At 71.8% G+C, this 47938-nt stretch carries 38 protein-coding genes; 20 read left to right on the top strand and 18 right to left on the bottom strand.

What is annotated here, in order from left to right:
• Positions 1-334 precede the first annotated feature (334 nt).
• Together SSP08S_RS05155 and ptsP are read left to right on the top strand one after the other, a co-directional pair.
• Positions 335-784, top strand: a complete 450-nt coding sequence (locus SSP08S_RS05155; protein ID WP_019066503.1) for a PTS sugar transporter subunit IIA — start codon at positions 335-337, stop codon at positions 782-784.
• A gap of 79 nt (positions 785-863) precedes the next feature.
• The gene (gene ptsP, locus SSP08S_RS05150) at positions 864-2534 is read left to right on the top strand and encodes a phosphoenolpyruvate--protein phosphotransferase (protein WP_019066502.1); all 1671 of its coding nucleotides are present in this window, start codon (positions 864-866) and stop codon (positions 2532-2534) included.
• 71 nt (positions 2535-2605) lie between these two features.
• Here ptsP and SSP08S_RS05145 read toward each other — a convergent pair whose 3' ends face one another.
• The gene (locus SSP08S_RS05145; protein ID WP_019066501.1) at positions 2606-3502 is read right to left on the bottom strand and encodes a DUF8829 domain-containing protein; all 897 of its coding nucleotides are present in this window, start codon (positions 3500-3502) and stop codon (positions 2606-2608) included.
• A gap of 22 nt (positions 3503-3524) precedes the next feature.
• Entirely contained in the window at positions 3525-4733 is a 1209-nt protein-coding gene (locus SSP08S_RS05140) for an MFS transporter (RefSeq protein ID WP_019066500.1), read from the bottom strand.
• Positions 4734-4844: 111 nt separating this feature from the next.
• On the opposite strand from SSP08S_RS05140, the gene SSP08S_RS05135 reads away from it, so the two are divergent.
• Positions 4845-6170, top strand: a complete 1326-nt coding sequence (locus tag SSP08S_RS05135; RefSeq protein ID WP_043259266.1) for an aminotransferase class I/II-fold pyridoxal phosphate-dependent enzyme — start codon at positions 4845-4847, stop codon at positions 6168-6170.
• Positions 6171-6191: 21 nt separating this feature from the next.
• On the opposite strand, the gene SSP08S_RS05130 is transcribed toward SSP08S_RS05135, so the two are convergent.
• Positions 6192-8159 (bottom strand): acetoacetate--CoA ligase, encoded by a 1968-nt coding sequence (locus SSP08S_RS05130; protein ID WP_019066498.1) that lies wholly within the window; start codon positions 8157-8159, stop codon positions 6192-6194.
• Between the two features lie 214 nt (positions 8160-8373).
• On the opposite strand from SSP08S_RS05130, the gene SSP08S_RS05125 reads away from it, so the two are divergent.
• Positions 8374-10740, top strand: a complete 2367-nt coding sequence (locus SSP08S_RS05125) for a glycoside hydrolase family 31 protein (RefSeq protein WP_026178185.1) — start codon at positions 8374-8376, stop codon at positions 10738-10740.
• 2 nt (positions 10741-10742) lie between these two features.
• Here the strand turns inward: SSP08S_RS05125 and SSP08S_RS05120 are convergent, their stop codons facing one another.
• Positions 10743-11279, bottom strand: coding sequence for an NUDIX domain-containing protein (locus tag SSP08S_RS05120; protein ID WP_019066496.1), 537 nt, complete (start codon positions 11277-11279; stop codon positions 10743-10745).
• Positions 11280-11513: 234 nt separating this feature from the next.
• Here SSP08S_RS05120 and SSP08S_RS05115 point away from each other — a divergent pair, with 234 nt between their 5' ends.
• The 5 genes from SSP08S_RS05115 to glpK all read left to right on the top strand — a co-directional run bounded on the left by SSP08S_RS05115 (position 11514) and on the right by glpK (position 17523).
• The gene (locus SSP08S_RS05115) at positions 11514-11939 is read left to right on the top strand and encodes a Zn-ribbon domain-containing OB-fold protein (RefSeq protein WP_019066495.1); all 426 of its coding nucleotides are present in this window, start codon (positions 11514-11516) and stop codon (positions 11937-11939) included.
• On the top strand, positions 11936-13126 hold the full coding sequence (locus SSP08S_RS05110) for a lipid-transfer protein (protein ID WP_019066494.1): 1191 nt from the start codon (positions 11936-11938) through the stop codon (positions 13124-13126). The genes SSP08S_RS05115 and SSP08S_RS05110 overlap by 4 nt, the downstream gene beginning before the upstream one ends.
• Positions 13127-13225: 99 nt before the next feature.
• Complete coding sequence (locus SSP08S_RS05105) at positions 13226-14878, top strand: GGDEF domain-containing protein (RefSeq protein ID WP_019066493.1); 1653 nt, start codon at positions 13226-13228, stop codon at positions 14876-14878.
• A gap of 336 nt (positions 14879-15214) precedes the next feature.
• A complete protein-coding gene (locus SSP08S_RS05100) occupies positions 15215-15940 on the top strand; it encodes an MIP/aquaporin family protein (RefSeq protein ID WP_019066492.1) in 726 nt (241 codons plus the stop codon).
• Between the two features lie 71 nt (positions 15941-16011).
• Positions 16012-17523: a glycerol kinase GlpK gene (gene glpK, locus SSP08S_RS05095; protein WP_019066491.1), complete on the top strand. Its 1512-nt coding sequence runs from the start codon at positions 16012-16014 to the stop codon at positions 17521-17523.
• 100 nt (positions 17524-17623) lie between these two features.
• Here glpK and SSP08S_RS05090 read toward each other — a convergent pair whose 3' ends face one another.
• From SSP08S_RS05090 to SSP08S_RS05075, 4 genes are read right to left on the bottom strand one after another with little or no spacing between them, the layout of a single operon-like run.
• Positions 17624-18229, bottom strand: a complete 606-nt coding sequence (locus SSP08S_RS05090) for a GTP-binding protein (protein WP_019066490.1) — start codon at positions 18227-18229, stop codon at positions 17624-17626.
• 48 nt (positions 18230-18277) lie between these two features.
• Entirely contained in the window at positions 18278-18673 is a 396-nt protein-coding gene (locus SSP08S_RS05085; RefSeq protein WP_019066489.1) for a DUF742 domain-containing protein, read from the bottom strand.
• A gap of 9 nt (positions 18674-18682) precedes the next feature.
• On the bottom strand, positions 18683-19117 hold the full coding sequence (locus tag SSP08S_RS05080; protein WP_019066488.1) for a roadblock/LC7 domain-containing protein: 435 nt from the start codon (positions 19115-19117) through the stop codon (positions 18683-18685).
• Positions 19114-21942 (bottom strand): nitrate- and nitrite sensing domain-containing protein, encoded by a 2829-nt coding sequence (locus tag SSP08S_RS05075; RefSeq protein WP_019066487.1) that lies wholly within the window; start codon positions 21940-21942, stop codon positions 19114-19116. The genes SSP08S_RS05080 and SSP08S_RS05075 overlap by 4 nt, the downstream gene beginning before the upstream one ends.
• A gap of 418 nt (positions 21943-22360) precedes the next feature.
• On the opposite strand from SSP08S_RS05075, the gene SSP08S_RS05070 reads away from it, so the two are divergent.
• A complete protein-coding gene (locus SSP08S_RS05070; protein WP_026178184.1) occupies positions 22361-22909 on the top strand; it encodes a hypothetical protein in 549 nt (182 codons plus the stop codon).
• Positions 22910-22932: 23 nt separating this feature from the next.
• Here the strand turns inward: SSP08S_RS05070 and SSP08S_RS05065 are convergent, their stop codons facing one another.
• The 4 genes from SSP08S_RS05065 to SSP08S_RS05050 all read right to left on the bottom strand — a co-directional run bounded on the left by SSP08S_RS05065 (position 22933) and on the right by SSP08S_RS05050 (position 31005).
• Entirely contained in the window at positions 22933-27648 is a 4716-nt protein-coding gene (locus SSP08S_RS05065; RefSeq protein WP_019066485.1) for a hypothetical protein, read from the bottom strand.
• Between the two features lie 66 nt (positions 27649-27714).
• On the bottom strand, positions 27715-28593 hold the full coding sequence (locus SSP08S_RS05060; protein ID WP_019066484.1) for a hypothetical protein: 879 nt from the start codon (positions 28591-28593) through the stop codon (positions 27715-27717).
• A 77-nt stretch (positions 28594-28670) separates the two neighbouring features.
• Positions 28671-30197 (bottom strand): hypothetical protein, encoded by a 1527-nt coding sequence (locus SSP08S_RS05055; RefSeq protein WP_019066483.1) that lies wholly within the window; start codon positions 30195-30197, stop codon positions 28671-28673.
• 100 nt (positions 30198-30297) lie between these two features.
• The gene (locus tag SSP08S_RS05050; protein WP_019066482.1) at positions 30298-31005 is read right to left on the bottom strand and encodes a GntR family transcriptional regulator; all 708 of its coding nucleotides are present in this window, start codon (positions 31003-31005) and stop codon (positions 30298-30300) included.
• A 170-nt stretch (positions 31006-31175) separates the two neighbouring features.
• Between SSP08S_RS05050 and SSP08S_RS05045 the strand changes: the two genes are divergently transcribed.
• Genes SSP08S_RS05045 through SSP08S_RS05025 form a run of 5 tightly spaced genes read left to right on the top strand, consistent with a single transcriptional unit; the run spans position 31176 to position 35558 of the window.
• The gene (locus SSP08S_RS05045) at positions 31176-32495 is read left to right on the top strand and encodes an MFS transporter (RefSeq protein ID WP_019066481.1); all 1320 of its coding nucleotides are present in this window, start codon (positions 31176-31178) and stop codon (positions 32493-32495) included.
• Positions 32492-33313, top strand: coding sequence for a putative hydro-lyase (locus SSP08S_RS05040; RefSeq protein WP_019066480.1), 822 nt, complete (start codon positions 32492-32494; stop codon positions 33311-33313). Before SSP08S_RS05045 ends, SSP08S_RS05040 begins: the two co-directional genes overlap by 4 nt.
• Positions 33314-33325: 12 nt before the next feature.
• A complete protein-coding gene (locus SSP08S_RS05035; RefSeq protein ID WP_019066479.1) occupies positions 33326-34078 on the top strand; it encodes a LamB/YcsF family protein in 753 nt (250 codons plus the stop codon).
• Complete coding sequence (locus tag SSP08S_RS05030) at positions 34075-34692, top strand: 5-oxoprolinase subunit B family protein (protein WP_019066478.1); 618 nt, start codon at positions 34075-34077, stop codon at positions 34690-34692. The genes SSP08S_RS05035 and SSP08S_RS05030 overlap by 4 nt, the downstream gene beginning before the upstream one ends.
• Positions 34689-35558, top strand: coding sequence for a 5-oxoprolinase subunit C family protein (locus SSP08S_RS05025; RefSeq protein ID WP_019066477.1), 870 nt, complete (start codon positions 34689-34691; stop codon positions 35556-35558). Before SSP08S_RS05030 ends, SSP08S_RS05025 begins: the two co-directional genes overlap by 4 nt.
• A gap of 261 nt (positions 35559-35819) precedes the next feature.
• On the opposite strand, the gene SSP08S_RS05020 is transcribed toward SSP08S_RS05025, so the two are convergent.
• From SSP08S_RS05020 to SSP08S_RS05000, 5 genes are all read right to left on the bottom strand, one after another.
• Positions 35820-36680, bottom strand: a complete 861-nt coding sequence (locus tag SSP08S_RS05020; protein WP_019066476.1) for an SGNH/GDSL hydrolase family protein — start codon at positions 36678-36680, stop codon at positions 35820-35822.
• Positions 36677-37840, bottom strand: coding sequence for a glycosyltransferase (locus SSP08S_RS05015; protein ID WP_019066475.1), 1164 nt, complete (start codon positions 37838-37840; stop codon positions 36677-36679). The genes SSP08S_RS05020 and SSP08S_RS05015 overlap by 4 nt, the downstream gene beginning before the upstream one ends.
• The gene (locus SSP08S_RS05010; protein ID WP_019066474.1) at positions 37837-38964 is read right to left on the bottom strand and encodes a glycosyltransferase family 4 protein; all 1128 of its coding nucleotides are present in this window, start codon (positions 38962-38964) and stop codon (positions 37837-37839) included. The genes SSP08S_RS05015 and SSP08S_RS05010 overlap by 4 nt, the downstream gene beginning before the upstream one ends.
• A gap of 139 nt (positions 38965-39103) precedes the next feature.
• On the bottom strand, positions 39104-40522 hold the full coding sequence (locus SSP08S_RS05005) for a HEAT repeat domain-containing protein (RefSeq protein WP_019066473.1): 1419 nt from the start codon (positions 40520-40522) through the stop codon (positions 39104-39106).
• Between the two features lie 333 nt (positions 40523-40855).
• Entirely contained in the window at positions 40856-41248 is a 393-nt protein-coding gene (locus SSP08S_RS05000) for an ankyrin repeat domain-containing protein (RefSeq protein WP_019066472.1), read from the bottom strand.
• A 256-nt stretch (positions 41249-41504) separates the two neighbouring features.
• Between SSP08S_RS05000 and SSP08S_RS04995 the strand changes: the two genes are divergently transcribed.
• Together SSP08S_RS04995 and SSP08S_RS04990 are read left to right on the top strand one after the other, a co-directional pair.
• Complete coding sequence (locus tag SSP08S_RS04995) at positions 41505-41699, top strand: hypothetical protein (RefSeq protein WP_019066471.1); 195 nt, start codon at positions 41505-41507, stop codon at positions 41697-41699.
• A 34-nt stretch (positions 41700-41733) separates the two neighbouring features.
• Positions 41734-43311, top strand: a complete 1578-nt coding sequence (locus SSP08S_RS04990; RefSeq protein ID WP_019066470.1) for a membrane protein — start codon at positions 41734-41736, stop codon at positions 43309-43311.
• Positions 43312-43366: 55 nt separating this feature from the next.
• Here the strand turns inward: SSP08S_RS04990 and SSP08S_RS04985 are convergent, their stop codons facing one another.
• A complete protein-coding gene (locus SSP08S_RS04985) occupies positions 43367-44869 on the bottom strand; it encodes an SCO1417 family PLP biosynthesis transcription factor (protein WP_019066469.1) in 1503 nt (500 codons plus the stop codon).
• A 64-nt stretch (positions 44870-44933) separates the two neighbouring features.
• Here SSP08S_RS04985 and yczE point away from each other — a divergent pair, with 64 nt between their 5' ends.
• The 3 genes from yczE to SSP08S_RS04970 are packed head-to-tail and all read left to right on the top strand — an operon-like array spanning position 44934 to position 47777.
• On the top strand, positions 44934-45623 hold the full coding sequence (gene yczE, locus SSP08S_RS04980) for a membrane protein YczE (RefSeq protein ID WP_174479366.1): 690 nt from the start codon (positions 44934-44936) through the stop codon (positions 45621-45623).
• Entirely contained in the window at positions 45620-46387 is a 768-nt protein-coding gene (locus SSP08S_RS04975) for a glycerophosphodiester phosphodiesterase family protein (RefSeq protein ID WP_019066467.1), read from the top strand. Before yczE ends, SSP08S_RS04975 begins: the two co-directional genes overlap by 4 nt.
• Before the next feature lie 40 nt (positions 46388-46427).
• Positions 46428-47777 carry an MFS transporter gene (locus SSP08S_RS04970; protein WP_019066466.1) on the top strand — a complete coding sequence of 450 codons (1350 nt, stop codon included), beginning with the start codon at positions 46428-46430 and terminating at the stop codon, positions 47775-47777.
• Positions 47778-47938: the final 161 nt, after the last annotated feature.

Raw genomic sequence — 47938 nt, 5'->3', positions numbered from 1 at the left:
TTCCCTTCGGTGTTCCAAACTCTATCAGTGTTTTTCCGGCCCCCTGACCACCGTCCTGCGAGCATGCAGAAGATGACCCCGGGATAGGATCTGACAAGTTGGGTGCTGCCAGGCCAAGCAAAGACGCTTGGTCGCGTCGCTCGGCCTCAAGCAGGAGTACGACTGTACATGCGGCCGTAGAGCAGGTGCAAATCGATTAGAGGTGTGGTCTAGACCACTAATCCCGACCTCTCAGGCGGAACCGGTACTACATATGACATACCCTGCTGCTCAGTGTGCCGTCCGGGACAGGCAGTGACGGCCCCATCACATATCCACCCCTGGGAGGCTTCCCATGACCAGCGTGACGTCCCCGCTCGCAGGACGCGCCATCGGACTGACCGAGGTGCCCGATCCGGTCTTCTCCGGGGCCATGGTCGGCCCCGGCACGGCCATCGACCCCGTACGTGAGCCTTCAGAGGCCGTCTCTCCCGTGGACGGAGTCATCGTCTCCCTCCACCCGCACGCCTTCGTCGTCGTGGACAGCGAGGGGCACGGTGTCCTGACCCACCTCGGTATCGACACCGTGCAGCTCAATGGCGAGGGTTTCGAACTGCTCGTCAACAAGGGCGACACCGTGACCCGGGGTCAGAGTGTCGTGCGCTGGAACCCGGCCGCCGTAGAGGCCGCCGGCAAGTCCCCGGTGTGCCCGATCGTGGCCCTCGAGGCCACCGCCGAGTCCCTCTCCGAGCTCCGCGAGGACGGCGACGTGAAGGCCGGCGACAGGCTCTTCTCCTGGCAGTGAGGTCAGTGCCGTCGTAATGACGGTGTGCAGGACAACCACCGCGGCGGCGGGACCCGCCGCACTATCGGAGACGGGTGAGATGGAGACAACGCTGCGAGGCGTCGGTGTGAGCCACGGTGTGGCGATCGGCGAGGTTCGGCACATGGGGACGGCGGTTCTGGAACCGCCTGCCAAGCAGATTCCGGTGGAGGACGCGGAGCGTGAACAGGGGCGCGCCCGCCAAGCCGTGGACGCTGTGGCGGCCGACCTGATGGCGCGCGGCAATCTGGCAGGGGGCGAAGCCCAGGCAGTGCTCGAGGCCCAGGCCCTGATGGCCCAGGACCCTGAGCTGATGACGGACGTGGAGCGCCGTATCTCGGTCGGCAGCACGGCCGAGCGGGCGGTGTACGACGCCTTCGCCGCCTACCGTGGCCTGCTGGCGAATGCCGGTGAGTATCTGGCCGGTCGGGTGGCCGACCTCGACGACGTGCGGAATCGTATCGTCGCCCGGTTGCTCGGGGTGCCGATGCCGGGTGTCCCGGACAGCGACGAGCCGTACGTGCTGATCGCTCGTGATCTTGCGCCGGCCGATACAGCGCTGTTGGACCCGGCCCTCGTGCTCGGTTTCGTCACCGAGGAGGGCGGGCCTACCAGTCACAGCGCGATCCTTGCGCGGGCGCTCGGTGTGCCCGCCGTGGTGGCGCTGCCCGGGGCCGGTGAGCTGGCTGAGGGGACGGTTGTCGCCGTCGACGGCAGCACCGGCGAGATCTTCGTGAACCCGAGTGATGAGAAGAAGGCGGAGCTTGAGGCCGCGGCTGCCGCGCGCAAGGCCGCTCTCTCCGCTTCTACAGGACCGGGTGCCACCTCCGACGGGCACAAGGTGCCGTTGCTCGCCAATGTCGGCGGGCCTGCGGACGTGCCGGCCGCGCTGGCGGCGGGGGCCGAGGGTGTGGGCCTCTTCCGTACCGAGTTCCTTTTCCTGGACGACAGCAAGAACGCGCCGTCCGAGGAGAAGCAGATCGAGGCCTACCGACAGGTGCTCGAGGCGTTCCCCGAGGGGCGTGTCGTCGTGCGGGTGCTGGACGCCGGCGCGGACAAGCCGCTGGACTTCCTGACGCCCGCCGACGAGCCGAACCCGGCCCTGGGTGTGCGCGGGCTGCGTGCGTTGCTCGACCACCCCGACGTGCTGCGGACTCAGCTGACCGCACTCGCGAAGGCCGCCGAGGGACTGCCGGTCTACCTCGAGGTCATGGCCCCGATGGTCGCGGACCGCGCGGACGCGAAGGCGTTCGCTGACGCGTGCCGGGAGGCGGGTCTGCGGGCGAAGTTCGGCGCGATGGTGGAGATTCCGTCGGCCGCGCTGCGGGCGCGGTCGATTCTGCAGGAGGTCGAGTTCCTGTCGCTGGGGACCAACGACCTCGCGCAGTACACGTTCGCCGCCGACCGTCAGGTGGGTGCGGTGTCCCGTCTGCAGGATCCGTGGCAGCCCGCGCTGCTCGACCTGGTGGCGATGTCCGCCGAGGGGGCGAAGGCCGAGGGCAAGAGCTGTGGTGTCTGTGGCGAGGCAGCGTCCGACCCGCTGCTGGCTTGTGTGCTGACCGGTCTTGGGGTCACCTCCCTTTCCATGGGTGCGGCTTCGATTCCTTATGTGCGGTCGACGCTGGCGAAGTACACGCTGGCTCAGTGCGAGCGGGCCGCGTTGGCGGCCCGGGCCGCCGACAGTGCCGAGGAGGCGCGTCAGGCGGCTCAGGCGGTGCTGTCCGGCGAGTAGTCGAGCAGGCAGTCGTCCGTCGGTTCTGGTTCAGGGGCGCCCCGCCACCGGGTGGGGCGCCCCTGGCGTGTTCAGTGGTGGTGTCCTCCCGGGGGCTGTTCCAGGTCGCCGAGGTCGGGCGGCACGCAGTAGTCGACGCCTGATTCCGGGGAGATGAGGTCGCCGGATTCGACGTCGGTGCAGTAGGCGTCGAAGACCTCGCCGGCGGTCAGGGGTTCCAGGCCGTTGCCGCGCAGGCGCCAGCCGTAGATGCAGTCGGTCGTGTCGGGGCTGGTGGTGCGCATGACGAGGCCGCCGGGGCTTCGGGTGGCGATGCCGAGGGCGAGGATGCTGGTGAATTCGAGGGCTTCGACATCGTCCAGGTGGGTGGCTCCGTCCTCGTCCTGGTCGGCGTGGAGGGCGCAGACGATGGTTTCGGGTGTTCCCGAGACGCTGCAGACCAGATGTCGGTTGCCGGGGCGGGCCGTGTCGAGGATGCGGACGAGGAGGCCGGAGGCCCGGGTGAAGGCCGCGCGGCCGATGTCCTCGCCGCAGGTGGCGCAGGTGCCGAGGCGGGCCAGGAGTGTGGTCACGTACTCCCAGGTCGCCTGGCGGACGGCCTCGTCGACGAGGGCCGGGAGGAGGTCGGCGAGGGGCTGGCCCTCGTAGGGCAGGGTGGGTCCGGTGGTGGCGAGTTCAGCGGTGAAGCGGGTGCGGCTCGACGGGTTGTCGGGGTCCAGGCCGCTGTCGGTGCAGAACTCGGCGTATTCCTGGGGGTCGAAGAGCGCCACGCTGGTGTGGCTGCCCTGGGAGGCTCGGCTCCTGAGGAGTGCCTCCACTTGTTGCAGATAGGCCGTGTGGTCGTCGAAGACGAAGCTGCGGTAGCGCCGCATGGCGCGGAAGTCCTGCTCGTCGGTCAACAGGCCGATGGTGCCTGCGATTTCGCGGCGCAGAACGCGTCGCATGGTCTGGTGGTCGGTGTGCGCCATGTTTCCCCCTGTGCGCGGTCGATCAATGCTCACTCACAGTAACCGGCGGCACTGACAACGGCGTCCGAGCGAGCGGCTCGCGGACCAAGCGGTGCTGAATCATGCAGGTCAGAGCGATGGCGGTGCCGAAGACGGTCCAGCCGAGGGGGCCGGTGGCGATGGCCGCGGTGACCGCGAGTGGGCCGATGCTGCGCTGGGTCGACTGGGCGAGTCCGTGGACGCCGAGGTAGGCGCCTTGCGCGGTGCCGGGTGCGAGGGCGACGGAGAGTTCCCAGGAGACGGTGGCGTGCAGCATTTCCGCCATGGTGAAGGCGGCCGCCGAGACAGTGAGGAGCACGGTCGCGGTGACGGCTCCGCCGGTGGCCGAGAGGGCCATGGTGGCCCCGCCCAGGGCGAAGGCCGCGGAGAGCGGTATCAGCAGGTTGCGGGCGGCTGTCGTCGTGGCGCCGAAGCGGGCCAAGGGGACTTGGAGGGCCACGACCATCACGTTGTTGAGGACCATCAACAGGGGTGCCAGGCCGTGCGGTGCCTCGCTGGCGTGGGCGATCCACAGTGGCAGGCCGACCTTGAAGACGGCGTCGTCGAGGAAGAGCACGGTCTCAGTCGCGACGTAGGCGAGGTAGGTGCGGTCGCGCCAGGGGTTCGGAGGCTTGTTCGCGGGTGGCGCGTCCTTCGACGTCGCGATGACGCGGCGCGGTGACGGGGGTTCGCCGCAGCGCACGGTGAGCGTCGCGACGGCGACGAAGGAGAGGGCGTCGCCCAGAAGGAGCCAGTGGTAGGCGGCGGTTGTGCCGAGGGCGAGTGCGGCCGCTGCGGCGAGACCGCCCAGCGCCCAGCCCGCGTTGGCGACGGTTCTGCTGATGGCCTGGTAGCGGATGCGGTCCGGTCCGGCGACGCGGGTGGCGTAGAGCTTGGTGAGCACGTTGGCGGCGCGGTCGCCGAAGCCGCCGGCGGCCGAGAACGCGATCAGGAGGACGTAGTTGTCCGTGGTGAGCAGGGCGAAGGAGGCGAGGGCGCGCAGGAGTTGGAGGGCGGTGAGGACGCGGGTGAGCGGGAAGCGGTCGGCGAGGCGACCGCCCAGGGGTGCCCCTGCGATGCCGATGGCTCCCGCGATCGCGGCGAGGGTGCCGACCTGCGCGACGGAGAGATGCGAGACGTAGGTGAAGTAAAGGACGGACACGGAGGCCCACAGGCCGCTGCCGGTGCGGTCGACGAGGGCGATCGCGAGCATTCTGCGACCGTCGCGTCCTCCGGGTATGCGTTTCGGCCTTACGGCTGTGCGACGGGTCGTGCTCACTGCTCCCCCTTGCATCGCATTATGTATTGGTACATAGTTGATAACGTGGCAATACAATATGGGATCAGCGGTACGACGGCCAAGGGGATTGCCGCGTCCGTCGAGAGGGCCGTGGCCGAGGGCGTGCTGGGGCCGGATGCCGCGCTGCCTCCGGTGCGGCGGCTCGCGGACGAGCTCGGGGTGAGTCCGGGCACGGTCGCCACCGCCTACAAGGAACTGCGGCAGCGGGGCATCGTCGTCACGCGCGGGCGGGGCGGCACCGTGGTGGCACAGGCGCCCGCAGTGGCGTCCCGACGGCCGCCCCGGGTCCCGGAGGGGCTGCGGGATCTGGCCGGCGGGCACCCCGACCCGCTCTTCCTGCCCGCGTTGGTACCGCCCTCGCGGCTGTCCCCGGGTGCGCGGTCGCACCGGTCGACGCCTCGGCTGGCGCGGTTGGAGGAGGCCGTACGGGACTGGATGGGACGCGACGGTGTGCCCGTGGAGCAGGTGACCTTCGCGCACGGTGCGCTGGATCTGATCGGGCGGCTGCTGTCGGTGGAGTTGCGGCCCGGGGACGCGGTGGCCATGGAGGATCCCGGGTATCACCATCTGCTGGACCTGGTCACGGCGTTGGGGCTGCGGAGTGTTCCGGTCGCAGTCGACGACGAGGGTTTGCGTCCCGATGCGCTGCGCGTGGCGCTGCGGGCGGGTGTGCGTGCCGTGGTGTGCAGTCCCCGGGCGCAGAATCCGTACGGCGGCAGCTTCTCGGCCGCGCGCCGCGACGCCCTGGTCGAGGTGCTCCGGGACGGGCCCGAGGTGCTCGTCGTAGAGAACGATCACGCGTCCGCCGTGGCGGGCGCCCCCCTGTGGTCGCTGGCTGCAAGTGGGTTGCCGCGCTGGGTGCATGTGCGGACGGTGAGCAAGTTCCTCGGCACCGACCTGCGGTGGGCCGCGGCTGCCTGCGACCGGACCACGCTGGCGCGGCACGACGGGCGGTTGCTGCTGACGTCCGGCTGGGTGAGTCATCTCCTCCAGGAGACCGTCCACGGGCTGATGACGGACGACGGCACGCGCGCGTTGGTCACGCGTGCTCAGGAGGCGTACGGACTGCGCCGGGAGACCCTCCGCGAGGAGTTGGGCTTCCGTGGGATCACGTCGCACGGGGCGAGCGGGTTGAATCTCTGGGTGCCGGTGCGGGACGAGTCCGCAGTGGTCAACGGGCTGCGGTCGTACGGCTGGTGGGTCGCCGCGGGCGCCCGGTTCCGGCTGGCGTCCGAGCCGGGGGTGCGGATCTCCGTCGCCGAACTCGAACCGGCCGACGCGGTACGGCTGGCCTCGGACTTCGCCGCTGTGCTCGGCGAGGGCGAGTCCGAGGCCACCTATGGAGGGTGATCGGCCTCTACGGGAGGGCGATCAGGCGCGTTTGCGGGCGAGCTCCTCGTAGAAGCTCAGCAGGCCGAGGTTGTCGATGGAGCCCGGGTTGACCGCCTTCTCCAACGGGGTGCCCTGGAGGAGGCGTTTGACGGGTACCTCGATGCGTTTTCCGGTGAGGGTGTGCGGGACGCCGGGGACCTCGATGACCTCGTCGGGGACGTGGCGTGGGGAGAGTTGTTCGCGGATCGTCTGCTTGATGCGGCCCAGGAGGGCGTCGTCGAGGACGGCCCCTGGGGCGAGGTGCACGAAAAGGGGCATCCAGTAGCCGCCGTCGGGCTGTTCGATGCCGATGACGAGGGACTCCTTGATCTCCGGGAGCCGTTCGACGGCCTCGTAGATGTCGGCCGAACCCATGCGCACGCCTTGGCGGTTGAGCGTGGAGTCGGAGCGGCCGTGGATGACGACGGAGCCCCGGGAGGTGACGGTGATCCAGTCGCCGTGGCGCCACACTCCGGGGTAGGTGTCGAAGTAGCTGTCGTGGTAGCGGGTGCCGTCGGGGTCGTTCCAGAAGTAGATCGGCATGGACGGCATGGGGTTGGTGACCACCAACTCGCCGACCTCGTCGACCAGGGGGTGGCCGTTCGGATCCCAGGACTGGAGGTCGGTGCCCAGGCCGGGAGCCTGGAGTTCGCCGATGTACACCGGGAGGGTCGGTACGGCTCCGGCGAAGCAGGAGCAGACGTCCGTGCCGCCGCTGACCGAGGCGATCCACAGGTCGTCGCGGACCTCGTCGTGCAGCCAGCGGAACCCGTCCGGGGGCAGGGGTGATCCGGTGGTGGCGACGCACCGCACATTGGAGAGGTCGAAGTCGCGGGACGGGTGCACGCCGGCCTTACGGCAGGCCATGACATACGCGGCCGAGGTCCCGTAGAGGGTCGCTCCGGTGCGTTCGGCGATGCGCCACTGGGCGGCCGTGTCGGGGTACCCGGGGCTGCCGTCGTAGAGGACGATCGTCGTGCCCGTCAGGAGGCCGGAGACGAGGAAGTTCCACATCATCCAGCCGGTGGACGTGTACCAGAAGAAGCGGTCCTCGGGACCGAGGTCGCAGTGCAGGCCGAGTTGTTTGAGGTGTTCTACGAGGATGCCGCCCTGGGACTGGACGATGGCCTTGGGGAGGCCTGTCGTGCCCGAGGAGTAGAGCACCCAGAGGGGATGCTCGAAGGGGACCTCTTCGAAGACGGGTTCCACGTCGGCCGAGGTGAGGGACGACCAGTCCAAGGCGCCTTCGGGGGCGTCGGTGCCCAGCAGGGGAATGTGGACCACCGCGCGGAGGGTGGGCAGTTCGCGGCGGAGTTCGGCGACCGTGTCGCGGCGGTCGTGCTCCTTGCCTCCGTAGCGGTAGCCGTCGACGGTGAACAGGACGACCGGTTCGACCTGTTGGAAGCGGTCGAGGACGCTGCGGGCGCCGAAGTCGGGGGCGCAGGACGTCCAGACGCCGCCCACGGCCGCTGTCGCGAGCAGGGCGACGACGGCCTGCGGGATGTTCGGGAGGTAGCCGCTGACGCGGTCTCCGGGGCGTACGCCGAGGGTGCGCAGTTCGGCGGCCAGGGAGCCGACCTGGCGACGGAGCTCCGCCCAGGTGACCGGGGTCGGCTCGTGGGTCTCGTCGACGTACAGGAGGGCCGGTTCGTGGGCGCGGGTCGCGCTCGCGCGCAGGGCGTGCTCGGCGTAGTTGAGGGTCGCTCCGGGGAACCAGTGCGCGCCGGGCATCGAGCGGTCGCCGAGCACGCGCGCGTAAGGGGTCGAGAAGCGGACGTCGAACCACTCGGTGACGGCCTGCCAGAACGTGTCCAGTTCGTCGACGGACCAGCGGTGCAGTGCCGTGTAGCCGCCGTCGGCGGGGGCTCCGTGGTGTTCGGCCGCCCAGGACTGGAACCTGGTGACCTGTGCCTGGGCGATGCGTTCCGGATCTGGCTGCCAGAGCGGCAGGGGGTTCGCGGTCGACATGGGGCGGCTCCCGGGACTGTGCGCGTCGTGTGCGTCGGTCGCGCACGTGCGGGGGTGTGCGCGTGACGCGGCTGACACGGACGATGCCATGTGATCGACTTCTGCACCAGGGCACGTTCCACATGGTCCGTGCCATGAAGATGTGGTCCCACCACGGGTGAACGGAAGTTGAACGACGCGGTTATCCGGGGCTCGTAATGGCAGGGTGAGCAGCATGGATGGTCGTGACCTGGTGCGTTCGGTGAAGGTGGTCGGTTCAACGGGGGCGGCGCAGGGGTTGCGTACCGTACGGGCGGCGTGGCGGAGGAAGCGTGCGGACGCCACCGGGCTGCCCGCGCGGGGGGCCGAGCGGGCGCGGGTGCCCGGGCCGGTGCGGGACGCGGAGCCCGGGCCCGGTGGCGGAGTCATCCGGTTCAGCCGTTCCGAGTTGCGCATCACCGTCGCCGTGAACGGGGCGGTCTTCTGGGGCTGGGACGGGGCCGCTCCGGAGCCCTCGTACGCCCTTGCCGGGCGGTGCCCCGAGCCGGACCCCCGGGCCGTCCTGGAGCCGGACAAGGACGGCGGGTGGCGGGTCGTGGCGGAGCGGGTGACGGTCGCCGTGTCGCGGCACGGTGCGGTCGAGGTGCGTACGCCCGGTGGTGTGACGCTGCGCCGGGATCTGCCGCCGCGCTGGTGGGAGCCGGTGGGCGGGGGCACGGCACGCTGGATGCAGCGGTCGGAGGTGGCCGCGGACGCGCGGTTCTTCGGGCTCGGCGGGCGCGCTTCGGGCCCCCGGCTGCGCGACGGGACGTACCGGCTGTGGAACACCGACCCCGGGCGTGCCTTCGCACCCGGTGACGATCCGCTGTACATCACGATGCCGGTGCAGCTGGTGGTGGCCGACGCGGCCACGCATCTGGTGTTCCACGACACCTCCTGGGACGGCACGGTGACGCTGCGGGAGGGCGAGGAGGGTGCCGGTTCCGGGCACGACCGGGCGGGGGCGTCCGAGCTGCGGATGGACGGCGGTCCGCTGCGCTGCTGGGTGATCGTGGGCACTCCCGCGCGCGTGCTGCACGCCTGGGTCTCGCTCACCGGTGCTCCCGCGCTGCCGCCGGCGTGGGCGCTGGGGCACCATCACGCGCGGTGGGGCTTCGGCAGTGAGCAGGAGGTCCGGCGGATCGTCGCCGGCTACCAGGAGCGCGGTCTGCCGCTGGACGCCGTCCACCTGGACATCGACCACTACGACGAGCACCAGGTGTTCACCGTCGACCACGAGCACTTCCCGAAACTGCCGGTGCTCGCCGAGGAGTTGCGGCGGGACGGCATCAGACTGGTGTCGATCGTCGACCCCGCCGTGAAGGCCGAGCCCGGGAACGCCGTCTACGACAGCGGCACGGCCGAGGACGCCTTCGTGCGGGACGCCTCGGGACGGCTGGTGCGGGGTGTCGTATGGCCCGGGGAGGCGGTTTTCCCGGACTTCACGCACGCGCGTGTGCGGGAGTGGTGGGGCGGGCTCTACCAGGAGCGGCTCGCCCAGGGGTTCGCGGGTTTCTGGCACGACATGAACGAGCCCACGTCGTTCGCCGCCTTCGGGGATTCGACGCTGCCGCTTTCGGCCCGGCACGACCTGGAGGGGCGGGGCGGTGACCATCGTGAGGCGCACAACGTGTACGCGCTGTGCATGGCCAGGGCGGCCTACGAGGCCTTGCGCGAACTGGCCCCCCAGGAGCGGCCGTTCCTCTTCTCGCGCTCCGGGTGGGCCGGGATGCAGGCCTACGGGGGTACCTGGTCCGGCGATGTGGCCACCGGCTGGCCGGGGCTGCGGGCCTCGCTGTCGCTGGTGATGGGGCTGGGGCTGTGCGGGGTGCCGTACTCGGGGCCGGACGTCGGCGGCTTCGACGGGAGTCCGTCGCCCGAGCTGTATCTGCGCTGGTTCCAACTGGGCGCGTATCTGCCGCTGTTCCGTACGCACGCGAGTCTACGCGCGGGGCGTCGCGAACCCTGGGAGTTCGGTGCCGACGTACTGGAGCACGCACGCGTGGCGCTCGTCGAGAGACAGCGGCTGCTGCCGTACTTCATGACGCTGGCGCATCTGGCGCGACGGACCGGGGCACCGTATGTGCGGCCCCTCTGGTGGGGCGCTACGGAGGATCGTGCACTACGGGACTGCGAGGATGCCTTCCTGCTGGGTGACTGTCTCCTGGTGGCGCCGGTGCTCTATCCGGGGTCGGACCGGCGTGCGGTGCAGCTGCCCAGAGGGCGTTGGTACGACACGGAGACGGAGCGGGCGTACGAGGGGCCGGCCCAGGTTCTCGTCGATGCCCCGTTGGCGCGGATTCCGGTGTTCGCGCGTGCGGGTGCCGTCCTGCCGGTGCGCGGTGCGGACGGCGGTCTCGAGCTGGAGGTGTGGGCGCCCGCCCGTGGGCGGACCGGGGGCGGGCTGGTGGTGCCGGACGCGGGCGACGGCTGGGACGAACCGGAGATCGAGCGGTACGTCGCCCGCTGGGAGGGCCGGCGGGTGGTCGTGGAGCGGGAGTCGGAGGACGGCGTGAGCGCGCCGTCCTGCCCGGTGCGGGTGCGGGGGCTGGGCGAGGGCTGACCTCAGATGTACCGGCCTTCGAACCAGGCCCTGACGGCCACGGAGTGGAGCGGGAAGGCGAGCTCCTCCGGCCTGCGCAGGAGGTGCCAGCCCTCCGTCTCGTCGGTGGCGGCGGACTTGGGCAGGGTTTCGACCGGGCGTTCGGGGAGGACTCCGAAGAGCAGGAGATGGCCGTCGGGCGAGCTGATGGCGTCGACGAGTCGTACGTCGCGGCTCGCGGCCTCGATGCCGGTCTCCTCCCTGAGTTCGCGGACGAGGGCCTGCCGCCAGTCCTCGCGGTGGTCGACGTAGCCGCCCGGCAGGGCGACGCCTCCGCGCGCGGGGGCCACGGTTCGGGTGATGACGACCAGGGCGGTGCCCTTCGTGTCGTACACCGGCTGGAGTGCGACGGCGACGGGCAGCGGGTTGCGGTAGGCGACCGTGCCACAGGCCGGGCAGGTGCGGGGCCAGCCGGAGACGCCCTCTCCGTAGGGCGATCCACAGCTCGAACAGTGGGAGTCCGGCGCGGAGTTGGGGACGGAGCCTTGAGTTTCGGACACCCGGCGGACTGTATCCGATCAAGCGGAGGGAGTCTTTCCGGGGCCCGTGCGCGAAACGGGAGACGGCCGGAACCACCCCCGTGGGCCCCGGCCGTCCCTCCCGGTATCACGACGCCGGAAGCGGCTCGATGGTTCACCGAAACGCCCTGCTCATTTTCCGTTGCCCGTGGCACACTTCTGACGTTCCGTCAGATCCAGTGCTGTGGAGGGATGTTGTCGCGGACACGCACACCTGTGGTCACCGATTGGTTCACCGGGGATGGGGACGGCTTCCGGCTGCTCGGCACGCGTTGCTCGGCGTGCGCCTCGGTCTTCTTCCCGCGTGAGGACGGCCACTGCCGCAATCCGGGCTGTCCGGGCGGCGATCTGGAGGAGGTCCCGCTGTCGCGGCGCGGCCGTGTCTGGTCGTACACGGACAGCCGGTACCGGCCACCGTCACCGTATGTGAGCGATCCGGAACTTCCGTGGGAACCGTACGCGTTGATCGCTGTGGAGCTGGAGTCCGAGCGGATCGTGGTGCTGGGACAGGCGGTTCCCGGGATCACCGTCGCCGATCTGACGGTGGGCATGGAGGTGGAGGTCGTCCCCGGTGTGCTCGACGAGGACACGGAGACGACCTGGACGACCTGGCACTGGCGGCCTGTGGGGGTGACGGCATGACGGGGGACGTGGCGGTGCTCGGCGCGGGCATGCACCCCTGGGGAAAGTGGGGGCGGAGCTTCGTCGAGTACGGGACGGCGGCGGCCCGGGCGGCGCTCGCCGACGCCGGGTTGGAGTGGCGGGACGTCGGCTCGATCGTCGGCGCGGACACCGTGCGTGGCGGATACCCGGGGTATGTGGCGGGCGCGACGTTCGCGAAGGCGCTGGGCTGGCAGGGCGCCCGGGTGGCGAGCGTGTACGCGGCATGCGCGTCCGGGGCGCAGGCCGTCAACGCGGCGCGGGCGCAGATCCTTTCGGGGCTCGCGGACGTGGTGCTGGTCGTGGGCGCCGACGCCGCGCCCAAGGGGTTCTTCCGGCCGGCCGGCGGGGACCGGCACGACGATCCGGACTGGCTCCGCTTCCGGGTCCTCGGGGCGACGAACCCGACGTACTTCGGGCTGTACGCGCGCCGTCGGATGGCCCTCTACGGGGACACCCCGGAGGACTTCGCCCAGGTGAAGGTGAAGAACGCCGCCCTGGGCGCGCTGAATCCGTACGCGCGCTACCGCAAGCGGGTCTCCGCCGAGGAGGTCGCCGCCTCGGCGGTGGTCGCCGATCCGCTGCGGCTGCTCGACATCTGCGCCACCTCGGACGGCGGGGCCGCCCTGGTGCTGTCGAGCATGGAGTTCGCGCGCCGGCACGGGTCGGCGGACCCGGTGCGGATCCGCGCGGTGTCCACGGTGACTCCGCGCTATCCCAACACGGTGCTGGACCTCCCGGACATCGCCACCGACTCCGCGGCGGGCGCGCCACCGCCGGACGAGACCTTCCGGGCGTCGATAGCCGGCGCGGCCTACGAGGAGGCGGGCATCGGCCCCGAGGACCTCTCCCTGGCCGAGGTCTACGACCTGTCCACCGCCCTGGAGTTGCAGTGGTACGAGGACCTGGGGCTGTGCGCCGAGGGCGGGGGCGCCAAGCTGCTGCGGGAGGGCGCGACGGCCCTGGGCGGGCGCATACCGGTGAACGCGAGCGGTGGACTGGCCTCCTTCGGAGAGGCGGTGCCGGCCCAGGCGATCGCCCAGGTCTGCGAGGTGACCTGGCAGTTGAGAGGCGACGCGGGTGACCGGCAGGTCGCGGGGGCGCGGGTGGGGATCACCGTGAACCAGGGGCTGTTCGGGCACGGGTCGGCGGTGCTGGCGGTGCGGTGAGCGGCGGAGTGCCGCCCGACCGGCGTGATCGGCCCGCAAGGTGCGTGAACGTCTTATGAACTGGGCCTGGGCGTACGCCGGTGGCGTCATCATGCTGCCGTGCGCTCCAGGACGGACACTCTCCGCTTCGCCTTCCAGCCGGTGGTCAATCTGACCACCGGTGGAATCGCGGGCCTTGAGGTGCTTGTCCGCCCGGAGACCGGCGACATCCTGGCCGAGGCCCGCCGCGATCCCGAACTCGACGGCAAGCTCGCCGTGTTGGCGGTCCGCGCAGCCGCCCGCAAGGAGACGCTGCTGCCGCTGCACATCAATGTGTTCGCCGGCACCCTCGCCGACCTCGGCGGGCTCACCGCACTGCACAGCGCGGTCCGGGAGGCGGGGCGGCTGCCGTGGGAGGTGACGGTCGACATCGTCCCGCCGTTCACGCACGTGCCGCGACGGGCGCTCCTGGAGGCGGTGTCCGCGCTGCGCGGCCAGGGGTTCCGGATCAGCGCCGACGGCGTCGGCGACGGTGACGTACCCCTGCGGCTGCTCACGGACCTCGCGCCCGACCTGGTGAAGCTCGACGCGTCGCTGCTGGAGCGGCCGGCCGCGGTGCGCGCGATGCGGACCCTGTGCGAGGAGTTGGGCGCACTGCTGTCCGTGGAGGGCGTGGAGACCGAGACGCAGTGCGCTCAGGCCCGGGCGGCCGGGGCCCAGTTGGCCCAGGGCGAGCTGTTCGCGCCACCGACTCGGATTCCGGCGGCGGACGTATACGTTCCGCCGCGTGCCCCCGGTCTCGCCATGACGCCGCCGTCGGGGCCGTGGGTGCGGGAGTTCGTGCGGCCGGCCGCGCTGCTGCCCGACACCGCGTCCGCCGGCCAGGTGCGGGCGCTGCTGACCGGCTCGCCCGACGTCTCCGGAGTGGTGCTCGTGGACCGGGACGGGGTGCCGGTCCAATCGGTGCACCGGTCCCGCTTCCTGCTGTCGATGTCGGGGCGCTACGGCCACGCCCTGTACGCCGACCGGCCCGCGGCCAGGCTCGGGCACGTGCCGCGGACGGTCGGCGTCGACGCGACCGCCTGGGAGGTCCTGGACGTCGTCGCGGTCGGCGACGCGGACCGTACGTCGGACGACGTGGCGGTCGTCGACCGGTACGGGCGGTGCGTGGGCGTCGTACGGCTGGCGGACCTGGTACGGGCGCTGGCCGAGACGCGGGTGGAGGAGGCGGCGGGTCTCAATCCGCTGACCAGGCTGCCCGGTTCGGACGCGATCACCGGTGAGGTGGACCGGCGGATCGCCGACGGGCTGACGTTCGCGCTGAGCTGGCTGGACGTCGACCACTTCAAGCAGGTCAACGACGGGGCCGGTTTCGCGGCGGGCGACGAGTTGATCCGCTCGGTCGGTCGAGCGCTGCAGCTGACGGCGTCCGGGCACACGCGCGTGGGGCACATCGGCGGGGACGACTTCCTGGTGCTCACCGATCCGGAGGGACTGCAACCGCTGGCCGCGGCCGTGCTGGAGGTGCCCTGGGTGGCCGGCGGCAGCGCCGTGACGCTGTCCCTGGCCACCGTGGTGTGCGTGCCGGGCAGTGTGGCCGACCACCGGCAGGCGGCGGCGTCGCTGGCTCCGCTGAAGCAGGCGGCGAAGGCGCTGGACGGCACGAGCTGGGTGCTGGGCCGGGCGGGGGTGGACGGGTACGAGATCCTGTGTGGCGCCCCCACGGCGCCCGTACGGGCCTCCCGTACGGCGGCGGGTCCGCACGGACACTGAGCCGATCCGGCGGCGTCCTACGGGGCTCCAGGGGCCGTCAGGGCGGGTGTCACCGTTGCCGTCCGCGACCTTGACGCTCCTTCGGCACCGGTGAACACTTCCCGGTGTCGGTCGACATCGCCGTACATTCTCGGCGTACCAGGCACTGCGCCGCGCGGGCCGCACCCGCGCTCAGGCCCACTCCCCCATGGGCGATCTCGGCTGCGACGGCACGCTCGTCACGGACGCCGGGCGGGGCTCGGGACCCTCCCCGCCTTCGGCTGAAGTCGCCAAGGGAACCGCACCCTGCACGGAGGACCGGGGCCGATCGTCCCGGGCCCGGGCCTAGGAGCCGCCATGAGCAACGGAGACATATTCGTCGGTGAGGTCATCGGCACCGCGATCCTGATCCTCTTCGGCGCCGGCGTGGTCGCCGCCGTCGTACTGAACTACTCCAAGGCACAGAACTCCGGTTGGATCGTCATCGCCTTCGGATGGGGCTTCGGCGTGATGGCCGGGGCGTACACGGCGGCGCCGCTGTCCGGCGGGCAGCTCAATCCGGCGGTCACGATCGGCATCGCCATCGACACCGGGAAGTGGGACAAGGTCCCGCTCTACATCGCGGGCCAGATGGTCGGCGCCATGCTCGGCGCGGTGCTGTGCTGGCTGGTCTACTTCGCGCAGTTCCAGGCCAACGCCGAGGAGGAGATGGCGCAGCCCACGCTCGGGATCTTCTCCACCTCGCCCACGATCCGCAATGTCGTGGCGAACCTGATGACGGAGATCATCGCGACCGTCGCGCTGGTCCTGCCGATCCTGGCCTTCGGGCTCACCAAGGGGCTGGGCGAGTCCGGTACGGCGGTGCTGGTCGTCTCGTTCCTGGTGGTCGGCATCGGTCTGTCGCTCGGCGGGCCCACCGGGTACGCCATCAACCCGGCCCGTGACCTCGGCCCCCGCATCGTCCACTCGCTGCTGCCGATCCCCAACAAGGGGACCTCGGACTGGAGTTACGCGTGGATCCCGGTGGTGGGGCCGCTGATCGGCGGGGCGCTCGCCGGAGTCATCTTCAACGCGGCCTTCTGACAACAGACTTCGAGCAGTCATCCAAAAAGCAGCCCTCTGAAGGATCCGAAGGAAACGACAAAGGGGTCGTCATGACGGACAGGTTCGTCGCCGCAATCGACCAGGGCACCACCTCCAGCCGCTGCATCGTCTTCAACCAGGACGGCGCGATCGTCGCCGTCGACCAGCGCGAGCACCGCCAGATCTTCCCCAAGCCGGGCTGGGTGGAGCACGACGCCACCGAGATCTGGTCCAAGGTGCAGGCGGTGGTCGCCGGGGCGATCGCCAAGGCCGGACTCCGTGCCGACCAGCTCAGCGCGCTCGGCATCACCAACCAGCGCGAGACGACGGTCCTTTGGGACCGCGCCACCGGCAAACCCGTGCACAACGCCATCGTGTGGCAGGACACCCGCACCGCGGCTCTGTGCAAGCAACTGGGCGGCTCGGACGGACCCGACCGGTTCCGCGAGCAGACCGGACTCCCGCTCGCCAGCTACTTCTCCGGGCCCAAGGCGGCCTGGCTGCTCGACAACGTGCCCGGCCTCAGGGACCGCGCCGAGCGCGGCGAGATCGCCTTCGGGACGATCGACTCCTGGCTGATCTGGAACCTCACCGGCGGCACGGACGGCGGCCGGCACGTCACCGACGTGACGAACGCCGGGCGCACCATGCTGATGAACCTCGAGACCCTCCAGTGGGACCCGTCCATCCTCTCCGCGATGAACGTGCCCGAGGCGATCCTCCCCGAGATCAGGTCCTCGGCCGAGGTCTACGGCACCGCGGTCGGCCAACTCGCGGGCGTGCCCGTGGCGTCGGCCCTGGGCGACCAGCAGGCCGCCGTGTTCGGGCAGGCCTGCTACGACGTGGGCACCGCCAAGAACACCTACGGCACGGGCAGCTTCCTGCTGCTCAACACCGGGAACCGGCCGGTGCCTTCGAAGAACGGGCTCCTCACGACGATGGGCTACAAGATCGGCGACGAGGCGCCGGTCTACTGCCTGGAGGGATCAATAGCCATAACCGGCGCCCTCGTTCAGTGGTTCCGGGACCAGCTCGGCATCATCCGCAGCGCCGACGAGATCGAGCCCCTGGCCGAGAGCGTGGACGACAACGGCGGCGCGTACATCGTGCCTGCGTTCTCCGGCCTGTTCGCCCCCTACTGGCGCTCGGACGCGCGCGGAGTCGTCACCGGACTGACGCGGTACGTCACGAAGGCTCACCTCGCGCGCGCGGTGCTGGAGGCGACGAGCTGGCAGACGCGGGAGGTCGTGGACGCCATGTTCCAGGACTCCGGGGTGCAGATCACCACCCTGAAGGTGGACGGCGGCATGACCAAGAACAACCTGCTGATGCAGCACCAGGCGGACGTGCTCGACGTACCGGTGATCCGGCCCAAGGTCTCCGAGACGACCTGTCTGGGCGCCGCCTACGCGGCCGGGCTCGCCACCGGTGTGTGGAACGGCCTGGACGAGCTGAAGTCGCACTGGCAGAAGGACGTCGAGTGGACGCCGTCCATGGAGTCCTCGGTGCGCGACCGCGAGTACCACAACTGGCGCAAGGCCGTGGAGAAGAGCTTCGGCTGGCTGGAGGAGGGCGACAACTAGGCACACGCGCGTGCGTGGTTGATGAGCCACACGCGCGTGCGTCCTTCGAGGAGCTGCGGCTCGTACCCCGGTCGGCGGAGGTACGGGCCGCGCCCGCGGCTCAGCTGGTGACGCTCTGGCGGCGCTTCGCGCCGTAGGCCATCGCGTGCTGGACGACCTCGATGAGGACCTCCTTGACCGAGGACCGGTCGCGCGCGTCGCACAGCATGAGCGGTACGTCCTGGTCGAGGTCCAGGGCCTGCCGTACGGTCTCCACCGGGTAACGGGCGGCGCCCTCGAAGCAGTTGACGCCGACGACGAAGGGTATGGAGCGCCGCTCGAAGTAGTCGAGGGCGGCGAAGCAGTCCTCCAGGCGGCGGGTGTCGGCCAGTACGACGGCGCCGAGCGAGCCCTCGGAGAGCTCGTCCCACATGAACCAGAAGCGCTCCTGACCCGGCGTGCCGAACAGGTAGAGCACCAGGTCGTCCCGCAGGGTGATGCGGCCGAAGTCCATGGCCACGGTGGTGGTGTGCTTGCCCTCCACACCACTGGTGTCGTCGACCGGACGCCCTGCCTCGGTGAGCAGTTCCTCCGTGCGCAGCGGCCTGATCTCGCTGACCGCGCCGACGAGGGTGGTCTTGCCCACGCCGAAGCCGCCGGCCACCAGGATCTTGAGCGTGACGGGCTCGACCGGAGGCTTGCCTCGCTCAGAACGCCCGAAGATCATCGATCTCTTCTCCTGCTTGATGGGGGGGCGGGTCGGGTTCCGCGCCGCTCAGAGTGCCCGGAGGCCGCTGATGACGTCGCGGAGAATACTCTCGTCGACCAGTTCGGCCGGGGGTACGGGCCGTGAGACATGGACCAGTTCCTCGTCCACGAGGTCTCCGATGAGGACCCGTATCACGCCGACGGGCAGGTCGAGTTCGGCGGCGAGTTCGGCGACCGACTGCGGGGCGTCACGGCACAGTCCGACGATGTCCACGTGCTCCGGGGACAGCGCCTGGTCCGCTTCGGAGTCGTCCGCCCGGGACTCCGCGACCACCACCGCGATCAGGTCGAGGCGGTGCTGTCCCGCACTGGTGGTACGGCCGCGCGTCATCGCGTACGGACGGACGACCGGTCCGGCCTCGTCGTCGAACCAGTGGCCTCTTCCCTGACCGTCTCTGCTCATGTCACTTCACTACCCGCCGGAGGACAGATCGGTGCGCGGAGCAGCGCCGAGATGCACACCGACCCGCTTCACGAGCAGTGTCATCTCGTAGGCGACCTGTCCGACGTCCGAGTCCGCGTCGGCGAGGACGGCGAGGCAGCTGCCGTCACCGGCCGCCGTCACGAACAGGAAGGCCTCGTCGAGCTCCACGACGGTCTGCCGCACGCTGCCCGCCTCGAAGTGCCTGCCGACGCCCTTGGCGAGGCTGTGGAAGCCGGAGGCCACGGCGGCCAGGTGTTCGCTGTCCTCGCGGGTCAGGTCCTGGGACACGCCGGTGGGCAGACCGTCACCGGAGAGCACGATCGCCTTGCGGATGCTGGCGACGCGCTCGACGAGGTCGTCGAGGAGCCAGTTCAGCCCGCGCTGGTCGGTCGTGCCGTGGCCGGTCGCCTTTGGTGCGGTCATCGACCGTCCCCCTTAGTTCCTTGTGCTGTGCCGCCTTGGACGTCGTCGTCCTCGGCGTTCTCCTCGCGGCCACGCTGCCAGCCGCGTTGGAGCGAGGCCATGCGGCTGCGTACCTCGTCGGCGTCGCGCTCCACGACCTCCGCCGGGCTCGTGGTGCGCCGTTCGGGGTCCTTCTTCAGCTGCGGGGCCAGGTTGGCCTGGCGCACACGTCTGGGCAACGCTCCGGTGTCGGGCCCGGTTCCCCCCGGTGAGGTGTCGGAGTCGGGAGCGCTGGACGCGATCTCGGCGCGCCGGGTGCGTCTGGGCAGGGCGGGGGCCTCGGACGGTTCGCCGGGTCCACGCCCCGGGGAAGCCTCGGCGCGCCCACCGGGCACGTCGGTACGGCGCCGTAGCGGCGTGTCTCCGCGCCGCCGGGCCGGCAGTGGTGCCGGGCCCTCCGGGTCGGCTCCGCCGGGGGTCGTGGAGACGCCGTCGAAGCCGCCGTCCGAGGAACCCTCCGGGTCCCTTCGGGAACGCTGTTCTACGACCGGACGCCCATGGGAGCTCACCAGCTTGGGCGTCCGGCGCCGGGGCAGCGGGAGCGGTTCGCTCCGGTGGGCGTCCGCGTCCCCGCGCGGTCCGTCGTGGGCCTCGGAGACCGGCTGACGGGGGTCTACGGGGCGGACGGGGGTGAGGTCGTCCCGGAGGCCCGGGCGGCGCGGACGGAAGGCCTCGCCGCGCTCGCCGTCCTCGTCGAGGGCGTTCGGGAAGCCGGCGAGGGCGTCCAGGTCGACCGGGGCCTCCAGTTCGACCGGCCCGTCCAGGAGGGCGGGCGGCAGGCCGGGAAGTTTCACGGGCACCTGGGAGAGCGCGGAGCGGTGGCTCTCCTCGAACTCGGCCTCCTTCGTCGGCTGGGGCCGGTCGAGGCGGAAGCCGATGCCGTTGGTGTCCGGGACCTCGTCGCTCAGCAGCGCGTCGGGGATGAACACGACGGCGGTCGTGCCGCCGTACGGCGAAGGCTGGAGCGAGACGCGGACGTTCTGTCGCTGGGCGAGCCGGCTGACCACGAACAGGCCGAGCCGGTCGGTGTCGGAGAGTTCGAACTCGGGTGTCTCGGCGAGCCGGAGATTGGCGTCCAGGAGCGCTTCGGCCGCCATGCCGAGGCCGCGGTCGTGGATCTCCAGGGTGAAGCCGTTGGCGACCCGCTCCCCCAGGACCTGGACGGCGGTGTGCGGCGGGGAGAACACCGTGGCGTTCTCCAGGAGTTCGGCCACCAGGTGGGTGAGGTCGGCGACGGCGGGGCCGGTGACGGCGATCCGCGGCAGCCGTCGGACCTCGATGCGCTCGTAGTCCTCGACCTCGGCGACAGCCGCGCGGACGATGTCCATGAGCTGGACCGGCTTGCGCCACTGCCGGGACGGGGCGGCCCCGGAGAGGATCACCAGGCCCTCGGCGTGACGGCGCATACGGGTCGTCAGGTGGTCGAGGCGGAACAGGTCGGCGAGTTCGTCGGTGTCCTCGGTCCTGCGCTCCATGGTGTCGAGCAGGGTGAGCTGCTTGTGCAGCAGGACCTGGCTGCGCCGGGCGAGGTTGACGAAGACCTCGGAGACGCCGGAGCGCAACTCGGCCTGTTTCACGGCGGCTTCGACGGCGGCGCGCTGCAGGGTGTTGAGGGCCTGGCCGACCTCACCGATCTCGTTGCGGTCGTACTCCAGGCGCGGGACCTCGGTCTCCACGTCGACGACTTCGCCCACCGACAGGCGGCGCATCACGCTGGGCAGCCGGACACCGGACGCCTCGTGGGCGTCCAGGCGGAGTTGGCGCAGGTCGCGGATGAGGCCGCGGCCGATGCGCACGGACAGGAAGAGCGAGAGGAGCAGGGCGATCAGGCCGAGGACACCGGCGACGGCCGCCTTGAGGATGACGTTCATCGCGACGGGGCGGACGCGGTCCTGATAGCGGTCGTTGGCCTGGTCGTCGAGGGTGCCGAGCTTGTCCAGCACGGCACCGGCCGCGGTGTTCCAGGTCTGCGCGGTGACGTTGCGGGGTTCGCCGGACCCGGAGGAGGCGGCGGCCTGTTCGGCCACGCGGAGCGGGGCGCTGGCCGCGTTCTTCCAGAAGCGGTCGAAGTGGTCGCGCTCCGACGAGGGCAGCAGCGGCAGGTTGACGTCGTACATCAGGGTGCGCTGGGCCACCAGGTCGGAGACCGCGCGGGTCTCGTCCCGGGTGAGTTTGCCGACGATCAGCGAGGAGCCGAGCAACGCGTCCTCACGGGAGAGGAGTTCACGCGCGCGTGCGAGGTTGACGAGGGCGCGGTACTGCTTGTCCATCTCCACGTTGTCGACGACGTGGAGGTTGGTCAGCAGCACATAGCAGGGGTCGACCAGGCGGTTGTAGAGATCGAGGGCCTGGGCGCGGCTCACGGTCCCGTCCTCGACGCTGCGCCGCAGGGACTCCAGGCCGTCGAAGGCGTCGAGGACGGCGGAGACGCGGCTGTCGGTGGTCTGGCCCATCGCGTCGCGGACGTCGGGGTTCCGGGCGTTCTTGCGGATCTTGGCGACGGCTTCGTCGGTCGCGGTGCGGCTGCGCTTCAGGTCGGTGAGGCCGTCGGCCGCGCGCGGGTCGGCGAGATAGACCAGCGACTGGCGCCGTTCCTGCTGGATGACGCGGACCGTGTCCTCGGTGGGGTAGCCGATCTTCTCGACGACCGACGACACGTTGAACAGGTCTCCGGCCGCCCGGCCGGTGAGGACCGTGGCGAACGCCCAGATCGCGGTCAGGGACACGAGCGGCACGAGAAGGAGCGCCACGATCTTCCGGCGGATGGACTTCCCGCGAAAGCGCATGGCCTCCCCCAGCTGGACCCCCGCCGGCCGGGGGTACACATGTGCGTCAACAAACGGCGCGAGCCTACTACTGACACACAGGTAACTCGAAGAGCTGTCCGGAGCGTGAACTTCCGCACCAGGGACCGGACATGGGGAGGTGTCAGGGCATTACGGGAGATTGCCGCCCTGATTCCGCGAGGTTCGCCTGACCTGACCGGATCGACCCGGTTGGCCAGTTGGCTGGAAATTTTCGTTCCTTGGGAATCTTCGTGGGATGTTGTTCGTCTTTCTCTACGGGATATGGGTGCGGAACCGGCCACAGGAGTCGCATCCGCATCCGGGCGGCGTAAAACAGGGCAGGCCGGGCACCCACTGGGGAGCCGGAGTCTTCGGACTCGGGAGCGAGTGGTGTACCGGCGGTGGGGAGGACACGTTGATGGGCACGGCGGAGCGGCAAGAGACGCTTGAGGACGGCGTGACGGCGCGGTCGACGGGGGACGGCGAGGCTCCGGCGCGCTCGGGCGCACCGAAGGCGGCGGGGTTCGAGAGGCCGCGCGCGGCCCGCGCGACAGCCGAACAGCAGGAGTACTACAGGCCGTTGTGGATCGAGGAGCCCGCGCGTCGGCGCCGGCTGCCCGATCCGGTGCGTACGGCGGCGGTGCGGGCGGTGCTCATCATCGCCGTGACACTGATCCAGGCGACGGTGGCCTTCCTGTGCACGATGGCCGGGTCCTGGCTGGCGTTCCCGATGGTGATCAGCAGCGTGGTCAGCACGGTGGTGGCCACCTGGGGCGTCCTCGACGTCTGGGTGACCCGCCAGATGTGGAACCAGCGCAACGGCGTCGTCTCGGAGCCCAGCAGCACGGCCCGGGCCCTCCGCCGCGAGCGGCGTCGGGCCCAGCGTCAGGCGAAGGCCACCCGGCGGGCGCAGGAGCGGATAGCCCGCAAGGGCGGCGCCGGGCAGCTGTCCCAGTCCCACTCCTGAGGTCCGGTCACGGACGACGTTTCCTACGGGGCGGTCGGCGCCGGTCGCTTGAACATCCGGGTCGCGGTGATTTCGCTGTGCACCGACTCGCCCTCTCCGGCGGGGGCCTGCTGCGGCAGTCCCGGCCGGAGATGTTCCTCCACGCTGATGTACTTGAGGCCGGCTCGCAGGTCGGCGTCGTTGCGCAGCCGGATGACCAGCGGGAACTCGGCCAGTGCCGTCGTGTCGAACAGGCCGGTGGTGTACAGGAGTTGGACACCGAGCGCGTCGGACACGGCGCGCTGCAGCTCCAGCAGATAGGTGGCGTTGGCCCGCCCGATGGGGTTGTCGAGGAAGAGCGTGCCGGCGTGCCGGTGCTTGTCGCGGCCCCGGTCGTTCGAGCGCAGCGCGGCCATCGTGCAGTACAGGGCGATGGCCGCGGTGAGAAGCTGACCGCCTGAGAACACGTCACCCATCTGCCCGACGGGCACCCGCTCGGCACGCAGTACGGCGTCCGGCTTGAGGATCTCGACGGCGACGCCCTTGGGCTCCAGGGCGGCACCAACTCCCCGCAGCAGCAGGGACATTCCGTCGCGCCGCATGTCGGAGTTCTTCTTCACGGCGGCCCGGGTGGCCTCGTCGACGACCTCGCCGAGCCGCTCGGTCAGCGTGGCCTGGTCGGGCTCCTCGAAGCGGATGCGGAGGAACTCCTGCCCGGACCACTCGCCGAGCCCCTCCGGCAGCCGGGACAGCCGCTGCGCGGACCGCAGGGTGGCGAGCGCCGACTCGACGAGCCCGCGGAGCCGGTCCACGATCGAGTCGCGGTTGCGCTCCAATTGCGCCAACTCGTCGGTGAGGACCCGGAGTCGGGGCGCGAAGGCGTCAGCCCACTTCTGCGCGTGCTCGGGCAGCGAGGACGCCGGCAGCTCCCGGATCTGCTGCCGCGCGGGGGTCCGCACCTGCTCGTACCGCGTGGAGTTGGCGTGCCGCACCAGCACATCGCTCGCTTCCCGTACGGCGCCCTCGGCGGCGGAGAGGTCGGATGCGCAGCCGCGCAGCGAGCGGCGGGCCTCGGCGGCGGAGTGCCGGGCCTCCTCCAGGCTGCCCGGGTACGGCTCGGGCTCCTCCTGCTCCTCGTCCGAGGAGTGCTCGCGCAGCAGGTCCCGCAGCATCGCGGCGGTCTCGTCGAAGCCGCCGGCGCCGTCCTCGGCGGCGCGGTGGGCGTCGAGGAGTTCGGCGTGCGCCTCGCGGGCCTGGCCCAACGCGTCGGTGCGGGAGGCGAGTTCGGCCGTGGCGGTGCGCAGCAGGGCCTGGGCGTGCTCGGCGTCGCGCGGAACCAGCTCCTCGGCCAGCTCGGTGTGCGCCTCGCCGTCCTCGGGCGCGTGCCGCTCGGCCTCGCCGCGCAGCCGCCCGAGCTGCTCGCTCGCGTTCGACACCCGGGTCTCCAGCAGCTGCACCAGTTCCTCGGCGCGCGCCGCGGCGGCCTGCCGGGACGGCCCGTCGGAGCCGTCGGGCGACTCCAACAACTGGGCCGCGCGGGTGCGGACCTTGTTGCTGAGCCGGTCCAACTCGGCGATCGCCGCGCTCTCGTCGCTCTCCGCCCGCGCCTGCTCGGCCCGCAGATCGGCGCCGACGCCGACCTTCTCGTAGAGCTGGGACGCGGCGCGATAGGCCTCGCGCAGGGCGGGCAGCGACGGCTTGGGAGCGTCGGGGCCGTTTGCCGGTACGTCGTCGGGGGCGCCGGCGATCTCGGAACGCTCGGCGCGCAGCGCACGGGCCGTACGGCGCGCGTCGTCCGCCGCGCGCTGGGCGGCTCGGCGGTCCTCGTCGGCGGCGCGGGCCCGCTCCAGGCAGGACTGGGCGCGGGCCTCCGACTCGGTTGCCTCGTCGGCGAGTTCACGCAGTTTGACCTGCCAGCCGGCGCGTTCGCGCAGCCGGAAGGCGAGTCCGGCGAGGGCGTCGGCGGCACGGCGGGCCTTCTGCGCGGTCTCCTGCCGTTCGTCGCGCGCCTGGGCGGCCTCGGCGGCGGCTTCGTCGGCCTCGGCCCGCAGGGTCCGCGCCTCGGCGAGCTCGGCCTCGGCCTCCTCGGCGAACGCGCGCGTGTCCCGCGCGGACTGCGCCAGTTCGACCAGCCGCCCGCTCGGACATCCGGTGCGCCAGGACGCGAGCCGCGCCGCCAGCTCCCGATCCTTGCCGAGCCGGGCGGCGAGCGTGCGGATCTCCTCGTCCCGCTCGGTGGCCCGCGCGCGCAGCGCCTGCCGCTCCTCGTCGGCGGCGTGCTCGTCGTGCATGGCGGGGTTCGGCGGTACGAGGAAGACGTCGCTGTTCTGTACGTCGGCCGCCGGAGTGGGGGCGAGCAGGGCGGCGGCCGTGCCGACGGCCACGGCGGACCGGGGCAGCAGGGCCGCGTCGCTGAGCGCCTCGCGGGCACGCGCGTGCGTGTCCGGGTCGGTGATGATCACACCGTCGACCAGCTCGGGCCGGGCGGCCAGCACGCGCGCGTGGTCGACGGGGTCGACGGCCTGCGCGAGGTAACGCCAGCCGGGCAGGGCCGGGATGCCGTGCTCGCCCAGGTACTCGACGGTGGCCAGCACGTCCGGGCCGGGCGGCAGCAGCCCGCCGTCACCGAGCGCCCCGAGGATCCGGGAGTCGTCGGCGGCGGCGGTACGCAGATCGAAGAGCTGCCGCTCGCTGGAGGCGACCCCGTCGTCGAGCAGCTCGCGCAACTCGTCGGCGAAGCGGTCGAGTTCCTCGGGGGTGAGGGGGCCTTCGGCGAGGGGGCGGGAGGGGTGGGTGGTATCGGAGTGGCTGACAGGGGTGGCGTGGGCGGCGGAACTGCCGCTCGCCGCAACCTCGTTGGCGCCACGCGGCACAGGCACGACACCGGCACCACCAGCACCAGCACCAGCACCAGCACCAGGCAGGCTCAGCAGCTCCGCGAGCCGCTCCTCCCCCGCCAGTCCCTCCGCGAGGCGCCGTTCCGCGTCGTAGGTCCGCTCGGCGGCGGTCGCGGCGTCGGACGCGCGGGCCGCCGTCAACTCCGCGCGGGACTCGGCGGAAGCCGCTTCACGCGCGTGCTCGGACGCCCTGCGGGATGCCTCGCGCGCGGTGTCCCAGGCGGCTACGGCCGTCTTCTCGGCATCGCTCGCCGCGAGGGCCGCGCGTGCCGGGTCGGCGTCGGGGGCGCTGTCGTCGAGCCAGCCCGCGCGTACCGCCTCGGCGGTCTCCTGCTCGACCTCGGACAGGCGCTGGCGCAGATGCCCGATCTCGCTGCGGGCGCGCTGTGCCTCGGTGGCGGCGGAGGTAGCGTCCCGGTGCGAGGTCTCGCCGACCTCCTGGAGGGCGGCGGAGCGCTCCTCGCCCTCGTTGGCGAGGTTCTCGGCGTTCTCCGCGGCCTCGTGCAGGGCCCGTACGAGATCGACGGCGGCCTTGGCGCGGGCGGCGAGCGCCGGTGCGGCGTCCCGCTCGGCCTCGCGGATGGCGACGGCCACGCGCGCGGACCGGTCGGATGCGGCGCGGTGGCGCAGGACGGCCTCGGCGGCCTGCCAGGCGGAGTGCAGGGTGCGGGCGTCGGCGAGTTCGCGCTTCTGCGCGGCGGCGGACTTCTCCGTCGTGGCGAGTGCCAACGAGGCGTGCCTGTAGGCCAGTTCGGCGGCGATCAGCGCGCTGCGCTCACGCGCCCCCTCGGAGTGCGTGACGGCGTATGCGGCGGCGGTGACCCGCTGGGCGAGGTCGGCGGCCCGCAGCCGCTCCTGCGCGCCCCGCGCGGACAACCGCCGTGCCAGGGTGCGGGTACGGCGCTCGGCGCCGGCGTGGATGTCACGCGCGCGTGCCCGTCCCTCGGCGGCCTCGACGATCCGGCCGAGCAGATCCACTGAACCGGCCGTGAAGTCCCGCTCGGCGATCAACTCGGCGCGCCGCCCCAGCTTGTTGCCGAAGCCGCCGACCAGGTCGGCGAGCCCGTCGGTGTCGCGGGTGTCGGTGACCGCGCGGAGCAGCAGGTCGGTGAAGTCGGAGTCCTTCTTGACCGCGAAGAGGCCGGCGGCCTCGCCCTCGTCGGCGTTCATCTCCCGCTGGTAGCGGAAGAGTTCGGGGTCGAGGCCCAGGTCGCCCAGGTGCTCGATCCAGCGGTCGTGGATCTCCTCCCAGTGGACTTCGAGGTGCGGATACGCCTTGCCGGCCTCGGTGATGGCGTCCCGGAACCCCTTCATGGTGCGCCGACGGCCCTGAGCGCCGGACGCGCCCTCCACGGGCGGCCGTACGGAAGTGGCCTCGGCGACGGGGAGGTTGTCCAGGCTGAGTCCCGGACCGGGCCGGAACGAGTACCAGGCCTCGGCGAACTTCCGCGGGTCGTTGGAGACTTGGCGCCCCCGCCACTCGCTGACCTTGCCGACGACCACGCACTCGCCGGTCAGCGTGTGCTGCCACTCCAGGGCGACATGTCCGCAGTCGTCCGCGAGGAGGAACTTACGCAGCACGCCGGAGCTGGCGCCGCCGAGTGTGTTGCGGTGACCGGGCAGCATCACCGAGAAGATCAGCTTGAGCAGGACAGACTTGCCGCCGCCGTTCTCCAGGAAGAGCACACCGGCGGGCGCGGGGCGGCGCGGCGGCCCGACCGGCTCGTCCTCGAAGAACTCCGCCTGGGTGGGGGCGGGGTCGGGCACGGGCTTGCCCACGCCTCGCAGGTCAAGCACGGTGTCGGCGTAGCGCGCACCGGCGGGCCCGATGGAGTAGAGGCGGACCCGGGACAGCTCGTACATGGCGGACTCTCGTCGTAAGTCTTCGGCAGGTGTGGGGGGTCGTAGGTCTTCTGGAGGGGCTGGTGCTCAGGAGTGGAACGGCAGTCCGGCGTCGGCCACCAGCTCCAGGTCCTCGGTGTCCTCGGCGGGCAGCAGGCTCGCGGTGCCGTCGGTGACCGGGACGACGCCCAGTTCCAGCAGCTCGGCCATGGCGGCGCTGCCGGCCATGTCACGCACCTGGAGCTGGTAGCGGGCGGTCGTGCGGTACGTGCCGCCGTTGTCGTCGCCCGTGCGCTGGAGGAAGCCGGAGTCGGTGAGGAACGCGGCGGCCTTGCCGACGATGCCGGTGGTCGAACCGGCGAGTCTGCGGGCGTCCTTGGTGGCTCCGGTCGAGCTGCGTCTGACCCAGATCCGCCAGGCGGCCTCCAGGCCGGGCGCGTCGGTGGCCGGGTCGGTGTTCATGCCCTGCTCGTCGGCCCGCTCCTCCAGGCGCCGACAGGCCTGCCGCACGAAGGCGTCGACCCCGTTGACCGTGACGCGCCCGATGTAGCCGTCGTCGGCCAGGTCCTCGGGGCGCGGGAACGCCATCGCGGCGACGGAGAGATGCGCGAGCCCGTGCAGGAAGCGGTCCCCGGAGTCGGCGGCCGTACGCCGCGCGTAGTCGCCCATCCGCACGGCGAACACGGAGTCCTCGGCGGCGGTCACGGCCATCCCCGCGCGCGGGGACACCTCCAGGACGACCAGGCCGAGCCCGGCGGCCACGGCGTCGGCGAGCCGGGCGAACGGCGGGTCCTCCCGGTACCGGCGGAGCAGCTCCGCGTATTCCTGGTCCCGCGCGGGCTGCAGTTTGGGCTGCAACCCGAACGCGACGAGCCGCGCCGCGTCGGCGGCGTCGGCGGGCGTGATGACGGCGGTCACCGGCGCGGCGGCGGCCTCCGGCTCACTCCATTCGACGTGCTCGCTCACGGTTGGGGCTCCTTGCTGAGGTTCTTCATGCAGCGGTCGTTCACATAGCGGTGGTTCACGTCGCAGTCGTTCATGCCTTACGCCGCCTCCGTCCTGCCCGCCGCCATCCCCACGGCGTCCAACAAGGCCATCCCCACAATCAGATCGGCCCCACCGAACTCGGGATCGTCCAGCTCGGTCCCGTCGTCCACGGCGAACAACAGCTTCGGCTCCCCCTGCCGATACGCGGTACCGACCGGCGGACTGGCCGCATGCACAGCCAACAGGGCGACCAGATAAGGCAGTTCGGGATCCTGTCGGCGCGCATCGGCGAGCAACCCCGACAACCTCCGCGGCGCGTCCGCAGGCAGGTCGAGCAACTCCATCGCCGCCGCCAACTGCTCCTCGCTGAACCGGCTGTCGTCCGGCGTCGCGATGAGATCCGGCTCCGGCATCTCCGCACCGAGGTGCTCCCGCTCCTGAGGCGGCGTCAGCAGTATGTCGACGAGGTCTCCCACCCGGACGGACACCGGCGTACGCAGCCCGGTCCCGCGCGCGAAGAACGCGTCGGTGACCCGGATCGCCTGCTCCAGGGGCAGCGGCAGCACGGGCGAGACGAGATGCCCGTAGAGATCTATCCCCGACGTCGTCATGGGCGTGGCGAAGGCCTGCCGGTCCTGCTCCGCGCGGAACAGCGGCCCCGCTTCCAGGAGACGCGACTGGAGTTGGGTGTGCCGTCGGATGCAGTCCTTGACGATGTCGACCAACTCGGCGGCGCGGCGCTTCTGTTCGGGGTCCTCGGACTCGTCGCGGGCCTTGCGGATGTTGGTGAGGATCGCGTTCTCGTGGCGGTAGCGGTCGGCCACGTGGTCGAGAGCCTCGGCGATCATGTCGGGCACGGCGTTGAGCCAGTCCACCGCGCGGACGTTGCGCCGGGTGGCGTCGAGGGCGCGGCGGAGGGTCTCCGAGTACTGCACGGTCCGGTACCGGGCCTGCTCGGCGGCCAGTTGGGCGTCGGCGAGCCGGCCGCGGCTGATCAGTACCTCCAGCTTGACCTCGGCGGCGATCTGCGCGCTGGTGACGTCGGTGTCGAGGGCGCCCACGAGGACGTTGACGGCCTCGTCGGTCGTACGGAGGTAGACGCTGCCGCCGTAGCCGGGGACCTCTTCGATCAGCTTGAAGTCGTAGTCGCGGCGCACATAGGTGCCGTCCTGGGCGAACGTGCCGTAGACGGTGCGGAAGCCGCGGTCGACGCTGCCGACGTTGATCAGGTTCTCCAGGACCCAGCGGGCCACGCGCTCGTGCTCGGTGACGGGGCGCTGCGGGGCCTGGGCGGCGATGCGCGGGATGAGCCTGGCCACTATCTGGTCGTGGTCGGCGCCGGTGTCGAAGTCCATGTTGAGAGTGACCAGGTCGATGGCGGCGAGGGCCACCTCCGCCATGCCGTACACCGAGTACTCGCCCGCGAGGTTGGCCTTGCGCGCGTCGAGGTCGTGCAGCGGCGCGGTGCAGGCGAGCGCGCGCAGTCGCCGCGCCAGTCCCTCGTCGGCGGCCGGGCCCGGGGCGGGGCGCGGCCCCGCGCTGAACTGGGGCGGAACGCTGTCCGTCGATGCTGGCGAAGTCACGCTGCACAGACTAGGTCCTCGGTCTGACAACGACCCAAACGACGCAGAAGCGACTACCACCACACCGGCGTGCGGGGGTGGGCCGGGCGCCGCGCCCTCGTCAGCCGAGGGCCGTACCGTCCTCGCCGACCCGCTGCCGGTACGCGTCGACGACCCGTTCGAGCGAGTCGTCGAGGTAGACCGCGAGCAGTCTCTCGGCCTCGGCGGCGTCGCCCGCCTGGAGCGCCTGGAGGATCAGGCGGTTGCGCTGGAGGTACGGCTCGTGGAGCGCCCTGGGGTCGTCCACGAGGTGGAAGGCGAGCCGGAGTTCGGCGAAGACGCTGCGCATCAGCTCGTCGGTGCGGGCGCTGCCGGCGAGGGCGACCAGTTCCCGGTGGAAGTGGATATTGGCCGTACCCACTCCTTTCCAGTCATCCTCGACGGACGCCAACTGCCCCTCGGTCACGGCCGCCGCGAGTTCTTCGAGGGTGTACGGCGGCTCACCGAGCCCCCGGACGACGGCGCACTCGACGAGGCGGCGGGTGCGGTAGATGTCCTCGACGTCCTCGACGCTCAGGACCCGGACGAAGACGCCCCGGTTCAACTCGTGGACGAGCAGGCGCTCATGGGTGAGCAGCCGGAACGCCTCGCGGAGTGTGTTGCGCGACACACCGAGTGCCCCGCCGATGCTGTCCTCCGAGAGCCGGGTCCCCGGCGGGAAATAGCCCTCGGCGATGCGGCTTCTGAGGATGTCCGAGACGCGTTCGGCGGTGCTCGTGCGGCCCAGGAGGGCGCGGTCGTCGGCGAGTCCCGCCAGCTGATCTGCCATGCCCGGAATTCAACCGCAGATACAAGAACGAAACAACATGCCTCTTGAAGGATCGTTCAACGATCCTCTACTTTACTTTCCACGGCGCCACCCGCCCACCCCGGCGCCCCCGGCTTCCGCACGGCCCGGCTCAGTCCCAGCACCCTCCGTCCTCCCTCTGCGAGGTGCACATGAGCACGACCCCTCCACCCCAGGCCCTGAACACCGGAACGCAGCCCGACACGGACGAACTGACCGCCGACGACGGTGCGTTGGCCTGGCTGCGCGCGCTCGGTCCGAACGGCCGCCGGGCCTTCGCCGGTGCGTTCGGCGGCTATGCGCTGGACTCCTACGACTACTTCACGCTGCCGCTGAGCATGGTCGCGCTGGCCGCGTACTTCGGCCTGGACAGCGGCCAGACCGGCCTGTTCACCACGGTCACCCTGGTCGTCTCCGCGGTCGGGGGCGCCCTGGCGGGCGTCTTCGCCGACCGGGTGGGCCGCGTCAAGGCCCTGATGATCACGGTGATCACCTACGCCGTCTTCACCGTGGCCTGCGGCTTCGCGCCCAACTACGAGACCCTGCTGGTGTTCCGCGCCCTCCAGGGCCTCGGTTTCGGCGGCGAGTGGGCGGTCGGCGCGATCCTGGTCGCCGAGTACGCGAGCGCCAAGCACCGCGGCCGTACGCTCGGCGCGGTCCAGAGTTCCTGGGCGGTCGGCTGGGCGCTGGCCGCGGTCGTCTACACGCTGGTCTTCTCGTTCCTCGGCGACGACCTGGCCTGGCGGGTGATGTTCTGGACCGGCGCGCTGCCCGCGCTGCTGGTGCTCTGGATGCGGCGCCGGGTGCACGACGCCCCCGAGGCGACGGCCGTACGCGAACAGAACACCCAGAAGGGCTCGTTCGCGGCGATCTTCAAGCCGGGCACGGCCGACGCGCCGGGCCTGCTGCGCACGACGGTGTTCGCGGGCCTGCTCTCCACCGGCGTCCAGGGCGGCTACTACACCCTCGCCACCTGGGTGCCCACGTACCTCAAGACGGAGCGCGGCCTGTCGGTCGTCGGCACCGGCGGCTATCTGACCTTCCTGATCTCCGGCGCCTTCCTGGGCTACCTCACCGGCGGCTACCTCACCGACGTGCTGGGCCGCAGGCGCAACATCTGGCTCTTCGCCCTGCTCTCGGCGATCTGCATCCTGGTGTACACGCACATCCCCAACGGCGCCAACACCCTTCTCCTGGTCCTCGGTTTCCCGCTCGGGTTCTGCATGTCGGCGATCTTCAGCGGCTTCGGCTCGTACCTGAGCGAGCTGTACCCGACCGCGCTGCGCGGCACCGGACAGGGCTTCACGTACAACACCGGCCGCGCGGTCGGCGCCGTCTTCCCGACGCTGGTGGGCTTCCTGGCCGACAGTTGGGGTGTGGGCGGAGCACTCGTCTTCGGGGCCATCGGTTACGGCATCGCGGCACTGGCGCTCCTCGGACTGCCGGAGACCCGCGGAAAGGAACTGGCGTGAACCGCACGGAGGACCGTCCCCTGACCCTCGTCGACGAGCACGCGCACGCATGGAGCCCGCGTTCGGCCCGGGCGCGCTTCCGGGCCGGGCTGACGGGTCCCACGGCCGGGGTCGCGGCGGGCCACACCCAGGTCAACCTGATCTCGGTGCCCGCCGACTGGGCGTACGACATGCTGCTGTTCTGCCAGCGCAACCCGAAGCCCTGCCCGGTGCTCGACGTCACGGACGCGGGCTCCTGGGAGACCGTTCTGGCCGACGGCGCGGACCTCCGCACCGATCTGCCGCGCTACCGGGTGTGGCGGGACGGCGAGTTGACGGACGAGCCGACGGACGTGCGGGCGTACTGGCGCGAGGACCTGGTGTCGTTCCTGATCGGGTGCAGCTTCACCTTCGAGTGGTCGCTGAGCGAGGCGGGCGTCCCGATCCGGCACATCGAGCAGGGCCGCAACGTCCCGATGTACGTCACGAGCCGCCCGTGCCGCCCTGCGGGGCGGCTGCACGGCCCGATGGTCGTGTCGATGCGCCCGGTGCCCCCGGAGCACCTGGCGACGGCGATCCGGGAGACCGCGCTGCTCCCGGCGGTGCACGGCAGCCCCGTACACTGCGGCGATCCCTCAGGGCTCGGCATCGAGGACCTCGGCCGCCCGGACTTCGGTGATCCGGTGGACGCCGCGCCGGACGACATCCCGGTGTTCTGGGCCTGCGGAGTGACCCCGCAGGCCGCGGTGATGGCGTCCCGCCCGCCGTTCGCCATCACCCACGCGCCGGGCCAGATGTTCGTCACCGACGCCCGCGACGAGCAGTACCGCGTCGCCTGACCAGGAGAGATGATGATCGATCTGAACGCCGACCTCGGCGAGGGCTTCGGCCGCTGGCATCTCACCGACGACGAACAGCTGCTGTCCGTCGTCACCAGCGCCAACGTGGCCTGCGGCTTCCACGCCGGGGACCCGGTCACCATGCGGCGGGTGTGCGAGCTGGCGGCCGGGCGCGGGGTGCGGGTCGGCGCGCAGGTGTCCTACCGGGACCTGGCGGGCTTCGGGCGGCGCGCGATGGACGTGCCGTCCGCCGAGCTGGCGGCCGAAGTGGCGTACCAGATCGGTGCCTTGGAGGTGTTCGCCCGGGCGGCGGGCACGCGCGTGTCGTACGTCAAGCCGCACGGCGCGCTCTACAACCGGGTCGTGCACGACCCGGAGCAGGCCGCCGCGGTGGTCGAGGGCGTGCTCCTGGCCGGCGGCTCGCTGCCCGTGCTCGGGCTGCCCGGCTCGGTCGTCCTCGACCTGGCCGCCAAGGCGGGCCTGCCGGCCGTCACGGAGGCGTTCGCAGACCGTGCCTACACCGACGAGGGCACGCTCGTGCCGCGCGGCCGGGACGGCGCGGTGGTCACCGACCCCGAGGCCGTCGTGGAGCGTTCGCTGAGCCTGGCCCGTTCCGGGACGGTCGAGGCGCTCTCCGGGGCGCGCATCGCGGTGCGGGCCCGCTCCCTGTGCCTGCACGGGGACACGCCCGGCGCGGTCGAACTGGCCCGCAGGGTCCGCGAACGGCTCCTGGAGTCGGGTGTCCAGGTGGAGGCCTTCGTATGAGGGCCCTGCGCGTCGGGGACGACGCCCTGCTCGTCGAGGTCGCCTCCGGGGAGGAGGCCGAGGCCGTCCACGCGGAGCTGCTGCGCCGCCGCGCGGAGGGCCTCCTCACCGTCCGCGAGATCGTCCCCGCCGCCCGCACGGTCCTCCTGGACGGCCTCGCCGACCCGGCCGGGCTGGCCTCCGAACTGGCCGCCTCCGACGTACCTCCCGCGCCCCCGCGCGCGGGTGAGGTGATCGAGCTCCCGGTGCGCTACGACGGCCCGGACCTCGCCGACGTCGCCGCGCTGTGGGGCGTCCCCGAGGAGGAGGTGGGCCGCATCCACGCGGCCACCGAGTTCCGCGTCGCCTTCTGCGGCTTCGCCCCCGGCTTCGGCTACCTCACCGGCCTGCCGGCCCGCTACGACGTCCCGCGCCGGGCCACCCCGCGCACGGCCGTCCACGCCGGTGCCGTGGGCCTGGCGGGCCCGTACACGGGCGTGTATCCCCGTGCGTCGCCCGGTGGTTGGCAGCTGATCGGCACGACGGACGCGGTCCTGTGGGACCACACGCGTGTGCCCGCCGCGCTGCTCTCGCCGGGCACACGCGTGCGCTTCGTCCCGGTGGCGGACGTATGACGGACCGCGCACTCGCCGTCGTCCGGGCCGGGGCCCTGACCACCGTGCAGGACCTCGGACGGCCCGGAAACGCGCACCTGGGGGTGCCTCGTTCCGGGGCGCTCGACGGGCCCGCGGCGGCGCTCGTCAACCGGCTGGTCGGCAATCCGCCCGAGGCGGCCGTCCTGGAGACGACCCTCAACGGGTGTGCCGTACGGCCTCGTTCAACGATTCTCGTGGCGGTCGGCGGCGCGCCCTGCCCGGTCACGGTGGACGGTCGGCCCGTCGCCTGGGGAGCGCCCGTGCACGTGCCCGGCGGGGCGCTTCTGGACATCGGAACAGCCTTCTCCGGAGTACGCGCCTACGTCGCCTTCGCCGGCGGCATCACCGTGGAGCCGGTGCTCGGCAGCCGCTCCACGGACCTGCTGTCCGGGCTCGGTCCGGCGCCGCTCACCAACGGCGCCATACTGCCGCTGGGGTCCCCGACGCACCTCCACGCGCGCGTGGACGTCGCCCCGCAGCCGCGCCCCCCGGTCGAACTCGTCCTCCGGGTGACACTCGGCCCCCGCGACGACTGGTTCACCCCGGAGGCCGTGCGGGCGTTCACGTCGCGTGTCTACCAGGTGTCGTCGGCGAGCAACCGCATCGGGCTGCGCACCGAGGGCCCCGCCCTGGAGCGGGCCCTGACGGGTGAACTCCCCAGCGAGGGCATGGTCCTGGGCGCCGTCCAGGTCCCCCCGGACGGCCGCCCCGTGGTCTTCCTCGCCGACCATCCGACCACCGGCGGCTACCCGGTGATCGCGGTCGTCCGCCCCACGGACCTCCCGGCCGCCGCCCAGGCGGTGCCCGGAACCCCGGTCCGTTTCGTGGCCGTACGACGCCGCTGAGGCCCCGTACGCGCCCTGGGGCCTGTCCGGCTGTGTCGCAGACCGAGGTATGGCACGTACTCCCCCAGGGAGACCACAGCCGCGTTGTCGTCACCCGCCGACGTCCCCGGCCTTCGGCCGGGAGGTGCCCCCACCGCGTCGCCCGCGGCGGAGCCGCTGATGTCAACGTCTCCTCCCCTTGCGGCTGCACGCACCACACCCCGCTCGCCGGCGCCGATCAGTCATCGCAGATTTCCTGCGACCTGAGCCGCCGGACAGGCCCTAGGCGGCGTCCGGCTGCTTCTCCCCCACCGAGAGGGCGGCCAGCGCCGCCGACACCGCGTGGGACGCGCTCAGGTCGAGCCGCGCGCTGGTGCCCCGCGCGCGGTGGCGCATCTCGTCCGCGGCCAGCCTGAGGAGCTGCGGCAGCAGGTCGGTGCAGCGGCGGGCCACCCACCCGGTGCCCGCGGTCGCCAGCCACCACAGGCTGGCCGACTTGGTGGGCGCCGGAAACTCGGGCTCGGGCGACGGCGCGACCCCCGTGGCCACACCCTCCTCGGCGAGCAACGCGTGGAACCGCAGGGCCAGTTGGCGATGGCCCCGCTCTCCGGGATGCAGCCGGTCCGCGCTCCAGATCGCACGGTCCATGATCCACTCGCCCTCCGCGGCATGCAGATGCACGGCCCCGTACCGCTCGGAGAGCGCGTGCACCACCGTGTTGACGGCTCGCTGCCGCCGGGCGAGCGGGCGGGCCAGTGCACCCGGGAGGCCGAGCATCGCGCCCGGGTCGGGCAGACAGGCCGTCAGGAGGACCGCGCCCTGTGCCGTGAAGGCCGCGTAGACCTCGTCGAGCCGGGCGGCCAGGGCCTGGATGTCGAAGGTGCAGCGCAGGGTGTCGTTGACGCCTATGACGACGGACACGACGTCCGGTTTCAGGGCGAGCCCCGCCGGGGTCTGCCGTTCCAGTACGTCCCGTGACTGAGCCCCGCTGACCGCGAGGTTCGTGAACTCCACGGTGTCTTCGGGCTGCCCGGCCAGCCCGCCGGCGAGCAGCGCGGCCCAACCGCGCCATGCCTCGCCGACGGGATCGCCCACGCCCTCGGTGAGCGAGTCACCGAGGGCGACGAAACGGACCGTTCTCATGCCACGCCTCCGGGCACGAAGCGCCGTACCGGGACATCCGCGTCGTGCGCGGCGAGGAACGCGTCGACCGCCGTGTCCCACCCGAAGCACTCCGCACGCGCGCGTGCGATCTCCCGCCGCTCCGGCTCGGAGCGCTCCAGCAGCATGTCCACGGCGTCCGCGAAGGCCCTCCCGTTGTCTGCGGCCGTGGCCCCGGCGGAGCCGATGACCTCGGGGAGCGCGGACGAGGCGCTGGCCACCACGGGCGTGCCGCAGGCCATGGCCTCCAGTGCGGCGAGTCCGAAGGTCTCGGCGGGCCCGGGTGCCAGGCACACGTCGGCGGAGGCCTGGAGCGCGCCGAGCAGCCGCCGGTCGGAGACGTGCCCGAGGAAGGTGACCGGCAACCCGCGCTCCCGCGCCCGCTGTTCGAGCCGGGCCCGCAGCGGCCCGTCCCCGGCGACCACGAGGACCGCCCGCCGCCCGCGCCGTACCAGCGCCTCCAGGGCGTCGAGCGCCGTGCCGGGCTTCTTCTCCACGGAGAGCCTGGTGCAGGTCACCAGCAGAACCTGGTCCACGCGCGCGTACTCCGCGCGCACGACCGGGTCCCGCAGCGCCGGGCTGCGCCCCACCAGGTCGACGCCCAGCGGGGCCCGTACGACATTGCGGGCGCCGATGCGGACGAACTCCCGCTCGGCGAACTCGGTGGTGCACACCACGCGCGCGTAGGTGTGCGCCGTACGGACGTTGAGGGCGTCGGCGGTGCGCCGGGACATGTTCTCCGACAGGCCCCAGGTGCGCAGGACGCCGTCGGCGGTCTCGTGGGAGACCATCACGGCGGGGATGCGGGCCCGCCTGGCCCATTTGCCGGTCCAGCGCAGGGTCGTACGGTCGGAGACCTCCAGGCGGTCGGGGGCGAGCTGTTCCAGAAGGTTGGCGACGCGCCGCTTGTCGGCGAGGACGCGGTAGCCGCCGGTGCCGGGCAGCAGCGGCCCGGGCAGGGTGATGACCCGGCCCTGCTCGGTCTCACGGTCGGTGTGGCGCTCGCCGGGCACGATGAGCACCGGGTCGTGCCCGGCCTCCTTGAAGCCCTTGCCCAGCTCGCGCAGGGCGGTGCGCAGCCCCCCGGAGGAGGGGGCCACGAAGTTGGCGAGCCGTACGATCCGCAGCGCAGCGGTGTTCACGCCGCCACCACCACCTTGCGCGCGGCGAGGACGTCGCCGTAGTGCGCGATCAGCTGGTCGCCGACGGCCGCCCAGGTGCGGCCCTCGACCATGGCCCGCGCGGCGGTGCCGTACTCGGCCCGCAGCGCGGGATCGGCGGCCAGGGTCCGTACGGCGTCCGTCACGGCGGTCTCGTCGCGCGGCGGGAAGAGGAACCCGGTGCGCCCGTGGGCGACCAGGTCGAGCGGTCCGCCGGCGGCGGGCGCGACGACGGGGACGCCGCTCGCCATGGCTTCCTGGACGGTCTGACAGAAGGTCTCAAAAGGTCCGGTGTGCACAAATATGTCCAACGAGGCGAAGATACGGGCGAGCTCGTCGCCCGTACGGCGTCCGAGGAAGACCGCGCCCGGCAGCGCCTCGGTGAGGTGCGGCTGGCTGGGTCCGTCGCCGACCACCACGACACGGACGCCCTCGAGACCGCAGACTCCGGCGAGGAGTTCGATCTGCTTCTCGGGGGCGAGCCGGCCGACGTAGCCGACGATCAGTTCGCCGTTCGGGGCGAGTTCGCGGCGCAGCGCCTCGTCCCGGTACTCGGGGCGGAAGCGCTCGGTGTCGACCCCCCGCGGCCAGAGCCTGACCCGGGGCACGCCGTGTGCCTCCAGGTCGCCGAGGGCCGCGCTGGAGGGCGCGAGGGTACGGTCGGCGGCGGCGTGGACGGAGCGGATGCGGCGCCAGGCGGTGGACTCGCCGGCGCCTACGTACGTACGGGCGTATCCGGCCAGGTCGGTCTGGTAGACGGCCACGGCGGGGATGCCGAGCCGGGCCGCGGCGGCCATGCCGCGGACGCCGAGGATGAAGGGGCTGGCCAGGTGCACGATGTCGGCGCGGTGTTCGGTGATGGCCGCGGCGACGCGTCGGCTGGGGAGGGCGACGCGGACCTGGGGGTAGCCCGGGAGCGGTAGGGAGGGGATGCGGATGACTGGGCACGGCGACTGGGCGTCGGGCCCGGAACCGGCCGCGGTGGCCGGCGCGACGACGAGCGGATGATGACCGCGATCCACGAGGTGCCGGGCGGTCTGGAGCGCGCAGTGGGCCACGCCGTTCACATCGGGGGGAAAGGATTCGGTCACGATGACGACACGCATACCCGTGTTGTCGCCGCGCTGGACGTGCCCGCGTCAACGTGGATCTATGCGAACGGTGAACGTCCCATGAGCGTTGCGCTGCACACCCGAGCAGGTCAGACGGCGTCCATGCCCGTCTGACCCGCGAGTCACCCCGTGTTCACACTGCGGGGGCGTCGGGCCCGATCCGGCTCCGAACCGCTGTCTGGACCTCCGCTTCCTCGGCCGGGTCGGCGGCGAGCCTGCGGAGCTGTTCCACGACCCGGGCGTCACCGGTCTCGGCGTGCCGGGCGGCGATCTCCCGGGTGGTCTCCTCGCAGTCCCAGAGGCACTCGACGGCGAAGCCGGTGGGGAAGGAGGGGTCGGTGGCGGCCAGGGCCCGGGCGGCCCGGCCGCGCAGATGGGACGAGGCGGTCTCCCGGTACACATGGCGCAGAACGGGTGCCGCACAGACGATGCCGAGGCGTCCGGCACCGTCGACGAGGGTCCACAGGGTGGGGGCGTCGGGTCCTTCGCCCATGACGGCCTCCCTGAGGGCGCCGAGGACGAGGTCGCTGTCCTGGGCTCCGCCCCGGCAGGCGAGCATCCGGCCGGCGGCGGCGCCGAGCGGGTCGGGCCGTCGGGCCCAGCCGCGGGCCCGGTCGACGGCGGCGACGGAGCGCATCCGTTCGAAGGCGTCGACTGCGGCCTCGACCACGGGCGCGGAGCCGGTGGCGACCGCGCGTTCGATCAGCTGGAGGGCTTCGGAGTCGTTGCTGTCGGCGAGATACCGCAGGGCGGTGCAACGGGCTCCCTCGCTGCCGTCCTTGGCGGCCTCGACGATCTCGGGCCGGTCCTCGGGGCCGGCCACCGCGCTGAGGCAGCGGGCGGCGGGGACGTGCAGCGCGGCACCGCGTTCGATGCCCTGTTGGGCCCATTCGAACACCGCTTGCACGCTCCACCCCGGACGGGGCCCGGTTGGTCGCATCTGCCGTTGCCAGCGGTCGAAGCAGCCGGCTTCCTGGGCGGCACGCACGCGCGTGGCGATCGATTCCCGTGAGTCCTCGGCCCACAGCCGCCAGGGCCGGGGTTCGAAGGCGTCGCGCACGGCGGTGGCCAGTTCGGCCTCGCCCTCGGGATCGGCCGGGAAACGCGCCAGCACGGGGGCGGCAAGGGCGCGCAGGCCCGCGTCGTCGTCCCTGAGGGCCAGCTCGTCGAGCGCCCAGGCCCAGTTGGTCCCGGTGGCCGCGTACCGGCGCAGCAGCGCGAGCGCGTCCCGCCTGCCGTAGGAGGCGAGGTGCCCGAGGACGGCGAGGGCGAGGCCCGTACGGGACTCCTCGGTGTCGAGGACGTCCTCGGTGTCGAAGAGGTGGGCCTCGACGGCGTCCAGGTCGCCGTTGAGATCGAGGTACAGACGGGCGTAGTACAGGGAGCGGTTCTCCACCTGCCAGTCGTGGCGGGGGTCGCGCAGCACACAGTGGTTCAGCGCAGCCAGTGCCTCGGCACGGGGTGCGGTGAGCGCGTGCAGTGTGCCGTCGCCGCGGCCCCGCTGAAGCAGGCCGAGCAGCGTACCGCTGGGCGCTATGACCGGATCGAACATGGGAAACAGCCTCACATCAAGCGTCGACGCAACCGGGGGACGTGCACTACCTGGCCGCGTGACAACACGTCGGGGCGCCCGCCGTTTCCTGCTTGCTGTAGACCATTTTCCTCTGCCTCTCGTCGGTGGCCCAAGCGGACCCTCACGGTCCGCGCGGTGCGGCAACACCTGCCCGGCCATCGCGTCCGTGAATCACGACGTCATGATGACCCGGCAGTTCTCGCTGCCGCGACCGAAATTTCGGGCGGCCCCGTGCTGCCTTCCCCCGTTTTCCCCCGTTTTCCTTGTCGTACCTGGTCACAAGGCCCGTCCCAGTCGGTGACGGACCACACTTCAGTGCGCGCCGAACAGCTCCAGCAGCTCGGCCTTGCCGAACATCCGGGCCGTGTCGAGCGCCGACGGCGTGCCCGCGGCCGGATCGGCACCGGCCTCCAGCAGGACTTCGATCACTTCCTGCTCGCCCTTGAAGACGGCTCCGGCGAGCGGGGTCTGCCCCCGGTCGTTGATCCGGTCGGCCTCGGCTCCGCGCGCCAGCAGGGCCCGTACGGCGTCGGCGTGCCCGTGGTAGGCGGCGAGCATCACCAGGGAGTCACCGCGGTCATTGGTGAGGTTGGCCGGAACGCCCGCGTCCACATACGCCACCAGCGCCTCGGTCCCGCCCTGGCGGGCCAGATCGAAGATCTTGGTCGCGAGCTCCACGACCTCGGGGTCGGGGGCTTCACTCATCGGCCTGACCGCCTCTCACTAGTACGGGTGAATCGCCAGCGTACTGGCTCCGCCGACACATGACCGGCCCCCTCCGAGGCAAAGATCACCACAGGGCCCGACACAGGTGAAACCCCTGCTCAGACGGCCCGAATGCGCTCCACCATCAGAGGGAAATCCGCCGAAATTCACCCACTTGCACCTTTTATCGTATGGATACATCCTGTGATCCTGGAAGAACTCATGGTGACTGTCCCCACGAACCAGGAGAGCTCAAATGATCCTGTCCATGTCAGGCGTCGTCCTTCTCGGCATCATCGTCTTCCTCTTCTTCAAGAAGGACGGACTCAAGGCCTCGCACGCCATTGTGGCCGCGCTCTTCGGCTTCTACATGGCCAGCACGGCCATCGCGCCGAGCATCAAGGCCGGCGGGGAGAGCCTGGCGAGCCTCCTCGGCGGCATCAAGTTCTGACGCAACCACCCGTACGCACCACCAGGAGACAGCAGTGGCCCGGCGCCCCCTCCCCCGCATCCTGAGCAACGGCAGCGCACAGATCGCCCGCAGCCGGGAGCTGGCCCGGACGGCGGCCGACAGCGCCACCGACGTCCTCCATCCGCTGATCACGATCACTCGCGGTCTGCGCCGGCTGGCATCCGCCGGGCGGCGCAGATGGGCCGACACCCCCAAGGACAAGCGCGGGCCACTGCTGTTCCTGGTGGCCTCGGTGGTCCTGGTGGTGGCGCTGGTGCCGTACGGCCCGCTGCTCGCCGTCATCGTCCTGATGGCGGCGGCAGCATGGCACGGCCGCGACCGCACCCCGCCGGCGCCCGAAGGGCCCGACGAGTCCCAGACCCAGCGCCTGCAGTCCCTCTACGAGGCGCTCGTGCCCTACTTCTCGACCGCCGAGGACCCCTCGCCCCTGTTCGCCCACGGCGGAGACTGGGAGAAGGCCTTCCCCGCCTACGAGTTCGACGGCGCGGGCCGGATCACCCACCTGGTGGTCCGCTACCCGGCCTACTTCACCGACGGCGAGGCCGACTCCCGCGCGCGGATCGAGCAGCTGCTCACCGCGAAGTCGGGCCGCGGCCGGGAGTACCGCTTCGAGTGGGACGAGGAGGGCAACCAGCTCTCCATCGGCGTCCTCGCCCCGCTCCCCACCGACATCGCCGCCCAGCACTTCGTCACCGCCCCCGGCGAGACCGTCCTGGGCTTCACCGACGCGACCCACGTCCACCGCACGCTCCCCCTGACCCACGGCACGGAACAGCGGGACGTCCCGCCGGTCGTCTGGCGCACCGGCATCCGCTCCACCGAGCCGAACCTCCTGGTCATGGGCCAGCCCGGCAGCGGCACCTCCACCCTGCTGCGCTCCATCGCCCTCCAGGCCCTCCAGTACGGCGACGTCCTGATCGTGGAGGGCGGCGGCACCGGCGAGTACGCGTGCCTCACCGGCCGGGACGGCGTCCTCGCCGTCGAGTGCGGGCTGACCGGCACCCTGGCCAGCCTGGAGTGGGCCTCCCAGGAAACGGAACGCCGGCTGATCGCGGCCAACCACGCCCGCCAGTCCGGCCACCCGGCGCCGGACGACACCAGGCGCCCCCTGTGGATCATCCTGGACCGCCCGAGCGCCTTCGCCCACCTGGCCGCGGCCGACGGCCGCCAGGACCCGCAGTCCCTGCTCCAGGTACCCCTGCGGCACGGCCGCGCGGCCCATGTGACGGTGGTGGTGGCCGACCAGTTCGACAGCGCCGACGCCCTGAGCGACGCCGTACGACAGCACACACGCGCGCGTGTCGTCCTCGGCCCCGCCACCGCCGCCCAGTTGGAGGCGGTCCTCGGCGCTCCCCCGCACACCACGCCGATCGCCCAGGTGCCGCCCGGCCGCGGCTACGCCCGCCTCGGCAGCGGCCCGGTGCACCGCCTCCAGGTCCCGGCGACCCCGGACCCGTACGACGACGCGACCAGCGACGCGGACCGTCAGGCGGTGCTGGCCCTGCTCCCGCCGCGTACGACCCCGGCGGACGCGGCGGAGACGGTGGCGACGGAAGCAGTGGTGGAGGCCGCGGTGGCGGAGTCCTCGTAGAAGTCGGGGGCTGGTGCGGGCGACCGCACCAGCCCCGGACACACCTCTTCGCCGGCTACGCCACGAACGTCCGCGGCGACTCGCCCCCGCCCCCGGCGGCCCCGTTCTCCACCAGCCGGGCCGCTGCGGCCAGCCGGGCCGCCGCCTCCTCGGCCACTGCGCCGCCCACGGTGAACGGCAGCCGCACATAGCCCTCGAAGGCCCCGTCGACGCCGAAGCGCGGCCCGGACGGCACCCGTAGCCCCACGCGCTCCCCCATCTCGGCGAGCCGGGAACCCGACAGCCCACCCGTGCGCACCCAGAGCGTGAGCCCGCCCCTGGGCACCTCGAACTCCCAGCCGGGCAGCTCCCGCCGTACCGCCGCGACCAGCGCGTCGCGGTTCTCCCTGGCCTGGGCACGCCGGATGTCGACCGCCTGTTCCCAACCGCCCGTGCTGAACAGCCAGTTGACGGCGAGCTGTTCCAGCACCGGGGTGCCGAGGTCGGCGTAGGCGCGGGCGGCGACCAGGCTGCGGATCACATCGGGGGCCGCGCGCACCCAGCCGATGCGCATGCCGGCCCAGAAGGCCTTGCTGGCGGAGCCGACGGTGATGACGGTCGAACCGGCCGGGTCGAACCCGCAGACGGGCCGCGGCATCTGGACGTCGTCGTCCAGCCACAGCTCGGTCATCGTCTCGTCGGCGACGAGCACGGTGCCGGCCGAGCGGGCCGCGTCCACGAGCTGCCGCCGCTGGTCGTCGTCGGCGAGGGCGCCGGTCGGGTTGTGGAAGTCGGCGACGACGTACGCGAGCCGCGGCGCCGCGTCCCGCAGCACCTGCCGCCAGCGGTCCAGGTCCCAGCCGGTCAGCCCCTCGGCCATCGCCACGGGCACCAGCCGGGCGCCCGCCTCCCGCATCAGCTGGAGGATGTTGGCGTACGAGGGCGACTCGACGGCGACCCGCTCGCCGCGCCCCGCGAAGAGATGGCAGATGGCGTCGATGGCGCCCATCGCACCGGTGGTGACCATGATCTGCTCGGGCATGGTCGGGATCCCGCGCAGGGTGTACCGCTCGGCGATCATCGCGCGCAGCGCGGGCAGCCCGGCGGGATAGTCGCCGTGCGTATGGGCGTACGGCGGCAGCTCCTCCAGGGCGCCCTGCACGGCCCGGGTGAGCCACGGCTCGGGCGCGGGCAGCGAGGCGCAGCCCAGGTCGATCACCGAACCGAGGGCCTCCGGGGGCAACGGCTCCAACCCGCGCGCGGGGAGCGGGTTTCCGGCCGGTACGGCGGTCCAGCTGCCGGCCCCGCGCCGCGACTCCAGGAACCCTTCGGCGCGCAACGCCTCGTAGGCGGCGGCGACCGTGGTGCGGCTGACAGACAGCGCGAGGGCCAGCTCCCGCTCGGCGGGCAGCCGCGCGGCCACCGGGACGCGCCCCTCCAGCACCAGGAGGCGGATGCCGTCCGCGAGGGCCCGGTAGGCGGGCGGGCGGCGGGTGCCGGGCCCGGCCGGGCGGTCCTGCTGGGAGTTGAGCAGCCGGGCCAGCTGCGCGGCGCCCATCGCCGAGGTCCACTGCGCCATGGAAACCAGTCCACCTTCCCGGAATTGGCCATGGATGACGTCTGTTCTCAAGCCACAGAGTGCCATGTGTCAGGCCACTACCACCACCAGGGGGCACCTCTTGTCCACGCGGAACCGTCTCGCCCGACGGTTGGTCCAGCTCTACGTCGGACTCGCGCTGTACGGCGCCAGCTCGGCGCTCCTGGTGGTCTCCGGCCTGGGCCTGGAGCCCTGGAACGTGCTGCACCAGGGCCTCGCCGAGCTCACCGGCCTGACGATCGGTGTCGTGTCGATCATCGTGGGCGCGGCGGTGCTGCTCCTGTGGATCCCGCTGCGCCAGCGCCCCGGCCTCGGCACCGTCTCCAACGTGTTCGTGGTCGGCCTGGCCATGGACGGCACCCTCGCGCTGGTCCCGGACGCGCACGGCCTGGCCGTACGGATTCCGCTGCTGCTGGCCGGCGTCCTGCTCAACGGGGTCGCCACCGGGCTCTACATCTCCGCGAGCTTCGGACCGGGTCCGCGCGACGGACTGATGACCGGGCTGCACAAGCTCACCGGCCGTTCCATCCGCCTGATCCGCACGGGCATCGAGGTCGCCGTCGTGGCCACCGGCTTCGCGCTCGGCGGCACGGTGGGCATCGGCACCCTGCTCTACGCCCTGGCGATCGGCCCGCTCGCCCAGCTCTTCCTTCGCGTCTTCGCCGCCCCCTCGGCATCCGGCGGCAGCACGGTCGTAGCCACCGGGTCACCGGAACGGGCGATACTGCCCGGGTGACCACGCTCATACGTCATCCGTACCTCGACCATCCCGGCCCCATCCCCTTCGCCCACCGGGGCGGCGCGGCGGACGGCCTGGAGAACACGGTGTTCCAGTTCCGGCGCGCGGTCGAGCTGGGCTACCGGTACATCGAGACCGACGTGCACGCCACCGCGGACGGGAAGCTCGTCGCCTTCCACGACGAGACCCTCGACCGGGTGACCGACGGCGCGGGCCGGATCGCGGACCTCTTCTGGTCCGACGTGAGTCAGGCGCGCGTGGCGGGCAGGGAACCGGTGCCCCTCTTCGAGGAGCTGTTGGAGACCTTCCCCGAGGTGCGGTGGAACGTCGACATCAAGGCGGAGCCGGCACTGCACCCCCTCCTGGAGCTGCTGGAGCGCACCGACTCCTGGAACCGCGTCTGCGTCGGCTCCTTCTCCGAGAAGCGCGTGGTGCGCGCCCAGCACCTGGCAGGCCCCCGCCTGGCCACGTCGTTCGGCACGCGCGGGGTGCTGAATCTACGGCTGCGCTCCTGGGGCGCGCCCCTCCCGGTACGCCGTTCCGCGATCGCCGCACAGGTGCCCGAGGAGCAGTCGGGCGTCCCGGTCGTCGACCGCCGCTTCGTAAGCGCTGCCCACGCGCGCGGGGTGCAGGTCCACGTGTGGACCATCAACGAGGCCGATCGCATGCACCGGCTCCTTGACCTGGGAGTGGATGGCATCATGACCGATCACATCGACACACTGCGCGAGGTCATGGTGGAGCGGGGCGTCTGGGCCTGAGCCTCCGAGCCGACGCGTGCACGGGGAAGCGAGGGCACGGGTGGGTACCGACACCCTGCGGTCGTCGGAGGCCGACGAGGCAGCCGAGCGGCGGCGCGAGCAGCGCGGCTGGTACTTCTACGACTGGGCCTGCTCCGTCTACTCGACGAGCGTGCTCACCGTGTTCCTGGGCCCCTATCTGACCTCGGTCGCGAAGTCGGCTGCCGACCCGGACGGGTTCGTGCATCCCCTGGGGATACCGGTCCGGGCGGGCTCCTTCTTCGCCTACACCGTCTCCGCGTCCGTGATCGTGTCGATCCTGGTCATGCCCCTCGCGGGCGCGGCGGCCGACCGCACGGGCCGCAAGAAACCCCTCCTGGCGCTCGCCGCGTACGTGGGTGCGACCGCGACCACGGGCCTGTTCTTCCTGGACGGCGACCGCTATCTCCTGGGCGGCTTCCTGCTGATCGTCGCCAACTCCTCCGTGGCCGTCTCGATGGTCCTGTACAACTCCTACCTTCCGCAGATCGCCCCGCCCGAGGAACGCGACGCGGTCTCCTCGCGCGGCTGGGCCTTCGGCTACGCGGCCGGCTCCCTGGTCCTCGTCGCGAACCTGATCCTCTTCACCGCCCACGACTCCTTCGGCCTGTCCGAGTCGATGGCCGTCCGCATCTGTCTCGCCTCGGCCGGCATCTGGTGGGGCGCCTTCACCCTCGTACCGCTGAAACGGCTGCGCGACCGCGGCCGTACGACGTCCGAGGCGCCCACGGCGCAGGGCTGGCGGCAGCTGGCGGCGACGGTCCGGGACATGCGCGGCAAACCGCTCACCCTGTCCTTCCTGTTCGCCTACCTGATCTACAACGACGGCATCCAGACGGTGATCTCCCAGGCGTCCGTGTACGGCTCCGAGGAGCTGGGCCTGAGTCAGTCGACGCTCATCACGGCCGTGCTGATGGTCCAGGTGCTGGCGGTGGCGGGCGCACTCGGGATGGGGCGACTCGCCCGGACCTACGGGGCCAAGCGGACGATTCTCGGCTCGCTGGTGGCGTGGACGGTGACGCTGGCCGCCGGGTACTTCCTGCCGGCCGGCGCGCCCGTCTGGTTCTTCGTGCTGGCCGCCGGGATCGGCCTCGTCCTGGGCGGCAGCCAGGCGCTGTCCCGGTCCCTGTTCTCGCATCTGGTGCCGCCCGGCAAGGAAGCCGAGTACTTCTCGGCGTACGAGATGAGCGATCGGGGCATGAGCTGGCTGGGCCCACTTCTGTTCGGGGTGACGTACCAGCTGACCGGAAGTTACCGGGACGCGATCATCTCCCTGGTGGCCTTCTTCATCGTGGGATTCGTGCTGCTCGCACGGGTTCCGGTGGCACGGGCGATCGGCGACGCGGGCAATCCTCTTCCCGAGAGGATTTAGCGCTGGAGGCGAAAGGGCGGTAGTGTACGCGTTTGGCCTGCCTGGCGTACCGTTACTGCGCGTCAAAGATGACGAATCGCTAGGTGACATCTGCTAGTAGATGTGACAAACCGGGCGCTGGTGGGTACAACAAGGGGCGGCTACGACGGCGACGCATGACC

Source organism: Streptomyces hokutonensis (assembly GCF_000376565.1).
GTDB classification, from domain to species: Bacteria; Actinomycetota; Actinomycetes; order Streptomycetales; family Streptomycetaceae; genus Streptomyces; species Streptomyces hokutonensis.
The sequence above is the reverse complement of the archived record's forward strand: the minus strand, read 5'-3'. Positions and strand labels throughout refer to the sequence as shown.

Coding starts and splice junctions, on each gene's coding strand:
- SSP08S_RS05155 (WP_019066503.1), top strand. CDS start 335: ATGACCAGCGTGACGTCCCCGCTCGCAGGACGCGCCATCGGACTGACC.
- ptsP (WP_019066502.1), top strand. CDS start 864: ATGGAGACAACGCTGCGAGGCGTCGGTGTGAGCCACGGTGTGGCGATC.
- SSP08S_RS05145 (WP_019066501.1), bottom strand. CDS start 3,502: ATGGCGCACACCGACCACCAGACCATGCGACGCGTTCTGCGCCGCGAA.
- SSP08S_RS05140 (WP_019066500.1), bottom strand. CDS start 4,733: ATGCTCGCGATCGCCCTCGTCGACCGCACCGGCAGCGGCCTGTGGGCC.
- SSP08S_RS05130 (WP_019066498.1), bottom strand. CDS start 8,159: ATGTCGACCGCGAACCCCCTGCCGCTCTGGCAGCCAGATCCGGAACGC.
- SSP08S_RS05125 (WP_026178185.1), top strand. CDS start 8,374: ATGGATGGTCGTGACCTGGTGCGTTCGGTGAAGGTGGTCGGTTCAACG.
- SSP08S_RS05110 (WP_019066494.1), top strand. CDS start 11,936: ATGACGGGGGACGTGGCGGTGCTCGGCGCGGGCATGCACCCCTGGGGA.
- SSP08S_RS05100 (WP_019066492.1), top strand. CDS start 15,215: ATGAGCAACGGAGACATATTCGTCGGTGAGGTCATCGGCACCGCGATC.
- glpK (WP_019066491.1), top strand. CDS start 16,012: ATGACGGACAGGTTCGTCGCCGCAATCGACCAGGGCACCACCTCCAGC.
- SSP08S_RS05090 (WP_019066490.1), bottom strand. CDS start 18,229: ATGATCTTCGGGCGTTCTGAGCGAGGCAAGCCTCCGGTCGAGCCCGTC.
- SSP08S_RS05085 (WP_019066489.1), bottom strand. CDS start 18,673: ATGAGCAGAGACGGTCAGGGAAGAGGCCACTGGTTCGACGACGAGGCC.
- SSP08S_RS05080 (WP_019066488.1), bottom strand. CDS start 19,117: ATGACCGCACCAAAGGCGACCGGCCACGGCACGACCGACCAGCGCGGG.
- SSP08S_RS05075 (WP_019066487.1), bottom strand. CDS start 21,942: ATGCGCTTTCGCGGGAAGTCCATCCGCCGGAAGATCGTGGCGCTCCTT.
- SSP08S_RS05070 (WP_026178184.1), top strand. CDS start 22,361: ATGGGCACGGCGGAGCGGCAAGAGACGCTTGAGGACGGCGTGACGGCG.
- SSP08S_RS05065 (WP_019066485.1), bottom strand. CDS start 27,648: ATGTACGAGCTGTCCCGGGTCCGCCTCTACTCCATCGGGCCCGCCGGT.
- SSP08S_RS05050 (WP_019066482.1), bottom strand. CDS start 31,005: ATGGCAGATCAGCTGGCGGGACTCGCCGACGACCGCGCCCTCCTGGGC.
- SSP08S_RS05045 (WP_019066481.1), top strand. CDS start 31,176: ATGAGCACGACCCCTCCACCCCAGGCCCTGAACACCGGAACGCAGCCC.
- SSP08S_RS05035 (WP_019066479.1), top strand. CDS start 33,326: ATGATCGATCTGAACGCCGACCTCGGCGAGGGCTTCGGCCGCTGGCAT.
- SSP08S_RS05030 (WP_019066478.1), top strand. CDS start 34,075: ATGAGGGCCCTGCGCGTCGGGGACGACGCCCTGCTCGTCGAGGTCGCC.
- SSP08S_RS05025 (WP_019066477.1), top strand. CDS start 34,689: ATGACGGACCGCGCACTCGCCGTCGTCCGGGCCGGGGCCCTGACCACC.
- SSP08S_RS05020 (WP_019066476.1), bottom strand. CDS start 36,680: ATGAGAACGGTCCGTTTCGTCGCCCTCGGTGACTCGCTCACCGAGGGC.
- SSP08S_RS05010 (WP_019066474.1), bottom strand. CDS start 38,964: ATGCGTGTCGTCATCGTGACCGAATCCTTTCCCCCCGATGTGAACGGC.
- SSP08S_RS05005 (WP_019066473.1), bottom strand. CDS start 40,522: ATGTTCGATCCGGTCATAGCGCCCAGCGGTACGCTGCTCGGCCTGCTT.
- SSP08S_RS05000 (WP_019066472.1), bottom strand. CDS start 41,248: ATGAGTGAAGCCCCCGACCCCGAGGTCGTGGAGCTCGCGACCAAGATC.
- SSP08S_RS04995 (WP_019066471.1), top strand. CDS start 41,505: ATGATCCTGTCCATGTCAGGCGTCGTCCTTCTCGGCATCATCGTCTTC.
- SSP08S_RS04985 (WP_019066469.1), bottom strand. CDS start 44,869: ATGGCGCAGTGGACCTCGGCGATGGGCGCCGCGCAGCTGGCCCGGCTG.
- yczE (WP_174479366.1), top strand. CDS start 44,934: ATGTGTCAGGCCACTACCACCACCAGGGGGCACCTCTTGTCCACGCGG.